The sequence below is a fragment of the Streptomyces sp. PTY087I2 genome (assembly GCF_001687325.1).
GTDB lineage: Bacteria > Actinomycetota > Actinomycetes > Streptomycetales > Streptomycetaceae > Streptomyces.
On record NZ_LZRD01000009.1, the window covers coordinates 226,627 to 274,862 of the forward strand.

General features: G+C 71.8%; 40 protein-coding genes (1 of these 40 running past the window's edge). 23 read left to right on the forward strand and 17 right to left on the reverse strand.

Going from position 1 to position 48,236, the window contains the following annotated elements; translation table 11 throughout:
• Nucleotides 1–453, reverse strand: partial view of a response regulator transcription factor gene (locus A3Q37_RS12355; RefSeq protein ID WP_065482420.1) — the 5' portion only. It extends 207 nt beyond the left edge of the window; 453 of the gene's 660 nt are visible here — the first part of the coding sequence; it begins with the start codon at nt 451–453; its stop codon lies beyond the left edge, outside the window.
• 349 nt (nt 454–802) lie between these two features.
• Between A3Q37_RS12355 and pdhA the strand changes: the two genes are divergently transcribed.
• The 3 genes from pdhA to A3Q37_RS12370 are packed head-to-tail and all read left to right on the forward strand — an operon-like array spanning nt 803 to nt 4,421.
• Nucleotides 803–1,963, forward strand: coding sequence for a pyruvate dehydrogenase (acetyl-transferring) E1 component subunit alpha (gene pdhA / locus A3Q37_RS12360; protein WP_065482424.1), 1,161 nt, complete (start codon nt 803–805; stop codon nt 1,961–1,963).
• Between the two features lie 2 nt (nt 1,964–1,965).
• Nucleotides 1,966–2,946: an alpha-ketoacid dehydrogenase subunit beta gene (locus A3Q37_RS12365; RefSeq protein ID WP_065482427.1), complete on the forward strand. Its 981-nt coding sequence runs from the start codon at nt 1,966–1,968 to the stop codon at nt 2,944–2,946.
• 11 nt (nt 2,947–2,957) lie between these two features.
• A complete protein-coding gene (locus tag A3Q37_RS12370) occupies nt 2,958–4,421 on the forward strand; it encodes a dihydrolipoamide acetyltransferase family protein (RefSeq protein WP_065482437.1) in 1,464 nt (487 codons plus the stop codon).
• Nucleotides 4,422–4,507: 86 nt separating this feature from the next.
• On the opposite strand, the gene A3Q37_RS12375 is transcribed toward A3Q37_RS12370, so the two are convergent.
• Entirely contained in the window at nt 4,508–5,407 is a 900-nt protein-coding gene (locus tag A3Q37_RS12375; RefSeq protein WP_065482442.1) for a D-alanyl-D-alanine carboxypeptidase family protein, read from the reverse strand.
• A 182-nt stretch (nt 5,408–5,589) separates the two neighbouring features.
• On the opposite strand from A3Q37_RS12375, the gene A3Q37_RS12380 reads away from it, so the two are divergent.
• Together A3Q37_RS12380 and A3Q37_RS12385 are read left to right on the forward strand one after the other, a co-directional pair.
• Complete coding sequence (locus tag A3Q37_RS12380) at nt 5,590–6,273, forward strand: GntR family transcriptional regulator (RefSeq protein WP_065482592.1); 684 nt, start codon at nt 5,590–5,592, stop codon at nt 6,271–6,273.
• Entirely contained in the window at nt 6,270–7,577 is a 1,308-nt protein-coding gene (locus A3Q37_RS12385) for a nitrate/nitrite transporter (protein ID WP_065482445.1), read from the forward strand. The genes A3Q37_RS12380 and A3Q37_RS12385 overlap by 4 nt, the downstream gene beginning before the upstream one ends.
• 54 nt (nt 7,578–7,631) lie before the next feature.
• Here A3Q37_RS12385 and A3Q37_RS12390 read toward each other — a convergent pair whose 3' ends face one another.
• Nucleotides 7,632–8,456: a maleylpyruvate isomerase family mycothiol-dependent enzyme gene (locus tag A3Q37_RS12390; protein ID WP_065482448.1), complete on the reverse strand. Its 825-nt coding sequence runs from the start codon at nt 8,454–8,456 to the stop codon at nt 7,632–7,634.
• 201 nt (nt 8,457–8,657) lie between these two features.
• Between A3Q37_RS12390 and A3Q37_RS12395 the strand changes: the two genes are divergently transcribed.
• Both A3Q37_RS12395 and A3Q37_RS12400 read left to right on the forward strand, forming a co-directional pair.
• Nucleotides 8,658–9,449 carry a carbon-nitrogen family hydrolase gene (locus A3Q37_RS12395; protein ID WP_065482451.1) on the forward strand — a complete coding sequence of 264 codons (792 nt, stop codon included), beginning with the start codon at nt 8,658–8,660 and terminating at the stop codon, nt 9,447–9,449.
• 44 nt (nt 9,450–9,493) lie between these two features.
• A complete protein-coding gene (locus A3Q37_RS12400; protein WP_065482595.1) occupies nt 9,494–9,892 on the forward strand; it encodes a hypothetical protein in 399 nt (132 codons plus the stop codon).
• A gap of 63 nt (nt 9,893–9,955) precedes the next feature.
• On the opposite strand, the gene A3Q37_RS12405 is transcribed toward A3Q37_RS12400, so the two are convergent.
• A complete protein-coding gene (locus tag A3Q37_RS12405) occupies nt 9,956–10,447 on the reverse strand; it encodes an LURP-one-related/scramblase family protein (protein WP_065482454.1) in 492 nt (163 codons plus the stop codon).
• A 64-nt stretch (nt 10,448–10,511) separates the two neighbouring features.
• Between A3Q37_RS12405 and A3Q37_RS12410 the strand changes: the two genes are divergently transcribed.
• The gene (locus A3Q37_RS12410) at nt 10,512–12,329 is read left to right on the forward strand and encodes an NHL domain-containing thioredoxin family protein (protein WP_065482457.1); all 1,818 of its coding nucleotides are present in this window, start codon (nt 10,512–10,514) and stop codon (nt 12,327–12,329) included.
• 12 nt (nt 12,330–12,341) lie between these two features.
• Here A3Q37_RS12410 and A3Q37_RS12415 read toward each other — a convergent pair whose 3' ends face one another.
• From A3Q37_RS12415 to A3Q37_RS12440, 6 genes are all read right to left on the reverse strand, one after another.
• Nucleotides 12,342–13,085, reverse strand: a complete 744-nt coding sequence (locus tag A3Q37_RS12415; protein ID WP_065482459.1) for a DUF4232 domain-containing protein — start codon at nt 13,083–13,085, stop codon at nt 12,342–12,344.
• Nucleotides 13,086–13,259: 174 nt separating this feature from the next.
• Nucleotides 13,260–16,253: a BTAD domain-containing putative transcriptional regulator gene (locus A3Q37_RS12420; protein ID WP_065482598.1), complete on the reverse strand. Its 2,994-nt coding sequence runs from the start codon at nt 16,251–16,253 to the stop codon at nt 13,260–13,262.
• Between the two features lie 124 nt (nt 16,254–16,377).
• On the reverse strand, nt 16,378–16,599 hold the full coding sequence (locus A3Q37_RS12425) for a DUF6458 family protein (protein ID WP_006125902.1): 222 nt from the start codon (nt 16,597–16,599) through the stop codon (nt 16,378–16,380).
• Nucleotides 16,600–16,702: 103 nt separating this feature from the next.
• Entirely contained in the window at nt 16,703–18,001 is a 1,299-nt protein-coding gene (locus tag A3Q37_RS12430; protein ID WP_065482602.1) for a M18 family aminopeptidase, read from the reverse strand.
• 74 nt (nt 18,002–18,075) lie between these two features.
• The gene (locus A3Q37_RS12435; protein WP_065482463.1) at nt 18,076–18,702 is read right to left on the reverse strand and encodes a Uma2 family endonuclease; all 627 of its coding nucleotides are present in this window, start codon (nt 18,700–18,702) and stop codon (nt 18,076–18,078) included.
• Nucleotides 18,703–18,811: 109 nt separating this feature from the next.
• Nucleotides 18,812–20,638, reverse strand: coding sequence for an acyl-CoA dehydrogenase (locus A3Q37_RS12440; protein WP_065482470.1), 1,827 nt, complete (start codon nt 20,636–20,638; stop codon nt 18,812–18,814).
• A 168-nt stretch (nt 20,639–20,806) separates the two neighbouring features.
• Here A3Q37_RS12440 and A3Q37_RS12445 point away from each other — a divergent pair, with 168 nt between their 5' ends.
• From A3Q37_RS12445 to A3Q37_RS12455, 3 genes are all read left to right on the forward strand, one after another.
• The gene (locus A3Q37_RS12445) at nt 20,807–21,274 is read left to right on the forward strand and encodes an SseB family protein (protein ID WP_065482473.1); all 468 of its coding nucleotides are present in this window, start codon (nt 20,807–20,809) and stop codon (nt 21,272–21,274) included.
• Nucleotides 21,275–21,450: 176 nt separating this feature from the next.
• Nucleotides 21,451–22,407, forward strand: a complete 957-nt coding sequence (locus tag A3Q37_RS12450) for a pirin family protein (protein ID WP_065482477.1) — start codon at nt 21,451–21,453, stop codon at nt 22,405–22,407.
• Between the two features lie 65 nt (nt 22,408–22,472).
• Entirely contained in the window at nt 22,473–23,585 is a 1,113-nt protein-coding gene (locus A3Q37_RS12455) for an AI-2E family transporter (protein WP_065482482.1), read from the forward strand.
• A gap of 210 nt (nt 23,586–23,795) precedes the next feature.
• On the opposite strand, the gene A3Q37_RS12460 is transcribed toward A3Q37_RS12455, so the two are convergent.
• On the reverse strand, nt 23,796–25,922 hold the full coding sequence (locus A3Q37_RS12460) for a SpoIIE family protein phosphatase (protein ID WP_065482485.1): 2,127 nt from the start codon (nt 25,920–25,922) through the stop codon (nt 23,796–23,798).
• Nucleotides 25,923–26,087: 165 nt separating this feature from the next.
• Between A3Q37_RS12460 and aspS the strand changes: the two genes are divergently transcribed.
• From aspS to A3Q37_RS12475, 3 genes are all read left to right on the forward strand, one after another.
• Nucleotides 26,088–27,881 (forward strand): aspartate--tRNA ligase, encoded by a 1,794-nt coding sequence (gene aspS / locus A3Q37_RS12465; RefSeq protein WP_065482488.1) that lies wholly within the window; start codon nt 26,088–26,090, stop codon nt 27,879–27,881.
• A gap of 255 nt (nt 27,882–28,136) precedes the next feature.
• Nucleotides 28,137–28,922, forward strand: a complete 786-nt coding sequence (locus tag A3Q37_RS12470) for a L,D-transpeptidase family protein (protein WP_065482491.1) — start codon at nt 28,137–28,139, stop codon at nt 28,920–28,922.
• 97 nt (nt 28,923–29,019) lie between these two features.
• Nucleotides 29,020–29,601: a Uma2 family endonuclease gene (locus tag A3Q37_RS12475; RefSeq protein WP_065482605.1), complete on the forward strand. Its 582-nt coding sequence runs from the start codon at nt 29,020–29,022 to the stop codon at nt 29,599–29,601.
• 65 nt (nt 29,602–29,666) lie between these two features.
• Here A3Q37_RS12475 and metG read toward each other — a convergent pair whose 3' ends face one another.
• On the reverse strand, nt 29,667–31,280 hold the full coding sequence (metG, locus tag A3Q37_RS12480) for a methionine--tRNA ligase (protein ID WP_065482494.1): 1,614 nt from the start codon (nt 31,278–31,280) through the stop codon (nt 29,667–29,669).
• Between the two features lie 182 nt (nt 31,281–31,462).
• On the opposite strand from metG, the gene A3Q37_RS12485 reads away from it, so the two are divergent.
• Complete coding sequence (locus A3Q37_RS12485) at nt 31,463–32,116, forward strand: response regulator transcription factor (protein ID WP_010060284.1); 654 nt, start codon at nt 31,463–31,465, stop codon at nt 32,114–32,116.
• Nucleotides 32,113–33,435 (forward strand): cell wall metabolism sensor histidine kinase WalK, encoded by a 1,323-nt coding sequence (locus A3Q37_RS12490; protein ID WP_065482498.1) that lies wholly within the window; start codon nt 32,113–32,115, stop codon nt 33,433–33,435. The genes A3Q37_RS12485 and A3Q37_RS12490 overlap by 4 nt, the downstream gene beginning before the upstream one ends.
• On the opposite strand, the gene A3Q37_RS12495 is transcribed toward A3Q37_RS12490, so the two are convergent.
• Complete coding sequence (locus A3Q37_RS12495; RefSeq protein ID WP_079137764.1) at nt 33,369–34,934, reverse strand: VWA domain-containing protein; 1,566 nt, start codon at nt 34,932–34,934, stop codon at nt 33,369–33,371. The genes A3Q37_RS12490 and A3Q37_RS12495 overlap by 67 nt on opposite strands.
• A gap of 306 nt (nt 34,935–35,240) precedes the next feature.
• On the opposite strand from A3Q37_RS12495, the gene A3Q37_RS12500 reads away from it, so the two are divergent.
• Together A3Q37_RS12500 and A3Q37_RS12505 are read left to right on the forward strand one after the other, a co-directional pair.
• Entirely contained in the window at nt 35,241–37,310 is a 2,070-nt protein-coding gene (locus tag A3Q37_RS12500; RefSeq protein ID WP_065482503.1) for a PhoX family phosphatase, read from the forward strand.
• Nucleotides 37,311–37,429: 119 nt separating this feature from the next.
• Entirely contained in the window at nt 37,430–37,831 is a 402-nt protein-coding gene (locus A3Q37_RS12505) for an RNA-binding S4 domain-containing protein (protein WP_065482505.1), read from the forward strand.
• A gap of 59 nt (nt 37,832–37,890) precedes the next feature.
• Here the strand turns inward: A3Q37_RS12505 and A3Q37_RS12510 are convergent, their stop codons facing one another.
• Nucleotides 37,891–38,136, reverse strand: a complete 246-nt coding sequence (locus tag A3Q37_RS12510; RefSeq protein WP_065482508.1) for a DUF2630 family protein — start codon at nt 38,134–38,136, stop codon at nt 37,891–37,893.
• Between the two features lie 78 nt (nt 38,137–38,214).
• A complete protein-coding gene (locus tag A3Q37_RS12515) occupies nt 38,215–39,144 on the reverse strand; it encodes a hypothetical protein (RefSeq protein ID WP_176711404.1) in 930 nt (309 codons plus the stop codon).
• A gap of 131 nt (nt 39,145–39,275) precedes the next feature.
• Between A3Q37_RS12515 and A3Q37_RS12520 the strand changes: the two genes are divergently transcribed.
• The 5 genes from A3Q37_RS12520 (at nt 39,276) to A3Q37_RS12540 (ending at nt 43,586) form a co-directional block, all read left to right on the forward strand.
• A complete protein-coding gene (locus A3Q37_RS12520; protein WP_065482511.1) occupies nt 39,276–39,683 on the forward strand; it encodes a hypothetical protein in 408 nt (135 codons plus the stop codon).
• Between the two features lie 97 nt (nt 39,684–39,780).
• The gene (locus A3Q37_RS12525; RefSeq protein ID WP_065482514.1) at nt 39,781–40,350 is read left to right on the forward strand and encodes an NADPH-dependent FMN reductase; all 570 of its coding nucleotides are present in this window, start codon (nt 39,781–39,783) and stop codon (nt 40,348–40,350) included.
• Nucleotides 40,351–40,434: 84 nt separating this feature from the next.
• Complete coding sequence (locus tag A3Q37_RS12530; protein WP_065482517.1) at nt 40,435–41,406, forward strand: ATP-binding cassette domain-containing protein; 972 nt, start codon at nt 40,435–40,437, stop codon at nt 41,404–41,406.
• Entirely contained in the window at nt 41,403–42,260 is an 858-nt protein-coding gene (locus A3Q37_RS12535) for an ABC transporter permease (RefSeq protein WP_065482520.1), read from the forward strand. Before A3Q37_RS12530 ends, A3Q37_RS12535 begins: the two co-directional genes overlap by 4 nt.
• A gap of 105 nt (nt 42,261–42,365) precedes the next feature.
• A complete protein-coding gene (locus tag A3Q37_RS12540; RefSeq protein ID WP_065482522.1) occupies nt 42,366–43,586 on the forward strand; it encodes a MerR family DNA-binding transcriptional regulator in 1,221 nt (406 codons plus the stop codon).
• Between the two features lie 314 nt (nt 43,587–43,900).
• On the opposite strand, the gene A3Q37_RS12545 is transcribed toward A3Q37_RS12540, so the two are convergent.
• Both A3Q37_RS12545 and A3Q37_RS12550 read right to left on the reverse strand, forming a co-directional pair.
• On the reverse strand, nt 43,901–47,536 hold the full coding sequence (locus A3Q37_RS12545) for an ATP-binding protein (protein WP_079137767.1): 3,636 nt from the start codon (nt 47,534–47,536) through the stop codon (nt 43,901–43,903).
• A 72-nt stretch (nt 47,537–47,608) separates the two neighbouring features.
• The gene (locus A3Q37_RS12550) at nt 47,609–48,043 is read right to left on the reverse strand and encodes a universal stress protein (protein ID WP_065482610.1); all 435 of its coding nucleotides are present in this window, start codon (nt 48,041–48,043) and stop codon (nt 47,609–47,611) included.
• Nucleotides 48,044–48,236 lie beyond the last annotated feature (193 nt).

The following is a 48,236-nucleotide window of genomic DNA, read 5'->3' on the forward strand; positions in this document are numbered from 1 at the left end:
GTCGCCCTTGGCGGTGCCGCCGTCGCGCAGCCGCTCCAGCACCCGGGCGGTCGCCACCGGGTCCAGCAGGGATTTTCCGGCCGCCACGTCCCGTACGGCATTCAGCAGTTCATTCCCGCGAATCGCCTTCAGCACATAACCCGAGGCCCCCGCCATGATCGCGTCGAAAAGCGCCTCGTCATCGGCGTACGAGGTGAGCATCAGGCATTTGATGTCCTCGTCCTGGGAACGGACTTCCCGGCACACCTCCACCCCGCTGCCGTCCGGCAGCCGTACGTCGAGGACCGCCACATCGGGCCGCGTCGCCGGGATCCGCGCCAGGGCGTCGGCGGCCGTACCGGCCTCGCCGACCACCTCGATGTCCGGTTCGGAGGCGAGCAGCTCATGGACGCCGCGCCGGACGACCTCGTGATCGTCGAGCAGAAATACCGTGATTTTTCCTTCTTCGCGCACGATCGCAGTCTCACATACTCGCCTCCCCTCCGCTCTTCCCTGGCGCTGATCCGCGGGATAACGTGCCGTTGTTCCGGCGGCCTGCAAGGCTGTTTCCAGTGCCCTGACCAGCAGCGCTTCGCGTTTTTTTCGATTTACTTGGAAATCCAAGCAAAATCGCAGGTCAGATAGGGTTTCGCAGTTATGCGATGCACTGGGTAACGTGCCTATGACAGGGCGCTCGCCGGGGCACCTGTCACGCCTGTATCCCGGCCGAGAAGCACCCACCCCGTGCACGGGTCCGGACACAGGCGAGCCGCACTGGTCTCCCGGCAGACCCCGGGGGCCGGACCGACGGAGGAGCACGCACGTGACCGTGGAGAGCACTGCCGCCGCGCGTAAACCGCGACGCGCCAGCAAGCGGACCAGCGCCGCGAAGAAGCCGCAGAGCGCCGATCCTCAGCTCGTACAGCTGCTGACGCCCGAGGGCGAGCGCGTCGAGCACCCGGACTACAGCATCGATCTGAGCGCGGAAGAGCTGCGCGGCCTGTACCGGGACATGGTGCTCACCCGCCGCTTCGACGCCGAGGCGACCGCCCTCCAGCGTCAGGGCGAGCTGGGCCTGTGGGCCTCGCTGCTCGGCCAGGAGGCCGCCCAGATCGGCAGCGGCCGCGCCCTGCGCGACGACGACTACGTCTTCCCGACCTACCGGGAGCACGGGGTCGCCTGGTGCCGCGGTGTCGACCCGACCAACCTGCTCGGCATGTTCCGCGGCGTGAACCACGGCGGCTGGGACCCGAACAGCAACAACTTCCACCTGTACACGATCGTCATCGGCTCGCAGACGCTGCACGCCACCGGCTACGCCATGGGCGTCGCCAAGGACGGCGCGGACTCCGCCGTGATCGCGTACTTCGGTGACGGCGCCTCCAGCCAGGGCGACGTCGCCGAGTCGTTCACCTTCTCCGCGGTCTACAACGCCCCGGTCGTCTTCTTCTGCCAGAACAACCAGTGGGCCATCTCCGAGCCCACCGAGCGCCAGACCCGCGTGCCGCTCTACCAGCGCGCCCAGGGCTTCGGCTTCCCCGGCGTCCGCGTCGACGGCAACGACGTCCTCGCCTGTCTCGCCGTCACCCGCTCCGCGCTGGAGCGGGCCCGCCGCGGCGAGGGCCCGACCCTCGTCGAGGCGTTCACGTACCGCATGGGCGCCCACACCACCTCCGACGACCCGACGAAGTACCGGGCCGACGAGGAGCGGGCCGCCTGGGAGGCCAAGGACCCGATCCTGCGGCTGCGGACGTACCTGGAGAAGTCCGGCCACGCCGACGAGGCCTTCTTCACCGCCCTGGACGAGGAGAGCGAGACCCTCGGCAAGCGGGTACGGGAAGCGGTACGCGCGATGCCCGACCCGGAGCCGATGGCCCTGTTCGAGCACGCCTACGCCGACGGCAACTCCCTCGTGGACGAGGAGCGCGCCCAGTTCGCCGCCTACCAGGCATCGTTCGCCGACTCTGCCGAGGAGGGCAAGTAGCCATGGCCGTGGAAAAGATGTCCATCGCGAAAGCGCTCAACGAGTCGCTCCGCCTCGCCCTCGACACCGACCCCAAGGTCCTCATCATGGGGGAGGACGTCGGCAAGCTCGGCGGCGTCTTCCGGATCACCGACGGGCTCCAGAAGGACTTCGGCGAGGAGCGGGTGATCGACACCCCGCTCGCCGAGTCCGGCATCGTCGGCACGGCGATCGGCCTGGCCCTGCGCGGCTATCGCCCGATCGTCGAGATCCAGTTCGACGGTTTCGTCTTCCCCGCGTACGACCAGATCGTCACGCAGCTCGCCAAGATGCACGCCCGCGCGCTCGGCAAGGTCAAGCTGCCGGTCGTCGTGCGCATTCCGTACGGCGGCGGCATCGGCGCCGTCGAGCACCACAGCGAGTCCCCCGAGGCGCTCTTCGCGCACGTCGCGGGCCTGAAGGTGGTCTCGCCGTCCAACGCGAGCGACGCGTACTGGATGATGCAGCAGGCCGTCCAGAGCGACGACCCGGTCATCTTCTTCGAGCCCAAGCGGCGCTACTGGGACAAGGGCGAGGTCGACACCGAGTCCATCCCCGGCCCGCTGCACAGGGCCGTCACCGCCCGCGAGGGCAGCGACCTCACGCTCGTCGCGTACGGGCCGATGGTCAAGGTCTGCCTGGAGGCGGCCGCGGCCGCCCAGGAGGAGGGCAAGTCGATCGAGGTCCTGGACCTGCGCTCGATGGCCCCCATCGACTTCGACGCCATCCAGAAGTCGGCGGAGAAGACCGGCCGGATCGTGGTCGTCCACGAGGCGCCCGTCTTCTACGGCTCCGGCGCGGAGATCGCCGCCCGGATCACCGAGCGCTGCTTCTACCACCTCGAAGCCCCCGTGCTGCGGGTCGGCGGCTACCACGTCCCCTACCCGCCGGCCCGGCTGGAGGACGAGTACCTGCCCGGCCTGGACCGGGTGCTCGACGCCGTCGACCGCTCGCTGGCGTTCTGAGGAGAGGGTTCGTGACGACGATGACCGAAACGTCTGCTCGTTTCCGTGAGTTCAAGATGCCCGACGTGGGCGAAGGACTGACCGAGGCCGAGATCCTCAAGTGGTACGTCCAGCCCGGCGACACCGTCACCGACGGCCAGGTCGTGTGCGAGGTCGAGACCGCGAAGGCGGCCGTCGAGCTGCCGATCCCGTTCGACGGGGTGGTGCACGAGCTGCGCTTCCCCGAGGGCACGACCGTCGACGTCGGCCAGGTGATCATCGCGATCGACGTGGCCCCGGGCAGCGGCGACGCGCCCGCCCCGGCCGCCGCCGCTACGGTCCAGGAGCCGGCATCCGAGCCCGAGGCGGAAGCCGAGCCGAAGGGCCGCACGCCGGTCCTGGTGGGCTACGGGGTCGCCGAGTCCTCCACCAAGCGCCGCCCGCGCAAGGGTGCGGCCGCCGCGCCCGAGGCCGCCGCCGTCGCGGCGGCGGTGCAGGCCGAGCTGAACGGGCGCGCCGCGCCCGCCGCCCCGGCTCCGGCGGTCCCGGCGGTTCCGGCCCAGGGCGGTGTGCAGGGCGGCCGTCCGCTCGCCAAGCCCCCGGTGCGCAAGCTGGCCAAGGACCTCGGCATCGACCTGGCGACCGTGGTGCCGACCGGCAAGGACGGCATCATCACCCGCGAGGACGTCCACGCGGCGGCGGCTCCGGCCGCGGTCGAGGCTCCCGCGGCGGTCGCGTCCCCGGTGGCCCCCGCGCCGACGGTCACCGAGGCCCCTGGGGTGGTCTCCGACTCCGCCCGCGAGACCCGTATCCCGGTCAAGGGCGTCCGCAAGGCGATCGCGCAGGCGATGGTGGGCAGCGCGTTCACCGCGCCGCACGTCACCGAGTTCGTCACGGTCGACGTGACGCGCACGATGAAGCTCGTGGCCGAGCTCAAGGAGGACAAGGACATGGCGGGGGTGCGGGTCAACCCGCTCCTCATCATCGCCAAGGCCCTCCTCGTTGCGATCAAGCGGAACCCCGAGGTCAACGCCGCCTGGGACGAGGCCAACCAGGAGATCGTGCAGAAGCACTACGTCAACCTGGGCATCGCGGCGGCCACCCCGCGCGGTCTGATCGTGCCGAACATCAAGGACGCGCACGACAAGACGCTGCCGCAGCTCGCGGAGGCGCTGGGCGAGCTGGTCGCCACGGCCCGGGACGGCAAGACCTCCCCGGCGGCGATGGCGGGCGGCACGGTGACCATCACCAACGTCGGCGTCTTCGGCGTCGACACCGGTACGCCGATCCTCAACCCGGGCGAGTCCGCGATCCTGGCGGTCGGCGCGATCAAGCTCCAGCCGTGGGTCCACAAGGGCAAGGTGAAGCCGCGTCAGGTCACCACGCTGGCCCTCTCCTTCGACCACCGCCTGGTCGACGGCGAGCTGGGCTCCAAGGTGCTGGCCGATGTGGCGGCGATCCTGGAACAGCCGAAGCGGCTGATCACCTGGGCGTAACGCGTTTACCGGCAGCCGGTACGCAAAGGGGCCCGGCCCGCACACACCGTGCGGGCCGGGCCCCTTCGTCGTACACCGCGTGCGGGCTACTTCTTGAAGCCGTAGTCCATCAGCTTCTTGGCGTCGGCCGTGCGGTTCGCCTCGGAGGTCGACGTGAGCACCGTGCCGATGACGGTCTTGCCCTTGCGGGTCGCCGCGAAGACCAGGCAGTACTTGGCGGTCGGGCCGGAGCCGGTCTTGACGCCGGTCGCGCCGCTGTAGCTGCCGAGCAGCTTGTTGGTGTTGGTCCACGACATGTAGCGGTAGCCACCGCTCTTCGTGGCCACCTTCTGCTTCGTCGACTGGGTCTTGACGACCGTGCGGAACGTGGAGTTCTTCATCGCCTTGCTGGCGATCTTCGTCAGATCACGGGGCGTCGAGTAGTTGTTGCCGTTCCCGATGCCGTCGAACGAGTCGAAGCGGGTGTTCTTCAGCTTGAGGCTCTTCGCCGTGGAGTTCATCTTGCCGATGAACGACTTCACCCGGGCGGCACGGGTCGTGCCGGAGCCGAACTTGTCGGCCAGGGCGTACGCGGCGTCGCAGCCGGAGGGGAGCATCAGACCGTAGAGGAGCTGGCCCACGGTGACCTTGTCGCCGACGATGAGCCGGGCGGACGAGGCGTTCTTCGAGACGATGTAGTCGCTGTACGCCTTCTGGATCGTGACCTTGGACTTCAGGTTCACGTTCTTCTGGGACAGGACGACCAGCGCCGTCATGATCTTCGTGGTCGAGCCGGTGGCCCGGCGGGTGTCCGCGGCCTTGGTGAAGAGGGTCTTCCCGGTGCCGTCGTCCATCAAGAAGCCGCCCTTGGCGACGATCTTCGGAGCCGGCGGCGTGGCGGCGTGTGCCGTCGAGGCGAAGGCGCCGCCCGCGAGCACCGCACCGGCGGTGAGCGCCACGGTGGCCGTGACGGAGACGCGATTGATGCGCTTGATGCCGATTTTCAACTGAACGCTCCAAATGCCCCTGATATGCGGCCACATAAGGGTGCCGCTCGCAGATGAGACTCCTGGCGCGGGGCAATGGATGTACTCCCGTACGGGTGAATTCACCCACCAAGGGTCCCGCCTGCGGGTCCAGGATCCGGACGCCGGTCCCCATGCGTGCATGTTGTATCTATGCTGTGCGCATGCCTGCCGCATCCTCCGCCCCCGTACGGTCCACGCCCGCCCCCCTCAAGCGTCCGCCCGCCGCCGAGCGGGTCTACACGCACATCAAGGAAGCCGTCCTGGACCGGCGTTACGAGGGCGGGACGCTGCTCACCGAAGGGGATCTGGCGGACGCGGTCGGGGTCTCGCGGACGCCCGTGCGCGAGGCGCTGCTGCGGCTGGAGGTCGAGGGGCTGATCAAGCTCTACCCGAAGAAGGGCGCGCTCGTCCTCGCCGTCTCCGCGCAGGAGATCAAGGACGTGGTGGAGACCCGGCTGCTGGTCGAGGAGTTCGCGGCGCGCAAGGCCGTGCCCGCGTCCCCGAAGCTGATCGAGCGCCTGGAACAGCTCCTGGAGGAGCAGCGGCGGCTGGCGGAGGCCGGCGATCTGGCGGCGGTGGCCGTCACGGACCGCTGTTTCCACGCCGAGATCGTCAGGTACGCGGGCAACGAGATCCTCTCGCGCCTCTACGACCAGCTGCGCGACCGTCAGCTGCGCATGGGCGTCGCCGTGATGGAGGCGCACCCGGGCAGGATCGAGGCCAACATCACCGAGCACGGCGAGCTGCTGGCGGCGATCCGGGCCGGGGACGCCGACGGGGCGGCCCTGGTCGTGCGCCGCCATGTCGGCCGGGTGCGGGAGCTGGTGCGGGGTGAGGACCGGTGAGTTCGGCCGCCCCCACGCTCCCCCTGCCCGGTGATCCGCCAGGCGGCCGGCGTGCCGCCCGGGTCTGGGGCATCGGCGTCGCCGTCTACTTCGTCGCGATCATCTTCCGTACGAGCCTGGGCGTCGCCGGACTCGACGCCGCCGACCGGTTCGACGTCAACGCCTCGGCGCTCTCCACGTTCTCCATCCTTCAGCTCCTGGTCTACGCGGGCATGCAGATACCCGTGGGGCTGATGGTCGACCGGCTCGGCACCAAGCGGGTCCTGACCATCGGGGCCGTGCTGTTCACCGTCGGGCAGCTCGGCTTCGCGCTGTCCCCCTCGTACGGGATGGCGCTGGCGGCACGCGCCCTGCTCGGCTGCGGCGACGCGATGACGTTCATCAGCGTGCTGCGGCTCGGCAGCCGCTGGTTCCCGGCCCGGCGCGGGCCGCTGATCGGGCAGGTCGCCGCGTTGTTCGGGATGGCGGGCAACCTCGTCTCGACGCTGTTCATCGCCCGGGCGCTGCACAGCTACGGCTGGACCACGACGTTCGTGGGCAGTTCGCTGGCGGGCGTGGTGGTGCTGGTGCTCCTGCTGCTGTTCCTGAAGGACCACCCCGAGGGCCATGAGCCGCCGCCCGCCGAGCACGCCGGGGCCGCGTACGTGCGCCGGCAGATCGCCGCCGCCTGGCGGGAGCCGGGGACCCGGCTCGGGATGTGGGTGCACTTCACCACCCAGTTCCCGGCGATGGTGTTCCTGCTGCTGTGGGGGATGCCGTTCCTGGTCGAGGCGCAGGGGCTGAGCCGGGGTACGGCGGGCACGCTGCTGACCCTGGTGGTGCTGTCCAACATGGTGGTGGGGCTCGTCTACGGGCAGATCATCGCCCGCCACCACGGGGCGCGCGTCCCGATCGCGCTCGGCACGGTCGCGACGACGGCGCTGCTCTGGGCGTCCGCGATCTTCTACCCGGCCGACCGTACGCCGATGTGGCTGCTGGTCGTCCTGTGCCTGGTGCTGGGCGCCTGCGGACCGGCCTCGATGGTCGGCTTCGACTTCGCCCGTCCGGCCAATCCGCCCGAGCGTCAGGGCACCGCGTCCGGCATCGTCAACATGGGCGGGTTCATCGCCTCGATGACCACCCTGCTGGCCGTCGGCGTGCTGCTGGACGCCACGGGCGACAACTACCGGGCCGCGTTCGCCTCGGTCTTCGTCCTGGAGGCGCTCGGCGTCGCCCAGATCCTGCGGCTGCGCCGGCGGGCGGCCTTGCGGGAACGCGAGCACCACGTGGTCAGCCGCGTCGAGGCCGTGCACGTGCCCGCGTAGCCCTCGGACGGGGGCGCGGGCACGTGCCCGTGGAGCCGTAACGGGGTCACGGGGTCACGGGGTCACGGCGAAGTTGTCCAGGATCGCGGCGGCCAGCTCCTGGTCGCCCTCGATCTTGATCCGGTCGGCGACGGCCGCGGGACGGACCCGGCCGCAGGCGAGGCGGACGTACGTCTCCCAGTCCAGCGACAGCGTCACGGCGGGGCCCAGCGACGGCGCGCCGTCTATCGAACCGCGGCCCTCCGCGTCGATCCGGACCGTCCGCAGGAACTCCACCGGGCCGTGCACATCGAAGACGACCGCCGAATTGGCCGGAGCGCCCGCGTTCTTGGCGACCACCTTCGGCAGCCCGGCGAGCAGCAGGTCCCGGGTGATCAGGGCGCCGGGGGAGTCCAGGTTGCCCGGCTGGCCGAGCGTGGTGCGCAGATCCTGCTCGTGCACCCACACGTCGAAGGCCCGCAGATTCAGCGCCATCTCGAGGGTCTGCTCGGCGCCCAGGGGAGCGCGGACCTTGGTCTCGGGGCTGCGGGACTCGTTGCGGATCTGGCGGGCCCGGCGGATGAGGACGTACTCCAGCTCGGCGGTGATCTCCGGTGAGGTGTGGTGCCGCCGGACGTCGACCTGCATCTCCATGTAGCGGGCGAAGTCGCTCTGTACGTGGTAGAGATCGCGCGGCAGGGTGTGGATCGGCCGGGGATCGCCGAGCATCTCGCACTCCATGCCGATGACGTGCGACACGATGTCGCGCACCGACCACCCCGGGCAGGGCGTACGGCGGTTCCACTCGCTCTCGGCGAGGGGCTTCACCAGCTCGGCTATCGCCTCGATGGAGTGGGTCGCGGCGTCGGTGTAGGGCTGGAGGCTGGGATGGACGGTCACGGGACCCCTCGTGCGGTTCTGCGGTGCATGGGCTGGAGAGAGCAGGGAGTGCTGGCGGGTGGGCCGGCTCTGACGGCACTGTCGGCGAGCTGCGTGGGAGGTTCGGTGGCTAAGTTACGCTGCGAGCAGGCACCCCGGCAGTGCTTTCGTGTGACGATCGTAGGCCCGTGTTGACGGCTCGAATGCCAGGACGGTGGTAGTGTGCGCGCCTCCCTCATCCAGATCGCAGTAGACCCGGACGAATCCGTCGAGGCCCGCAGGGTGCGAGCGGCTTCCCTGGTGGTCGCCCAGCGCGGTGCCGACCTGGTGGTCCTTCCCGAACTCTGGCCGGTCGGAGCGTTCGCCTACACCGCCTTCGAGGCGGAGGCCGAGCCGCTGGAGGGTCCCACGCACGAGGCGATGGCGAAGGCGGCGGCCGAGGCCGGTGTCTGGCTGCACGCCGGCTCCTTCGTCGAACGCGCGGACGACGGCACCCTCTACAACACCAGCCTGGTCTTCTCGCCCGAGGGCGAGCGCACGGCCGCCTACCGCAAGATCCACCGCTTCGGCTTCGACCGGGGCGAGGCGGTGATGATGGGCGCGGGCGAGGAGCTGGTGACCGTCCCCCTGCCGGACACCACCCTCGGCCTCGCCACCTGTTACGACCTCCGCTTCCCCGAGCAGTTCCGGGGACTCGTCGACGCGGGCGCCGAGACGCTCGTCGTCGCGGCGGGCTGGCCGGAGCGCCGCCGCTCCCACTGGACGCTCCTGGCGCAGGCCCGCGCCGTGGAGAACCAGGCGTATGTACTCGCCGTCGGCACGGCCGGCACCCACGGCGACGTCCAGCAGGCCGGCCACAGCATCGTCGTCGACCCCTGGGGCGAGGTGCTGGCCCAGGCGGGCCCGGACGAGGAGATCCTGACCGTCGAACTGGACACGGCCAAGGTCCACGCGACCCGCGAACAGTTCCCGGCCCTGAAGGACCGCCGCCTGGGGCTCGCTTCACCGCTGTGAGGGCGGTCCGGGGTGCGGGGGCGGCCACGCCTAGGGTGAGCGCCATGACTGAACAGGGCGCTGCCGAATCGACGTTGCTCCGTGGTACGGCGATCTTCGCCGGCTCGGTCACGGTCGTCCTCTACCTCCTCGGCCTTCTTCTGGCCGGATTCGCGGTCAGCGAGGTCGGATCGGGAGCGGACTCGACGCCCATGCGTCAATGCCGCTCCACGCCCGACCGCCCGGAGGGTGCTGTCGTGGAGACGCACGAGGTGCGCTACCTCCCGGTGCACGTCCTGTGTCGCACCGCTGATGGCCGGTTGTTCAACAGCGGGGTCGTCCCGGCTTGGCTCAACCCGGCCCTCGGGGTCTCCTTCGCGGCGACCGTCGCCCTTGTGGCGGCCGCCTTCGTGCAGGCGGACCGGCGGGCGGCCGCGCGGCACATGGCACGAGCCGAGCCCTGACCACGCGGGCCGGACAGACGCGACGTTTCACGTGAAACAACGGGCCGCCGCGCGGGCGCGCGCTCAGTCCTCGTTCTCCTTGTCCGCCAGGACGATCACGCACATCGCCACGGCGATGAGCAGCGCGGTGTCGGCGTCGTCGCGGACGACGTCGATGCCGTACGTGTCCCGGAGGGTCAGCCAGCGGCGCGAGATCTGGGCCAGCAGCTCACCGTCGTACTCAATGGCGAACTCGCGGTCCAGGATCTTGCCGCTGACGTCCAGCTCCGTGCCGTCCACCAGCGTCACCCGGTAGTGGTTGCGGAGCAGCGACAGCCGCTTGCGCTTGACCTTGGCCAGCTCCTCGCCGCCCCGCTCGATGAGCATCGTGTCGCGCAGGCTGATCAGCTTCTGCCGCAGCTCGACGAGGACCCGGCCGTCGGCGTCCTTCAGCTCGAAGGTGTCGCGCAGCCGCATCGCTTTGCCGTCGACCAGGAAGACCTTCCGGCCCCCGTCGTCCTCGATCCAGTAGTCGTCGCCGATGGCGAAAAGCCGCTCACGTACAAGAAGTCTCATGGAGCACAGGTTCCCCCGGGGCCCGGCGGAATGCGCGCAGGCCGGGACGGTGTTGACTGGTGACATGGCAACACGTGCACGCGTCCGCGCCCCCGAACTCATCGGCAAGGGCGGCTGGCTCAATACAGGCGACCAGCAGTACACCCTCGCTGACCTGCGAGGACGCATCGTCATCCTCGACTTCTGGACGTTCTGCTGTGTGAACTGTCTGCATGTCCTGGACGAGCTGCGCGAGCTGGAGGAGAAGCACCGCGACACCGTGGTGATCATCGGCGTCCACTCGCCCAAGTTTGTCCACGAGGCCGAGCACCAGGCAGTCGTCGACGCCGTCGAACGCTACGAGGTCCACCACCCCGTCCTCGACGACCCCGAGCTGGCCACCTGGAAGCAGTACGCCGTCCGCGCCTGGCCGACGCTCGTCGTGATCGACCCCGAGGGCTATGTCGTCGCCCAGCACGCGGGCGAGGGCCACGCCCACGCCATCGAGAAGCTCGTCGAGGAGCTGGAGGCCGAACACGCGGCCAAGGGCACGCTCCGCCGCGGCGACGGCCCCTACGTCGCGCCCGAGCCCGTCGCCACCCATCTGCGCTTCCCCGGCAAGGCGCTGCTCCTGCCCGACGGCGGCTTCCTGGTCTCCGACACCACCCGGCACCGCCTGGTCGAGCTGGACGCCGACGGCGAGACCGTACGACGCCACTTCGGCACGGGCGAGCGCGGGCTGAGCGACGGCGGCCCGGACGAGGCCCGGTTCAGCGAACCGCAGGGGCTCGCCGTGCTCCCGGACGGCCGCGTCGCCGTCGCGGACACCGTCAACCACGCCCTCCGCGCCCTGGACCTCACGACCGGGGTGACCAGCACCCTCGCCGGGACCGGCCGTCAGTGGTGGCAGGGGACCCCGACCAGCGGCCCGGCGCGCGAGGTGGACCTCTCCTCGCCGTGGGACCTCGCCTGGTTCGGCGACCGGCTGTGGATCGCCATGGCGGGCGTGCACCAGCTGTGGACGTACGACCCGGAGAGCGCGACCGTACGCGTCGCCGCCGGGACCACCAACGAGGGCCTGGTCGACGGGCCGGGCGCCGAGGCCTGGTTCGCCCAGCCGTCCGGGCTCGCCGTCTCCGCCGACGGGGAGCGGCTCTGGGTCGCCGACTCGGAGACCTCCGCGCTGCGCTGGGTCGACCGCGACGAGCACGTCCACACCGCCGTCGGCACCGGCCTCTTCGACTTCGGCCACCGGGACGGGGCGGCCGGCCAGGCGCTCCTCCAGCACCCGATCGGCGTGACCGCGCTCCCCGACGGGTCCGTCGCGATCAGCGACACGTACAACCACGCCCTGCGCCGGTACGACCCGGCGTCCGGCGAGGTCACCACGCTGGCCACCGATGTCCGCGAGCCCAGCGACGCGGTGCTGGTCGACGGCGATCTCGTCGTCGTCGAGTCGGCCCGCCACCGGCTGACCCGCCTGCGGCTCCCCGAGGAGGCCGTACGCGTCCCCGACCAGGCGCACCGCACCCAGCGCGCGGCCACCGAGATCGCGCCCGGCACGCTCCGCCTCGACGTGGTCTTCCAGGCACCGGCCGGGCAGAAGCTGGACACCCGCTACGGGCCCTCGACCCGGCTCCTGGTCTCCGCCACCCCGCCCGAGCTGCTGGCGGACGGCTCCGGCGCGGGGACGGACCTCGGGCGCGATCTGGTCCTCGCGGACGGCGTCACCGAGGGCGTGCTGCACGTCTCCGCGATGGCGGCGTCCTGCGACGACGACCCGGCCAACGAGTACCCCGCCTGCCATGTGCACCAGCAGGACTGGGGGGTGCCGGTCCGCGTCGCGGCGGAGGGCGAATCCCGGCTGGCGCTGGTGCTCGCCGGGATGGACAGCCCCGCGTGACCGCCTGACGGATCAGAACTCGTCGGCGCCGTTGCGCAGCTCGGTGGTCCAGTAACCGGTGGCCCACTTCTGCGGGTTGACGGAAAGGCCCTCGGCGGCGGGGGCCTTCACGACCGCCATGCCGCCGCCGTTGGCCTTCAGCGTGACCGTGAACTCCTTCACCGTCTCGGTGGTCTCCTTCCGGCCGCCCTCCGACATGCGCACCGCGGCATAGGCGGACTGGCCGGGCTCCAGGACCACCGGGGTCAGCGGCTTGCTCTTGGCGACGGGCTGGGCGATGCCCCGCGCGTTGTCCAGGAAGTGGATGTGCGGGTACTCCCTCATCTCGCAGCTCGCGCCGGAGGTGTTCTTCGCGGACAGCGTGAGGTGGGTGTAGGGCGGGCCGTCCTGACGCTCGGCGGTGATCGTCAGACCCTGCGCCGTGCAGAGGGTGACGGTTGCCCCGGCGGACGTGCCGCCGGTGTCTCCGGAGGCGCCGGGGCTCTTGGCCGCGCCCGCGGGCTGAGCGGTGCCGGTGCCGTTGGAGCTGCCGGTGGAGCCCGTGGTGCCGGTCTCGGCCGCGTCGTCGGCGGCCTTCTCGGGCCCGGCGCTCTTCCCGGCCCCGGTGGGCGACGCGGTGGCGGTCGCCGACGTGTCGGCCGCCGAGCCCTCCGAGCGGGTGCCGGAGCCGTTGTCGCCGCAGGCGGTGAGGGTGAGCGCGAGGGCGGCCGTGGTCGCGGCGGCCAGGACGGTGGTGCGGTTGCGGAAGGTACGCACGGAGATTCCCCCGGGGAGAGACGGTGAGGCGGACGCCCGGTCGAGGCGCCCTGCCCGCGAACTGCTGACAGGAACGACTCTGACCGCCGCCGCTCACGTATCGCTGCTGTCCGGCTGACGTCCGGCTGATGTCCGGGCGGCAGTGACAGAACCGCAGGTCAGCAGGCCAGTAGGTCAGCTCTCGGCGGTGAGCCGCCGGAGCGCCTCGTCGTACCGCCGCCGGTACTCCGTCCGCGCCGACACCCGCAACAGCGCCTCCAGCGCCCGTACGGCCCCGTCGTCGTAACCGGCCCGCTCCGCCTCCCGCGCGGCCCGGTCCAGCAGCCGGATGCCGTCCTCCTCCTCGCCCAGAGCGAGGCGCGCCTCGCCGCAGATCGCCAGCAGGAGCGACCGGCGCACCGCCTCCTCGTGCTCGGGGCCCAGATCGAGGGCGGTCAGCGCGCAGTCCAGCGCCTCCTGCGGGCGGTGCGCGGTGAGCCGCATCCGGGCCAGGTGTTGGAGACCGAGCATCTCGGTGTGCCGGTCCCCCTCCTCGCGGCACAGCTCCACGGCACGGGTGCAGTTCTCCGACGCGGTCGGCAGCTCGCCCAGTTCGGCCTGGACGACGGCCAGGTTGATCAGCGCGGTCGCCTCGCCCAGCGGGTCCCCGGCCTCCCGGGCGAGCACCGGTGAACGCTCCAGCAGGGCGGCGGCCTCGGCGGTCCGGCCCTCCTCCGTCAGCACCCAGCCCAGCAGGGTGAGCACCCTCGATTCGGCGTACGCGTCCTTCCCGGCGCGGGCCGACTCCAGGGCCAGCTCCAGCAGGGGCGTCCAGTTGTCCCGGACCCGCCAGACCACCTGCGGCCACTGGAGCAGGATGATCCGCCAGGCCCGGTCCGCCAGCCCCGCCTCCCGCGCCGCCACGGCGGCCGACGCCAGGTTCTCGCGCTCGGCCGCCAGCCAGCGCATCGCCTCCGCGCGGTCGGCGAAGTCCCGTACGGCGGCGGGCTTGCGGTAGCCGTCCGGGAGCACGAAACAGGGCTCGCCGCCGGGCTCCGCCGTGTCGGCGGCGGCCAGCGCGGTGGCGATGCAGTGGTCGAGCACCCCGGTGAGCGCCTCGTGCGCGGACGCCGGGTCGAGGCCCCGGGCGTACAGGCGCACCAGGTCGTGCAGGATCCACCGGCCCGGGGCGGTTTCGGCGACGAGGTGGGCGGCGGCGAGGCGCTCCAGCGCGGCCGCCGCCGCGACCGGGTCCGTCCCCGCGAGCGCGGCGGCCGCGTACGGGTCGAAATGGCCGCCGGGATGGTGCCCGAGCCGCGCGAACTGGTGGACGGCCTCCGACGGCAGGTGCTGGACGGTCAGCCGCAGCGCGGCCGCGACGCCCGTGTCGTCCACGTCGAGATACGCCAGCCGGCCGCGCTCGTCGGCCAGTTCGTCGGCGAGGGCGGCCAGTGTCCAGCGCGGCCGGCCCGCCAGCCGGGCGGCTGTGACGCGCAGCGCGAGCGGCAGCCCGCCGCAGAGTTCGGCGAGCCGGCGGGCCGCCACCGGTTCGGCGAGCACCCGCTCCTCCCCCAGCACCCCGGCGAGCAGCGCCGTGCCGTCGTCGGCCTCCAGCGTGTCGAGCGGGACGGGCCGGGCGGCGTCCGAAGCGATGAGCCCCTCCAGCCGGTGCCGGCTGGTGACCAGCGTGACGCAGCCCGTACCGCCCGGCAGCAGCGCCCTGACGGTGGCGGAGTCGCGGGCGTTGTCGAGGACGACCAGCACCCTGCGCCGGTCGGTCAGCGAGCGGAAGAGCGCGGCGGCGGCCGGGGCGGACTCCGGGACCCGGCGCGGTGCGACGCCGAGCGCGAGCAGGAACTCCCGCAGGACGTCGATGAGCGCGGGCTCGCCGGCCTCGCTGAACCCGCGCAGATCGGCGAAGAGCCGGCCGTCCGGGAAGAGCGCGCCACTGCGGTGCGCCCACTGGAGCGCCAACGCGGTCTTGCCGACCCCGGCCGGCCCCGTCACCAGACAGACGGGCGCCTCCCCCGCCGCCGCCCGCGTGAGCGCGGCCAGCTCGGCCCCCCGCCCGTGGAAGCCGCGGGGCGCCCGGGGGAGCAGATCTACGGGGAGGGGTTCGCCGGGGTGGGGCGGGTACACCGGGTGTGCCGGGTGCGCCGCGCCGGTCGGGGCCACCGCCCCGAGCGGCGCGGCGGCAGGAGCCGGGTCCGCAGGACTGCCGGGGGCGGCGGCAGGAGCTGGGTCCGCGATACCGGCCACCGCGCCGGCCGGGTTCGCGGTGCCGACCGGGGGCGCCGGACGGGCCGGGTCAGCCGTACGGTCCGGAGCCGGGGTCGGGACATGGACGGGAGCCACCACGGCCCCTGTCCCGTGCCCACCGGCCCCTGTCCCGTGCCCACCAGGCCCCGGCCCATGCCCACCGGCCCCCGGCCCGGTCCCGCCCGACCCCCCGTCGCCCCGCAGGATCAGCGCGTACGCGTCGGCCAGTTCGTGCCCCGGATCGATGCCCAGCTCGTCGGCGAGGAGCCGCCTCGTACGGTGGAAACGGTCCAGGGCCTCCGACTGGCGTCCCGCCCGGTACAGCGCCAGCATCAGTTCCGCGGCCAGCGACTCGCGCAGCGGATGCGCCGCGGTCTCCGCCGCCAGCAGGGCCGCGGCCCGGTGGTGCTCGCCGAGCAGCCCGTACGTCCGGGCCAGCTGTTCGACGGTTGCCAGCCGCGACTCCTCCAGGGAGTGCGCGGCCGCCCGGAGCGGCGGACCGGTGAACGCCCCGCTGAGGGCCGGGCCCTGCCACAGCGACAGGGCCTCCTTCAGCATCAGCACGGTGTCTGCCGGGCCGCGCTGTTCCCGCGCCAGCATCAGCAGTTCCTCGAACCGCTGCGCGTCGATCAGCGTCTCCGGGACCCGCAGGACGTACGCGTCGCCGAGGGTGGCCAGCTCGACCCCGTACGCCTCCGCGTCCGCGCCCACCAACAGGGCGCGCAGCCGCGACACATGGCCCTGGATGACGCCGCGGGCCTGGAGCGGCGGCGTGTCGTCCCAGAGGGAGTCCGTCAGACGGGCCACGGAGACCGGGGTGTTGGCGGACAGCAGCAGCGCGGCGAGCAGGCTGCGGCGCTTGGCGGGCCCCAGCGGCAGCGGCCCGGTGAGCGTTTCGACAGAGACCGTGCCGAGCAGCCGGAACTCCACGAACGGCTCCTCTTCCGGGCGGTACGCACCCACGGCGGGGGCGCGGGATCCGTCCCAGAATATCTAGGTCTCCGCAGGGCGGTCGCCGTCGCCGGACCGCCGCGGAACCCGCGCCGCCCGATCGTCAGTGGTAGCGCCGCTCGTCGTCCTGGACGACGGTGGTGCTGGGCGGCACGACCATCCGGCGGCGCCGCGCGATGCTCATGTAGACGAAGACCCCGACGAGACCGACGAGCATCATGATCCAGCCGACCAGGTCGACGTTGACGGTGTCCATCTTCCAGTCGGTGGCGAACGCCAGGATCGCGCCCGCGCCGATCAGGAGAATGCATCCTCCGAGTCCCATGAATTCCGCCTCCTCGACCGCCCGGTGAGTCCGGGCCGGTGTACGGCTCGCGTACCCGGCCCGGCAACAACCATGTGTGAGGAGGCGGTCGGTCGGCCTCCGGTCAGCCGGCCAGGAACGCGGTGAGCGCGTTCGCCAGCAGATACGGGTCGTCCGCGCCGCACAGCTCACGGGCGCTGTGCATCGAGAGGATCGCCACGCCGATGTCCACGGTCTGGATGCCGTGCCGGGCGGCGGTGATCGGCCCGATGGTCGTGCCGCAGGGCATCGCGTTGTTGGACACGAAGCTCTGCCACGGCACACCCGCCTTCTCGCAGGCCGCGGCGAACACCGCGCGGCCGCTGCCGTCGGTGGCGTACCGCATGTTGACGTTCACCTTGAGGATCGGCCCGCCGTTGGCGACCGGGTGGTGCGTCGGGTCGTGCCGCTCCGCGTAGTTGGGGTGCACGGCGTGACCGGTGTCCGAGGAGAGGCAGACGGTCCCGGCGAAGGCGCGGGCGCGGTCCTCGTACGTACCGCCGCGCGCGAACACCGAGCGCTCCAGGACCGAGCCCAGCAGCGGCCCGTCGGCCCCGGTGTCGGACTGCGAGCCGTTCTCCTCGTGGTCGAAGGCCGCGAGCACCGGGATGTACGGGATGTCGGCGTCGGGCAGAGCGGCGACGGCGGCCAGGGCGGCGGTCGCGGCGTGCACCGAGAGGAGGTTGTCCATCCGGGGCCCGGCCACCAGCTCCCGGTCCCGGCCCAGGTAGGAGGGCGGCTCGATGGCGTGCGGCATCAGGTCCCAGCCGGTGACGTCCTCCGCGTCGACCCCCGCCTCCTCCGCGACGAAGCGGATCAGGTCGCCCTCCTCCACATCGCCGAGTCCCCAGATCGGCTGCATGTGCTTCTGCCGGTCGAGCTTGAGCCCCTCGGTGTTGGCCGACCGGTCCAGGTGGACGGCGAGCTGCGGCACCCGCAGCAGCGCCCGGTCGATGTTGACCAGCCGGTGCGTGCCGTCGCGCAGCGAGATCCGCCCGGCCAGGCCCAGATCCCGGTCGAGCCAGGTGTTGAGCAGGGTGCCGCCGTAGACCTCCACGGCGATCTGGCGCCAGCCGTGCGCCCCGGTGTCGGGCAGCGGCTTCACCCGGAGGTTCGGGGAGTCGGTGTGCGCCCCCGCGATCCGGAACGGGGTGTGCGCCTCGGCGCCCTCCGGCACGTACCAGGCGACGATCGCCCCGCCGCGCAGCACGTACTTCCCGCCCGCCGAGCCGTCCCAGGCCGCGGTCTCCTCGACCTGCCGGAAGCCGGCCTCCGCCAGCCGGGCGGCGGCGTTGGCCACGGCGTGGTACGGGGACGGGCTGGCCGCCAGGAAGGTCATCAGGTCATCGGTGTGCGCACGGTCGAACCGGAGAGGGGAACTCATGTTCTTCACTGTAACGAGGACCCGGGGTCCGGTATCCGGTGACCGCGAGATCGGCGGGCCTCGGTCCCGTGTGGCTACAGCTCGTCGATCGCGGTCAGGTCGATGTCGATGTCGTACGGGGCGGAGAGCTTGAGCCGGTCGTGGTGGACGCCGGTGGAGACGTACGTCTTGTTGACCGGGTCGAGCTCGTAGGTGATGACCATGGGGCGGTCGTTCTCGCCGATCATCTCGACGAGCCAGAAGTGCTGGATGCCCGCAGCCGCGTACTTGTGCGGCTTGGTGTCGCGGTCGCGGTCTTCGGAGTCGGGGGAGACGACTTCGACGGCGAGGAAGACGTCGGCGGCCTGGTAGCGGGTGGTGCGCTGGTCTCCGTCGGCCGCGGCGGTCACGACGAGAAGGTCGGGCTCCGGAGCGTTGCGCCTGCCGAGCACGACTGCCATCTCGCGACGCACCCGCAGGTCGTTCGGGACGTGCTGCCGCAGCCCCTGCTCCAGTAGGTACATCGCCAGCGTGTGGAACTTCCGCTGCGGACTCACGAAAACCAGGCTCCCGTCGATCAGCTCTGTGTGCGGCGGGAGGTCGTCAAGCGTGAAGAAATCGTCCACGGTGTAGCCGTCCGGTGGCGGGACCGGCCACCCGGGGTTGGCGCGCCGCTGCTGCGACGCTTCGGACTGTGCCTCGGCGGTCATGGTTCCTCCCATGGAAGGGATTCTGGCCCGTGCACTCAGCGTACCCAGCTGATACGACAGCGCCGCCACCCGAACGATTTCCGGATGGCGGCGCGTGTTGACGAAACAGGCGAACGATTCCCTAGAACGCGGCCTCGTCCAGCTCCATGAGCGAGTTGTCGATCGACTCGGCGAGCGCGCGCTCGGTCGAGACGCCCGGCAGGACGTTCGCGGCGAAGAACTTCGCGGCGGCGATCTTGCCCTGGTAGAAGGGCACGTCCTTCGCGGAGGCGGTCGGCAGCTTCTCGGCCGCCACGGCCGCGCCCTTGAGCAGCAGGTAGCCGACGACGACATCGCCGGAGGCCATCAGCAGGCGGGTCGTGTTGAGACCGACCTTGTAGATGTTCTTGACGTCCTCGCCGGTCGCGGTCAGGTCGGTGATCATCGTGCCGACGATCGCCTCCAGGTCCACGGCGGCCTTGGCGAGCGAGTCCAGCGCGGGGGCCAGCTCCTCGTTGCCCTGGGCGCCCGCGAGGAACTTCTTGATCTCCTCGGAGAGCGTGTTGAGCGAGGCGCCCTGGTCGCGGACGATCTTCCGGAAGAAGAAGTCCTGGCCCTGGATCGCGGTGGTGCCCTCGTAGAGGGTGTCGATCTTGGCGTCCCGGATGTACTGCTCGACCGGGTACTCCTGGAGGTAGCCGGAGCCGCCGAAGGTCTGGAGCGACTGCGCGAGCTGCTCGTAGGACTTCTCGGAGCCGTAGCCCTTCACGATCGGCAGCAGCAGGTCGTTGAGGCCGTTCAGCGCCTTGGCGTCTTCGCCCGCGGCCTCCTGCTCCTGGATCGCGTCCTGGACGGAGGCGGTGTACAGCACGAGGGAGCGCATGCCCTCGGCGTACGCCTTCTGCGTCATGAGCGAGCGGCGCACGTCGGGGTGGTGCGTGATGGTGACCTTGGGCGCCGTCTTGTCCATGAAGTTCGCCAGGTCCGGACCCTGGACGCGCTCCTTGGCGTACTCCAGGGCGTTCAGGTAGCCCGTGGAGAGGGTGGCGATGGCCTTCGTGCCGACCATCATGCGGGCGAACTCGATGATGCGGAACATCTGGCGGATGCCGTCGTGCTTGTCGCCGATCAGCCAGCCCTTGGCGGGGTGCTGGTCGCCGAACGTCATCTCGCAGGTGTTGGACGCCTTGAGGCCCATCTTGTGCTCGACGTTCGTCGCGTACACGCCGTTGCGCTCGCCCAGCTCGCCGGTCGTCCAGTCGAAGTGGAACTTCGGGACCATGAAGAGCGAGAGGCCCTTGGTGCCCGGTCCCGCGCCCTCGGGGCGGGCCAGCACGTAGTGGATGATGTTCTCGGACATGTCGTGCTCGCCCGAGGTGATGAAGCGCTTCACACCCTCGATGTGCCAGGAGCCGTCCTCCTGCTGCACGGCCTTCGTCCGGCCGGCGCCGACGTCCGAGCCGGCGTCCGGCTCGGTCAGCACCATCGTCGAGCCCCACTGCTTCTCGACGGCGATCTCCGCGATCTTCTTCTGCTCCTCGTTGCCCTCCTCGAAGAGGATGCCGGCGAAGGCCGGGCCGGAGGAGTACATCCACACGGCCGGGTTCGAGCCGAGCAGCAGCTCCGCGTAGCCCCAGATCAGGGAGCGGGGGGAGGTGGTGCCGCCGATCTCCTCGGGCAGGCCCAGACGCCAGTACTCGGAGTCCATGAAGGCCTGGTACGACTTCTTGAAGCTCGCCGGGACCGGAGCGGTTTTGGTCTCCGGGTCGAAGACCGGCGGGTTGCGGTCGGCGTCGGCGAAGGAGTCGGCGAGCTCGTTCTCCGCGAGGCGGGCGATCTCTTCCAGGATGCTCTTCGCGGTGTCGACGTCCATCTCACCGAACGGACCGGTGCCGTACACCTTGTCGCGCCCGAGGACCTCGAACAGGTTGAACTCGATGTCGCGGAGATTCGACTTGTAGTGCCCCATGGGAAGGCTCCGTAATCAATAGCAGTGGCGCCACAGCGCCCCGGGGAGTGATGCGGGTCGGGCGACAGGCAGGCGTGGGTCTATCAGCTGACCTCTCCGATGATGCTACCCGTCAGTAATAAGGCGCAACCCCTCAAGCCGTAGATGTGTCCGATTACTCTTTGCGGCATGTACGGCTACGACCAGAACCCTGGTGCTCAGCAGCAGATGGGTCAGATGGGCCAGATGGGTCAGATGGGCGGCGGCTACGGGGAGCAGCCGCTGTATCCCGAACCGTCGCCGCCCTCCCTGGCCGACGCGGTCCGGGCCTTCACCACCGGCTCCCTCTCCGCCGAGGACTTCCAGCAGGTCTTCGCGACGTCGAAGGTCTACTGCCCGCGCGGTGACAACCCCGGCTTCCTGGCGCTGCACAACACGCAGCAGCCGGTGATCCCGATGTTCACCACGCTCAAGGAGCTGCGGCGGTACGCGGGCAAGGAGTCGAAGTACTTCGTGATCACCGGGGCCGAGGTGATCGACCTCCTGCCGACGGGCTACGGCTTCGTCCTGGACATGGAGGGCGATCACCGGATGGTCTTCGACGCCAAGGCCGTCGAGCAGATGGTCGACTTCGCGATGCGCCGTATGTATGGGTAGGGATTCGCTGTCCGTACGTCGCTGACTTGCGGTTTCTTCTGTCGGGCGAGGGCCCGCGCCGGCTCGGCGCGGGCCCTCGCCCTGTCGCGTCCGACCTCCGGGAATGCGCGACACCTTGCAGGATGTTCATTATTCAACTAAATTGATTCCAGAACACTCGCCCGGAGGTGGCCCCCATGCCCGCAGTGACTGTCGACAACCCGCTGACCCTGCCCAAGGTGGCCGCTTCGGGTGACGCCGCGGCCCGTCCCGTGCTCGCCGTCACGACCGCGCCCACCGGCTTCGAGGGCGAGGGCTTCCCCGTCCGCCGCGCGTTCGCGGGGATCAACTACCGGCACCTCGACCCGTTCATCATGATGGACCAGATGGGTGAGGTGGAGTACGCGGCGGGGGAGCCGAAGGGCACCCCCTGGCACCCGCACCGCGGCTTCGAGACCGTGACGTACCTGATCGACGGAACCTTCGTCCACCAGGACTCCAACGGGGGCGGCGGCACCATCGAGAACGGCGACACCCAGTGGATGACCGCCGGCTCGGGCCTGCTGCACATCGAGGCCCCGCCGGAGTCGCTCGTCATGTCCGGCGGCCTCTTCCACGGCCTCCAGCTCTGGGTGAACCTGCCCAAGGCCGACAAGATGATGAACCCGCGCTACCAGGACATCCGCGGCGGCGAGGTCCAGCTCCTCGCCTCCCCGGACGGCGGTGCGCTGCTCCGGGTCATCGCCGGTGAGCTCGACGGCCACCAGGGCCCGGGCATCACCCACACCCCGATCACGATGATCCACGCCACCGTCCGGCCCGGCGCCGAGGTGACCCTGCCGTGGCGCGAGGACTTCAACGGCCTCGCGTACGTCCTGGCCGGGCGCGGCACGGTCGGCGCGGAGCGCCGTCCGGTCGCCATGGGCCGGACCGCGGTCTTCGGGGCCGGTGGTTCGCTGACCGTCCGCGCGGACGAGCGGCAGGACGGCCACACCCCGGATCTGGAGGTCGTCCTCCTCGGCGGCCGCCCGATCCGGGAGCCGATGGCCCACTACGGGCCGTTCGTGATGAACAGTCAGGCCGAGCTGAAGCAGGCCTTCGAGGACTTCCAGGCCGGCCGCCTGGGCACGGTCCCCGCGGTCCACGGCATGTGACGATCCGTCACCCGTACGGGGGGCGTCGGCGGGCTCGCCGACGCCCCCCGTGATCGGCTGGGAGGGTGCCCGCTTCCAAGCCCTTCCTGCCCGAGAGCGCCCGCCGCACCGCCGCCTGGTGCGGTGTCGTCCTGCTCGTGGTGGGCGTCGCCGCCGTCGCGATCTGGCTGGTCGTCGCCCTCAAGACCGCGGTCACCCCGGTGCTGCTGGCCCTGCTCGGCACCGCGCTGCTCGGTCCCGTCCACCGGTGGCTCGTCGCGCGGCGCCTGAACCGCTCGCTGGCCGCGGGGCTGACCTGTGCCGCGCTGGTCGCGGTGGTCGGCGGCGCCGGGTACATCGTCGTCACCGCCCTCGTCGACTCCGGCGACCAGATCGTCGCCTCGCTCAAGGACGCCGGCCAGTGGGTCGTGGACCATCTGGACATCGCCGGGGCCACGGACGTCGACAGCCTGGCCGACAACGCGAAGAGCCTGGTCGAGAAGTTCGGGGCGAGCGCGGCGGGCGGGCTGCTCAGCGGCATCAGCCTGATCGGTTCGCTGGTGGCGACCAGTGTGCTGGCCCTGCTGCTGACGTTCTTCTTCCTGCGCGACTCGGACCGGGCGGTGAACCTGGCCCACACCGTGGCCCCGCGCGGCACGGGGGACCTGGTGGAGGCCATGGGGCGGCGGGCGTTCGAGGCCGTCGAGGGCTTCATGCGCGGCACCACGTTCATCGCCCTCATCGACGCCGTGTGCATCACGGTGGGCCTGCTGATCCTGGACGTGCCGGGGGCGGTGGGGCTCGGCGCGCTGGTCTTCGTCGGCGCGTACATCCCGTACCTGGGGGCGTTCCTCTCCGGCGCGGTGGCGGTGCTGGTCGCGCTGGCCGACCGGGGGTTCGTGATCGCCCTGTGGGCGCTGGGGGTGGTCCTCGCGGTCCAGGTGCTGGAGGGCCATGTGCTCCAGCCGATGATCCAGAGCCGTACGGTCCAGATGCACCCCGCGATGATCATGATCGCCCTGACGGCGGGGGCGAGCGTGGCCGGACTGATGGGCATGCTGCTGGCGGTCCCGCTGTGCGCGGCGGCTTTCGGAGTCCTGAGCGAACTACGCGGCGGCCCTGACGGCCCGGAGCCCCCGACCCCGCCGGAGGCCGATCCCGGCCCGCCGGGCGCCCACCCCAGCCCGTCCGGCGCTTGAGGACGGAAGCGTTGGGCTGGTGGGCCCGAGCTCCGGGTGGGCTGGGCCCGGTAATTCCAGCCCGTCCGGCGCTTGAGGGCGGAACCCTTGGCCCGGTGGGCCCGAGCTCCAGGCGGGCCGGGGCCCGGAAACCCAGCCCGTCCGGCGCTTGAGGACGGAACCGTTACGGGGACGAGCCCGAGCCCCAGGAGAGCCACGGCCCAAGGGCCCTCACCCGCCCAAGCCCTCCGACTCGTACAGCTCGAACCAGATCGACTTCCCCTCCCCCCGAGGGTCCACCCCCCACGCATCCGCCAGCATCTCCATCAGCACCAGCCCCCGCCCGCTGGACGCCATCTCCCCCGGCCGCCGCTTGTGCGGCAGCTCGTCGCTGGCGTCCGCGACCTCGACCCGCAGCCGCCGCTCGCCCAGCTCGCCGGAGACCTCCGCCACCATCAGCGCGTCCCCGTCCGTGTGCACGAGCACGTTGGTCGCCATCTCGGAGACCATCAGGACCGCCGAGTCGACCTGCTCGGCATCGCTCCAGTCGTGCAGCAGCTCACGCACCAGCTGCCGCCCCACCGAGATCCGCTCCGGCTCGGCCTGCGCGATGGTCAGGACACTGCGGCGCGGCGGCGCCTCCGGAGCCGGGGCGCTCTCCCGCCGCAGCACCAGGACCGCGATGTCGTCCTCGCGCCGGTCCGCGAGCGGCCCCGTCGTGTAGTGCGAGGTCGGCCCGTGCACGGCCTGGACCAGGGCGTCGGCGAGCTGTTCCAGGTCCTCGACCGGCTTCTCCAGGACCGGGCGCAGCCGGGTCCAGCCGGTGGCCATGTCGTGCCCGCCGGTCTCGATGAGGCCGTCCGTGCACAGCATGATCGTCTCGCCGGGTTCCAGGACGACCCGGGTGGTGGGGTAGTCGGAGTCCGTCTCGATCCCGAGCGGCAGCCCGCCGGCCGTCTGCCGGATCACCGCGGTCCCGTCGGCGCTGATCACCACCGGGTCGGGGTGGCCCGCACGGGCGATGTCCAGGGTCCCGGCCTCCGGGTCCACCTCGGCGTACAGGCAGGTCGCGAAGCGCGGCGCCGCCGGTTCCTCGTCGCCCTCGACGCTCTCGTACGCGTCGGTGAGCCCGGACAGGAAGCGCGAGGCGCGGGAGAGCACGGCGTCCGGGCGGTGCCCCTCGGACGCGTAGGCGCGCAGGGCGATACGGAGCTGGCCCATGAGTCCGGCGGCCCGCACGTCATGGCCCTGGACGTCGCCGATGACCAGGGCGATACGGCCGTTGGGCAGCGGGATCATGTCGTACCAGTCGCCGCCCACCTGGAGCCCGCCGCCGGTCGGCACGTACCGCGCGGCCACCGTCATCCCGGGGATCTCCGGGCCCAGGGTCGGCATCATCGAGCGCTGGAGCCCCAGCGACAGCTCGCGTTCCGTCTCGGCGACCCCGGCGCGGGCCAGGGCCTGGGCGAGCATCCGGGCGACCGTCGAGAGCACCGCGCGCTCGTCCGGGGAGAACCCCACCGGGTGCTGGAACCCGGCCATCCAGGCGCCCATCGTGCGGCCGGACGACACCAGGGGCAGGAAGGCCCAGGACTGCCGCCCGAAGCGCCGGGCGAGCGGCCAGGTGGCCGGATAGCGGCGGCGGTACTCGTCGGGGGAGGGGAGATAGATCGCGCGGCCGGTGCGGACGACCTCGGCGGCCGGGTAGTCGGTGTCCAGGGGCATGTCCGTGAAGGGCTCCTCGTCCCCCATGTTGTGCCCGTGGTGCCCGATGATCGTCAGCCGCTCCCCGGCGGAGCCGAAGACCGCGAGGCCGTCCGGGGAGAAGCCGGGCATGGACAGGGACCCGGCGACCCGCAGCACCTCCGCGGTGGACCGGGCCTCGGCCAGCGCCCGCCCGGCGTCCAGCAGGAACGCCTCCCGGGAGCGCCGCCAGTCCCCGGTGATCGGCGTATGGGCGGCGTCGGTGGAGCCGGGCTGCGGCTCGGCGACCTCCTGGAGCGTGCCGTAGAGGACGTACGCCCCGGTGTCGGCGTCCTCGTCGGCGTTCTCGTCCGTCCGGAGGATCGGCTTGGAGCGGCTGCGCACGGTACGCAGGACCTGCCCGCGCTCGTCGACGATCCGCAGTCGTGCCTCGGCGAGGCTGCCCTCGGCGACCGCGAGGTTCACCACCCCGTAGATCTCGTTCCAGTCGACCGGGTGGAAACGGGAGCGCACCGCCGACTCCCGGTAGCTGCCGGGCTCGGGAGGCAGGCCGAGCAGCCGGGCCGCCTCCGCATCGAGCGTGACCGTGCCGGCTGCGTTGTCCCAGCGCCACAGGCCCGTCGCGATCGCGGCCAGGACTTCCTCGGTGCGCATTGCCCCACTTTAGGAAGATGTGCTCGCTGGACGCCACCGAGAGGCCGCCACCTGCCCAGGGGGTGACGGGTACGGCGGTCCAAAGGGAAATGAAGCCTCCCGCCCCCGGGCGGTAGCCTGGGGAGGCTCAATCCACACCTAACCGCGAAGACTGGATGAACGACGATGCATCGGTACAGGTCCCACACCTGCGGCGAGCTCCGCGCCTCTGACGTCGGCACCGACGTCCGGCTGAGCGGCTGGCTGCACAATCGCCGAGACCTGGGCGGCATCCTCTTCATCGATCTGCGCGACCACTACGGTCTGGTGCAGCTCGTCGCCCGCCCCGGCACCCCCGGCAACGAGGCCCTGGCGAAGCTCACCAAGGAGACCGTCGTCCGGATCGACGGCAAGGTCTCCGCGCGCGGCGCGGACAACGTCAACCCGGAGCTGCCGACCGGCGAGATCGAGATCGAGGTCTCCGAGGTCGAGGTGCTCGGCGAGGCCGCCCCGCTGCCCTTCACGATCAACACCGAGGACGGCGTCAACGAGGAGCGGCGCCTGGAGTACCGCTTCCTCGACCTGCGGCGCGAGCGCATGCACCGCAACATCATGCTGCGCTCGGCCGTGATCGCCTCCATCCGGTCCAAGATGGTGGCCCTCGGCTTCAACGAGATGGCGACTCCGATCCTCACCGCGACCTCCCCCGAGGGCGCCCGTGACTTCGTCGTCCCGTCCCGGCTGAACCCCGGCAAGTTCTACGCGCTGCCGCAGGCCCCGCAGCAGTTCAAGCAGCTGCTGATGATCTCGGGCTTCGACCGCTACTTCCAGATCGCGCCCTGCTTCCGCGACGAGGACGCCCGCGCGGACCGCTCGCCGGGCGAGTTCTACCAGCTCGACGTCGAGATGTCCTTCGTCGAGCAGGAGGACGTCTTCCAGCCGATCGAGAAGCTGATGACCGAGCTCTTCACCGAGTTCGGCAACGGCCGCGAGGTCACCTCGCCGTTCCCGCGCATCCCGTTCCGCGAGTCGATGCTGAAGTACGGCAACGACAAGCCGGACCTGCGCGCCAAGCTGGAGCTCGTCGACATCTCCGACGTCTTCGCCGACTCCGGCTTCAAGGCGTTCGCCGGCAAGCACGTCCGCGCGCTGCCGGTCCCGGACACCGCGGGTCAGTCCCGCAAGTTCTTCGACGGCCTCGGTGAGTACGCCGTCGAGCACGGCGCCAAGGGCCTGGCCTGGGTGCGCGTGGGCGAGGACGGCACGCTGGCCGGACCGATCGCCAAGTTCCTCACCGAGACCGACGTCAAGACGCTCACCGAGCGCCTCTCGCTGGTCCCGGGCCACGCGGTCTTCTTCGGTGCGGGCGAGTTCGACGAGGTCTCCAAGATCATGTCGGCGGTCCGGGTCGAGGCCGCCAAGCGCGCCGGCCACTTTGAGGAGGGCGTCTTCCGGTTCTGCTGGATCGTCGACTTCCCGATGTACGAGCGGGACGAGGAGACCGGCAAGATCGACTTCTCGCACAACCCCTTCTCGATGCCCCAGGGCGGCCTGGCCGACCTGGAGGAGAAGGACCCGCTGGACATCCTCGCCTGGCAGTACGACATCGTCTGCAACGGCATCGAGCTGTCCTCGGGCGCCATCCGTAACCACGAGCCCGAGCTGATGCTCAAGGCCTTCGAGATCGCCGGTTACGACCGCGAGACCGTCGAGCACGAGTTCGCGGGCATGCTCCGCGCGTTCCGCCTCGGCGCCCCGCCGCACGGTGGCATCGCCCCCGGCGTCGACCGCATCGTGATGCTGCTCGCGGACGAGCCGAACATCCGCGAGACGATCGCCTTCCCGCTCAACGGCAACGCCCAGGACCTGATGATGGGCGCCCCGACCGAGCTGGACGAGACCCGCCTGCGCGAGCTGAACATCCAGCTGCGCAAGCCGGTCGCCGCGAAGGGCGCGTCGGAGAAGCCCGCCGACAAGTAGTCCGTACGGTCAAGTCGTCCATACGGTCCCGCTCTGCGGATGTTTCACGTGAAACAGCCCCCGATCACCTGATCGGGGGCTGTTTCGTTGCACAACCGCGAGCGCCGGTGACGGCCGGGCGACGCGGTACAGCCGGATGGCCCCGGTTCGGGTTCGGCCGGAGCGGGCCCGGCAAAGACTGGCACCGAGATCCCCCTCTCGCAGCCCGTCCTGCCGCCTCGCGCCGCCCGCAGCCATCCGAGGAGCCCCACCGTCGTGTCCCTCCCCCGCCGACCACCCGCCCTGCTCGCCGCACCGCTCCTCGCCCTGGTCCTGCTGCTCACCGGCTGTTCCTCCGGCGCCGCTCCGGAGAAGGCCCCTGCCGGTGTCCCGGGGCAGGGCGCCGCGGGCCCGCAGTCGGACGCCGCCTCCGCGCGCCGGGCCTCCCCCAGCCCGACGCCCACCCCCGCCCGGATCCCGGACCTGGGGCCGGAGACCCTGGCCCAGATCCCCGCCGAGGCCCGGCAGGCCTTCGTGGTGACCGGCGAGGAGGTGGACGCCCACCGCTCCAGCGCGGTCCTGTACAGCCGCGCGGACCCGGCCCAGGGCTGGGAGCCGGTCGCGGGCCCCTGGCCGGCCCACAATGGCATGGAGGGCTGGACGGACCACCATGTGGCCGGGGACCTCAGATCGCCCACGGGCGTCTACACCCTCACCGACGCGGGCGGTCGGCTCCCCGATCCCGGGGCGCTGCTGCCGTACGACGAGCACCCCCGGTTCGCGGTGGACGGCGAGGGCTTCTTCGGCGAGCCGCTGGAGGGCTCCTTCGACTACGTCGTCGCGATCAACTACAACCGCACGGAGGGCGTCAGCCCCCTGGACCGCACCCGCCCGCTCGGCCTCGAACGCGGCGGCGGCATCTGGGTCCACGTCGACCACGGCGGCCCGACCCAGGGCTGCGTCTCCGTCCCCGAGGAACAGATGGAGGAGCTTCTGCGCACCCTGGACCCGGCGATGAACCCGGTGATCGTGATGGGGGACGCGGAGTCGCTGGGGCGGTGAGAGGTGATCGGGCGTACGGGCGGGGGCCCTTGCCCGTACGCTGAGGATGTTCCCCGGTACACGTCGAACCGGTGGCCCGGTGCAGGAGGAGGTCGTTGTGAGCGTGGTCGAGGACCGCGTCCTGACGCAGGACGTCTTCGAGGAATTGGCCCGTAGCGCCATACGTGCCGAGGAGGCACTGCGGCTGGAGTTCGTGAACGGGAAACTGGGGGTCAAGGCTGTGCCGGACGGGGACCACGGGCGGATCATCGCCTGGCTGACGCAGATCTGCATGCAGGCGGATCCGAGCCGATGGCTCTTCGGCGAACAAGGCCTTCGTGTCGAGTCCTACCGCAAGGGCAACGCTCGTCCCGATGCGAGCCTGGCTCCCCTCGACGCCTTCGTCGGCCAGGGCGAATGGGCCAACCCCGACGACGTCCTCATGGTCGTCGAGGTGACCTCGTACGACGAGGACACCGACCGCCGCGACCGCGTCGAGAAGCCCCGGGCGTACGCCGAGACCGGCATCCCCGTCTATCTGCTGATCGACCGGGACACTTGTGAGGTGAAGGTCCACTCGCAGCCCGACGGCGTGCGCTACGAGCAGGTCGTCACTGTGCCGTACGGCAAGACCGTCACCCTCCCCGACCCCGTCGGGATCGAGCTGGACACCGAACCCCTCAAGAGCTGGGTGCGCTGACCCGACGCCGGAACGCGAGGAGCCCGGGACCGCACAGCGGTGGTCCCGGGCTCCTCGCGTACGTACTACGCCGGCTTCTCCTCCAGGCGCGGGAACAGCACCGCGCCCTTCGTCACCGTCGCGCCCGCGGGCAGCGTGCCCCAGACGCCCGCGTCCTGGACCTTTTGGTCGGCCAGGGCGCCCAGGGACTCCTCGGCGCCCAGGGACTCCCAGAGCTTCTGCGAGGTTTCCGGCATCACGGAGTTGAGCAGTACCGCGACGCCGCGCAGCGACTCGGCGGCCGTGTACAGGATGGTCGCCAGGCGGGCCTGGCCCTCCGGGGTGGTGTCCTTGGCCACCTTCCACGGCTCCTGCTCCGTGATATAGCCGTTGACCTGCTTCACGAAGTCGAAGATCGCCAGGATGCCGCCCTGGAAGTCCAGCTCCTCGCCGATCTTCCGGTCGGCCGTCGCCACGGCCTTCGCCAGCCCGTCCCGCACGGCCTGCTCGGCGTCACCGGCGGCCGTGTCCTGAGGCAGCGCCCCGCCGAAGTATTTGCCGACCATCGCCGCCACGCGCGAGGCGAGGTTGCCGTAGTCGTTGGCCAGCTCGGAGGTGTAGCGGGCGGAGAAGTCCTCCCAGGAGAACGACCCGTCGCTGCCGTAGGAGATGGCCCGCAGGAAGTACCAGCGGTACGCGTCCACGCCGAAGTGCGAGGTCAGATCCTGCGGCTTGATGCCGGTCAGGTTCGACTTGGACATCTTCTCGCCGCCGACCATCAGCCAGCCGTTGGCGACGACCTTGCCCGGCAGCGGCAGACCCTGCGCCATCAGCATCGCGGGCCAGATCACCGAGTGGAAGCGGAGGATGTCCTTGCCGATCAGGTGCACGTTCGCCGGGAACGTACCGTCGAACTTCTCCTGGTTGGCGCCGTAGCCGACCGCCGTCGCGTAGTTGAGCAGCGCGTCGACCCACACGTAGATGACGTGCTTGTCGTCCCACGGCACCGGGACGCCCCAGTCGAACGTCGAGCGCGAGATCGACAGGTCCTGGAGACCCTGCTCGACGAAGTTCACGACCTCGTTGCGCGCCGACTCGGGCTGGATGAAGTCCGGGTTCGCCGCGTAGAACTCCAGCAGCTTCGGACCGTACTCGCTCAGCTTGAAGAAGTAGTTCTCCTCCTTGAGGAGCTCCACCGGCTTCTTGTGGACCGGGCAGAGCTTCTGACCGGCGAACTCGCCCTCGCCGTCGATCAGATCGCCGGGGAGCTTGTACTCCTCGCAGCCCACGCAGTACGGGCCCTCGTACCCGCCCTTGTAGATCTCGCCCCTGTCGTACAGGTCCTGCACGAACTCCTGCACCCGGTCGGTGTGCCGCTTCTCCGTCGTGCGGATGAAGTCGTCGTTCGCGATGTTCAGGTGCTCCCAGAGGGGCTTCCACGCCTCCTCGACGAGCTTGTCCGCCCAGGCCTGCGGAGTCACGTTGTTCGCCTCGGCCGTGCGCATGATCTTCTGACCGTGCTCGTCCGTGCCGGTGAGGTACCACACCTTCTCGCCGCGCTGGCGGTGCCAGCGCGTGAGCACGTCGCCTGCGACGGTCGTGTAGGCGTGGCCCAGGTGAGGAGCGTCGTTGACGTAGTAAATGGGGGTCGAGACGTAGTACGCCGTCGCCCCCTGCTTCTCGGATCCAGTGGCCGCCATGGTCGAAATCCTAACGGCCCGATCAAGATCCACTCACATCGATAAACGGCGGCCCCCGCGCGGACGGAGGAAGACCCTCCGGTGGAGAGCTTTGCGAAACATCCCCTGGCGTAATGGTTCCCGTAGGAAAGTCGCATCCTGGGAGGGAGCGGACAAGCGTGCACGAGGCAGGGGACATCACCATGCGGGTACTGGTCGCCGAGGACGAGGAGATCCTCGCGGAGCTGGTCGCCACCGGACTGCGCCGGGCCGGCTTCGCGGTCGACACCGTGTACAGCGGGGACGCGGCCCTCGCCTACCTCGGCCTCCACGACTACGACGTCGTCGTCCTCGACCGCGACCTCCCCCGGGTCCACGGCGACGACGTGGCCCGCCGCCTGGTCGCCTCCGGCTCCCGCACCCGGATCCTGATGCTCACCGCCTCCGGCGCCATGGAGGACCGGGTCGCCGGGCTCGACCTGGGGGCCGACGACTACGTGGCCAAGCCGTTCGAGTTCCCCGAGCTGGTCTCCCGGGTACGCGCCCTGCGCCGGCGCAGCGCCCGGCCCGTACCGCCCCAGCTGGAGCGCCACGGCATCCGGCTCGACACCGTTCGGCGTTCGGCGCTCCGCGACGGCCGGGACCTGGACCTCTCCCCGAAGGAGTTCACCGTGCTGCAACTGCTCCTGGAGGCCGACGGCGGCACGGTCAGCGCGGAAGAGCTGCTGGAGCGAGCCTGGGACGCCAACGCCGACCCGTTCACCGGCGCGGTGCGCGTCTGCATGAGCAAGCTCCGCGCCAAGCTCGGCGAGCCCGCGCTGATCCGCACCGTGCAGGGCGTCGGGTACGCCCTGTGAAGCGGCCGTCCCCGCTGCGGCGGCTGGTGGACGCCTCGAAGCTGCCGCACTCGACGATCCGCACCCGCATCGCCCTCGTGTACGGCGGTGTCTTCCTGGTTCTCGGCACGGCCCTGCTGGCCACCGTCAACCTGGCCTCCCGCGCCGGTACGGAGACCGAGGCGCGGGCCATCGCCTCCACGGCGGTCGTCGTCGTCCCGCCCGGGTACACCGTGAACGGCCCGTTCGTCGCCCGCAGCTCCACCGGATCGCCCACCGCCTACGAACTCACCGACCATGTCAGCGACGCGGCGGGCAAGCAGCTCCTGAACTGGTCGTTCGCCGCGCTGCTCGTGATGACGGCGGGCGCGGTCGGAGTGGGCTGGTGGATAGCGGGCCGGGTCCTGCGGCCGGTCCACGCGATGACCGCGAAGGCCCGCCGGCTATCCGAGAGGACCCTGCACGAGCGGATCGCGTCCAGCGGCCCGGACGACGAGCTGAGGGAGCTCGGCGAGACGCTGGACGCGCTGCTGGGCCGCCTGGAGAAGGCGTTCGACAGCCAGCGGAGGTTCATCGCGAACGCCTCGCACGAGCTGCGGACCCCGCTGGCCACCCAGCGCGCCGCGATCCAGATCGGCCTGGACGATCCGTCCCCCGAGGACCTCGTCCGTACCCGGCAGACCCTGCTGGACACCAACCGGCGCAGTGAGCGGCTCATCGAGGGGCTGCTCGTGCTGGCCCGCAGCGAACGGGGCCTGGCCGCGGACGAGCGCGAGACGGTCCGCCTCGATCACGTGGTCAGGGAGGAGACGGCCCGCTATCCGGCGGTACGGGGCGGGGGCGGCGGCCCGGAAGGCCGGGGGCCGGGCGGTGGTGACCCGCAGCGCCGGGGTCCGGGAGATGACGGGCCGGTCGTGAACGTCGCGGTGGCCGCCTGTTCCGTGCGCGGCAACCGGCTGCTGCTCGCCCAGCTGGTGGCGAACCTGCTGGCCAACGCGGTCACGTACAACGTGCCGGGCGGCTCGGTGGAGGTCTCGCTGAGCAAGGAGGGGGGCCTGCTGGTGCGCAACACCGGACCGGTGGTCTCCGAGGCCGATGTCGCGGGGTTCTTCGAGCCGTTCCGGCGGGGAGAGGGCCGGGACCGGATGGGCCCGGGGTCGGGCCTCGGCCTGTCGATAGTCCGGTCGATCGCGGTGGCCCACGGCGGTACGGTCACGGCGGAACCGGGCCCGGAGGGCGGCGGTCTCGCCGTGACCGTACGGCTGCCGGCCGATCAGGCCCCGGAGCCGGCCTCGCGCGCGGCGGTCCAGTCCGGCAGCCCGGCGAGGATCTCCCGGTAGAGCTCGGCGTCCGCGATCTCGCGGGGGGCCGGTCCGGCGTGGAAGAACCCGGCGTTCGGGACGTCGAGCTTCCGCAGGAAGTCGAAGCCCTTCGCGTCCTGCTCGCCGAAGGCGACGAACTGGAAGAACAGCGGCAGCCGCGCCGCGTCCGCGAGGGCCTGCCGGGCGGCCTGCTTGGCGTCCGGCGGGCCGTCCGTCTGGAAGACCACGAGAGCCGGACCGGTGGCCTCCGTCTTCTCGTAGTGCGCGACGACCTCCTCGACGGCGCGTTCGTAGTGCGTCCGGCCGAGTCGGCCGAGGCCCGCGTGCAGCTCGTCGACGCGGCCCTCGTGGCCGGAGAGTTCGAGGGAGCCGGTGCCGTCGATGTCCGTCGAGAAGAAGACGACCTGCACGGTGGCGTCCTCGTCCAGGTGCGCGGCGAGCGCGAGCGTCCGGTCGCCCAGGTGCTGGGCGCTGCCGTCCTTGTAGAACGGCCGCATCGAGCCGGAACGGTCGAGCACCAGGTAGACGCGGGCACGGAGCCCGGTCAGCCCGTGCGCCTTGAGCGCCGCCTGCGCCGCCTTGTACGGGGCGGCGAGCTGCGGAGCCCGAGACTTGACCCGCGCGAGCGTGGTGGCGGGCTTGCCGGGGGCGGACTCCGACGCGGCGGGCGCGGCCGGGGCCGGCTCTTCCGCTGCGGCGGGGGCGGCCGGCTCCGGTACGACGGGGGCTGCCGGGGTGTCCGCGACGGCCGGGGCTTCGGAGACGGCCGGGGTTCCGGCGGGCTCCGGGGTCTCCGCAGCGACCGGGGCGTCCGCGACGGCCGGGGCCTCGGTGGCGGCGGGGGTCTCCACAACGGCCGGGGTGTCCACGGGCTCCGTGGTTTCCGCGACGGCCGGGGTCTCGGCAGGCTCCGGTGCCGTTGCGGCTTCGGGGGCCTTGGGGGCCTTGGGGGGCTCGGGAGCCTCGGCGGCCTCGGGCGCCTTCGGGGCCTCGGTGGCGGCCTCAGGCGCCTCGGGGGCGCTCTCCGGGGCCTTCGCCGGTGCTTCCGCTTCCGCCGGCGCCGGTTCGGGCGTGGACTCCTGAGCCGGTGCGGTCTTCGAGGTCTCGTCGAGATCGAGATCGAGATCGAGGTCGATCGTGATCGGCTCCGGCGCCTCGGCGACCACCGGCTCGTCGGCCTCGGCGGTGGCCACCGGCTCCTCGGGCTTCTCCGCCGTCGGGGTGTCCTCCGGGGCCGACCCCTGCGCGGGGACGGTCGGCGACGTCGGCGCGGCGGCCGCCTTGTCGAACGCCTCCGCCACCAGGTCGGTGGCCGGCGAGCCGTCACGGTCCGTGGATCCGGAGGCGGGGGCCGGGATCGACGCCTTCGGCTCCGCCGTCGGCTCGGCCGCCGAAGTGGTCTCCGGCTCCGACTCCTTGGGCTGAGTGCGCTCGGCCTGGGGCGGGACGGTGGCCGTGGTCGGCTCGTCCTGCTCCGTGCGGCCGAACACCTTACGCAGCAAGCTCCGAATGCCCATGGGCGAGGCCTTTCGCATGAGTTGGGTGCGGTGAATGTCCGACCTGAGGTGAATTCATCCCTGGCCAGGACGGATACGTAAGGTTAGCGGCCGGATCCGGCCGTTCGCCGGTGCGGCCCACCCCTGCGTCAACCGAGCCGAAACCGTTCCCGGACCGAGTCCACCGCGGTGTCCACGACGGCGTCCACCACCGGCCCTCAAAGGAACAGCGGTGGCCCGGACTTCACCCGCCGTTCACCGGGAGTCCCTCGGACCGGGTGGAGGCGCACCTACCGTCACGCACGACACCAGACGGAGGGAATCCACGTGCGTAATCTGCTGCCGTTCATCAGCTCGCATTCCGGTGGGCGTTCCGCGCTGACCTGCCGCTTCCGCTGTGGGGACGCCTGCTTCAAGGAGACGCCCAACACCAGCGACAACGAGTACGCCGGAGACATCATCGCCGGTGCCGTGTCGCGCCGCTCGATGATGCGCGCCGCCGCCGTGGTCACCGTCGCCACCGCCGCCGGGGCCGCCGCGCTGACCGGCCCCAGCGCCCCGCAGGCCGAGGCCGCCGCCCTCGCCGGGCACGGGAGCAAACCGGGCCGTCCCCAGAAACCGGGGGCGTCCGGCGCGCGTGGCCTGCGGTTCTCGCCGGTCGCGCCCAACAAGGACGACAAGGTCACCGTCCCCGACGGGTACGCCCAGAACGTGGTGATCCGCTGGGGCGAGCCGATCCTGCGCGGCGCGCCCGCCTTCGACCCGGACAAGCAGACGGCGAAGGCGCAGGCGGGCCAGTTCGGTTACAACAACGACTTCCTCTCCCTGCTCCCGCTGCGCGGCGAGCGCGGCCGTCAGGTCCTGGTCGCGAACCATGAGTACACGGACGAGATCCTCATGTTCCGCGGCTACGATCCGGCCAACCCCACCCGCGAGCAGGTGGAGATCGCCTGGGCGGCGCACGGACTCTCCGTGGTCGTCGTCCAGGAGGAGCACCGCACCGGCAAGCTGGGCCCGGTCAACCGGCACCCGCTGAACCGCCGGCTGACCGCGACCAGCGAGTTCCGTATGACGGGCCCGGCCGCGGGCAGCACCCTGCTGCGCACGTCCGCCGACCGCACCGGCCGCAAGGTGCTCGGCACCCTCAACAACTGTGCGGGCGGCACCACTCCGTGGGGCACCACGCTGCACGGCGAGGAGAACTTCAACCAGTACTTCGCCAACGGCACGACCACCATGCACCAGCGGTACGGGATCGGCACGGGCGCCTCCGAGCGCAAGTGGGAGCGGTTCGACCGGCGGTTCGACCTGGCGAAGGAGCCCAACGAGGCCAACCGCTTCGGCTGGGTCGTCGAACTCGACCCGTACGACCCGGACTCCACCCCGCGCAAGCGGACCGCGCTGGGCCGGTTCAAGCACGAGGCCGCGCAGCCCCGGCTCACCTCCGACGGCCGCCCCGTCGTCTACATGGGCGACGACGAGAAGTTCGACTACCTCTACAAGTTCGTCTCCAGCAAGCGGATGAAGAAGGGCAACTCGCGGGCCGCCCGCGAGCACAACCTGACGCTCCTGGACGAGGGCACGCTGTACGTCGCCAAGTTGACGGGCGACTCGCCGACCGGCGAGATCGACGGCTCCGGAAAGCTGCCCAACGACGGTGAGTTCGACGGCAGCGGCGTCTGGATCCCGCTGGCCACCGGCACCACCTCGCACGTCCCGGGCATGACCGCCGAGGAGGTGTACGTCTACACGCGGCTCGCCGGTGACAAGGTCGGCGCGACCAAGATGGACCGCCCCGAGGACGTCGAGCCCTCGCCGCGCACCGGCCGGGTCTACGTGGCGCTCACCAACAACTCGGACCGCGGCAAGGAGGGCAAGGCCCCGGCGGATGAGGCGAACCCGCGCAACGGCAACAAGCACGGGCAGATCCTGGAGCTCGCGGAGAACTGGGACGACCCGACGAGCGACGGGTTCGCCTGGCGGCTGTTCCTCGTGGCGGGCGACCCGGACGACCCGGCGACGTACTTCGCCGGCTTCCCCAAGGAGAGCGTCAGCCCCATCTCCTGCCCGGACAACGTGGCGTTCGACGCCCATGGCAACCTGTGGATCTCCACGGACGGCAACGCGCTCGGCACGCACGACGGGCTGTTCGGCGTGGCGACCCACGGTGACCGGCGCGGCGAGCTGAAGCAGTTCCTCACCGTCCCGACCGGGGCCGAGACCTGCGGCCCGGTCATCCAGGACCGCCGGGTCCTGGTGGCGGTCCAGCACCCGGGCGAGGTCGACGGGGCCTCCGTGGAGAAGCCGGCGAGCGTCTGGCCCGACGGACCGGGCAAGATCGTCCGCCCCGCGGTCGTCGCCGTCTGGCGCAAGGACGGGCGCGACATCGGCGTGTGAGCCCCGGCAGGAAGTAACAAGAGGCCGGGCGGCAGGTAGTAGGTAGCAGGATGCCGGGCGGCGGGCGGGAGGCCTTATTGCCTCTCACCCGCCGCCCGGTCCGCATTAGAGTCGAAGGCATGGTTTCCGGTGACGCGCCGCAGGCGGAGGGAAGCGTCCGGGTCGACGTGTGGATCTGGTCGGTCCGGCTGACGAAGACCCGTGCCCAGGCGGCCGCCGCCTGCCGGGCGGGACATGTGAAGGTCGGCGGCGATCGGGCCAAGCCCGCACAGGCCGTACGCGTCGGCGACGAGGTACGGCTCCGGCACGCGGGGCGGGACTGGGTGGTCGTCGTCTCGAAGATCGTGAAGAAGCGGGTCGGTCCGCCGGTGGCCGTGGAGTGCTTCGTCGACAACAGCCCGCCCCCGCCGCCCCGCGAGATCGCGATCCAGGTGCCCGTACGGGACCGGGGCGCGGGCCGTCCGACCAAGCGCGACCGCCGGGAGATGGAACGCCTTCAGGGCCGCCCGCCGGAGAACTGAGGCCACGGCGGACCCTCGGCGGAGCACTGAGGCCACGGTGTTTCACGTGAAACAACCGGTCAGCTCTGGTACCCCTCCACCTCGTCGGCGGGGCGGACCTTCGCCGTCGAGGGGTCCTCGCCGTACTCGCTGAGCGCCCGCCGGCGGCGCAGCAGGTCCCAGCACTGGTCGAGCTGGACCTCCACCGCCCGCAGCCGGGCCTTCTCGTCCGTGGACAGGCCCATCTTCGCCACGGAGCGGTCGCGCAGATCACGCTCCTCGGAGACCAGTTCGTCGATGTGCTCGAAGATGTCGCTGTCGGCCATGACGCCTCTTTCGGGTTCGTTCGGCGGTCGTCGTCGCGCGGTGGCGATCCCGGCTCCCACTCTCACCCGGGCCCCGCCTCAGCGCACGTCGGCCGGGGCCTTCCCGCGCCGCAGGAGCACCCGGGCCAGCACCGCTCCCACCAGCAGGACCGCACCGACCCCCAGCACCCACCACACCGTGATCCGCAGCGAGGCGGTCAGGGCGTCGACCACCGCCGCGGCCGCGTCGCGGTCGCTGCCCGGCACCTCGTCCAGCACCCGGCCTCGGCCGACCGCGACCAGCACCCGGAGCAGGATCGCACCGAGCACGAACCCGGCGCCCACGACCGCGGTGGCCCACAGCCCGGCGCGCAGCCCGCCCCGTACGGTCGCGATGCCCACGACCAGGACGAGGAGCACCAGCGTGGCGACGGCCGGCCAGATGCTGCAATAGCGAAGCCAGCGGAACGAGTCCCGGAGTTCGTCGGCCTGGCCGGGGCCGAGCAGGGTGATCTCCGTCCGCTCGACGGGGATCCGGTCCGCGAACGGCACCCCGTCGCGTACCAGGTCCTGTTTGACCTGGTCGATGACCGGGGCCAGATCGATCGTGACGGCCTGCCCGCTGTCGCCGTCCAGGGCGGTCTTCACCGCCCGGTGGGCGGCGCGGTTCGCGGTGTCCCAGGCGTTGCGGAAGGCCTCGGTGGTGGTGAACGACCGCGCGGTGTCGTGCAGGAACTCCTTCACCGTGTCCTGGAGCGGACCGAGATCGATCTTCCGCATCGCCTCCTCGGTGACCAGGTCCGCGACGGTGGCCTGGACCGCCGGGTCGGAGGAGAGCGGGGACACGGCGGCGACGTACCGGTCGGTGTCGTCGATCTCCAGGTCGACCCAGGCGGAGAGCGCGCTCAGCGGCACGAGGACGGCGAGCAGGACGAGCAGGACCGCGGAGAGGGCCGCCGAGACCGCCGAGATCGCCGAGGCCGGGGCGGGCGAGGGGGTCGGGGAGGTGGCCGAGGGAGAGGTCCGCACTCCTCCAGACAATCCCGTCCGGAGCCGGGCCGCTCCGGACCGTACGCCATTCGAGTTGCCGGGCGGCGCGGTCGGGTGTGCTCTGGAGAAACGGGGGCGTGCGACGGGGGCGACGGAAGGAGCTGTCCGCGATGGCCACACACGCAGCCATGCCCGGCCGAAGGGGGTCCCGCGCCCATGCGCGGACCCGTCATCACACCCCGCTCGCCTGGGCGCTGCCTCTGCTGCTCGGCGTGATCTACGGGTTCTACGCGGCGTTCATCCGCCGCGACGGCGGCCCCAGCACCGGCGGGCAGGTCCTGCTCGGTCTCGTCTCCGGGGTCGCCATGGCGGCCCTCTGCTTCGCGCTGGGCCGGATCCAGCGCTCGCTGCCGCGCGAGCTGCGGGCCGCCGCCTACGGCGCGCTGACCGCGTGTGCGATCGGCTTCCTGGTGAGCCTCACCGATACCAGCGTGCTGCGGTCGACCGGCCTGGGGCTGGCCGTCGGGGCGGGCGTCCTCGTCGTGTCGTACTACTACCTCTACTCGCGGGAGCCCTGACGACTCACCGCGAGGCGCGGCCGCCAGATTGAATCTGGCGGCCGCGCCTCGCCGTCTGGCGCCCAGGAGATGAGGGGAACGGGAGGAGGAACGGGCGATGACGACGGACAGCACTCCGCTGCGGGTGGCGGTGATCATCGGCAGTACCCGCGAGGGCCGCATCGGCGATGCGGTCGGCCGCTGGTTCATGGAGCGGGCCCGCCACCGGAGCGAGCTGGACCTCGCCGTGCTCGACCTCGCCGATTTCGACTTCCCCGTGCACTACCCGGGGCGGGCGACCGACCAGATGACGGAGTTCACCGAGGAGATCGCCAGGGCCGAGGCGTTCGTCGTGGTCACCCCGGAGTACAACCGCTCGTTCCCCGCCTCCCTGAAGCAGGCCATCGACTTCGCCTACGACGAGTGGCAGACCAAACCGGTCGCCTTCGTGAGCTACGGACACGGCTCCGCCGGGCTGTACGCCGTGGAGCAGCTGCGCTCGGTCTTCACCGAGCTGCACACGGTGACCCTGAGGAACGGGGTCGCGCTCGACGTCCTCCAGCAGCCGCTGGAGGGACACCCCGGCGACACCGGCCGGGACCGGTCCGTGGGTCTCATGCTCGACCAGCTCGGCTGGTGGGGCTGGGCCCTGCGCGAGGCGCGCGCCGTCCGCCCCTACGTCTCATGAGCGGTTACGTCTCCCGAGCGGCCGGAGCGAAACGCGGATCACGGATCACGGACTTCCCCGACGACGACCACCAAGGAATGGATCATGAGCACTGAACTCGCCATCGAGACCACGGGGCTGGTGAAGGTCTTCGGCGACAACCGCGCGGTGGACGGCATCGACCTCGCGGTCCCCACGGGCACCGTCTACGGCGTCCTCGGACCCAACGGCGCCGGCAAGACCACCGCCGTCCGCATGCTCGCGACGCTGCTGCGCCCCGACGGCGGCTCCGCCCGGGTGTTCGGCAAGGACGTCGTGAAGGACGCCGACGCGGTCCGCAGCCGGGTCAGCCTGACCGGCCAGTACGCCTCGGTCGACGAGGACCTGACCGGCCTGGAGAACCTCGTTCTGCTCGCCCGGCTGCTGGGCCACTCCAAGCCGGCGGCCCGCGACCGGGCGCACCAGCTGCTCGACGGGTTCGGGCTGAGCGAGGCGGCCGGCCGGCAGGTGAAGAACTACTCGGGAGGCATGCGGCGGCGCATCGACATCGCCGCGTCCATCCTGAACACCCCGGACGTGCTGTTCCTGGACGAGCCGACCACTGGACTCGACCCCCGCAGCCGCAACCAGGTGTGGGACATCGTGCGGGCGGTCGTCGCCCACGGCACCACGGTCCTGCTGACCACCCAGTATCTGGACGAGGCCGACCAGCTGGCCTCCCGTATCGCGGTGATCGACCACGGCAAGGTCATCGCCGAGGGCACCAAGGGTGAGCTCAAGGCCTCCGTCGGTGCCGGCACCGTCCATCTGCGGCTGCGGGACGCCGAACAGCGGGCCGAGGCGCAGAAGGTGCTGGCGCTCGCGCTGAACACGGAGGTCCAGCTCGACGCGGACCCGGTGGCGCTGACTGCCCGGGTCGACGGGCAGAGCACCGAGCAGGGCGCGGCGGAGCACGCCGGGCGAGCCCTGGCCGAGCTGGCCCGGTGCGGCATCACGGTCGACAACTTCTCGCTGGGACAGCCCAGCCTCGACGAGGTCTTCCTCGCACTCACGGACAAGAAGGGAGTGGCGGCATGAGCACCGCGACCGCCAAGACGGAGCTTGAGGACGTCGCGCTCGCCGCGCCCGACCAGGAACGCCTCTCGGCGCTCCTGGTGGGCCATGACCGCCCGCCGAGGCCGAGCGCCCTGTCGGCATCGCTGACCTTCGGCTGGCGCGCCATGCTGAAGATCAAGCATGTGCCGGAGCAGCTCTTCGATGTGACGGCTTTCCCGATCATGCTGGTCCTGATGTACACGTATCTCTTCGGAGGGGCGCTGGCCGGCTCCACGGAGGAGTACATCCAGTTCCTGCTGCCCGGCATCATGGTGATGAGCGTCGTGATGATCACGATGTACACGGGTGTCGCGGTGAACACGGACATCGCCAAGGGCGTCTTCGACCGGTTCCGCACGCTGCCGATCTGGCGGCCCGCGCCGATGGTCGGCTATCTGCTCGGCGACGTCCTGCGCTATCTGCTGGCGTCGGCGGTCATGCTCGCCATCGGCATGCTCATCGGGTTCCGCCCGGAGGGCGGGGTGCTCGGAGTGCTGGCGGGCGTCGCCCTGCTGATCGTGTTCTCGTTCGCGTTCTCCTGGATCTGGACCATGTTCGGCCTGCTGCTGCGCACCGAGAAGTCGGTGATGGGCGTCAGCATGATGGTGATCTTCCCGCTGACCTTCCTCAGCAACGTCTTCGTCGACCCGAGGACGATGCCGGGCTGGCTCCAGGCCTTCGTGAACAACAGCCCGGTCACCCATCTCGCCACGGCGGTGCGCGAGCTGATGGCGGGCAACTGGCCGGCCGCCGACGTCGCCTGGTCACTGGGGTGGGCCGGGGTGCTCGTGGTGGTCTTCGGTGTGGTGACGATGCGGCTGTACAACCGCAAGTGACCGGGCCCTGCGGTGTTCGCCCCGTGCATCCTTGACCTTCCCCGCGGGGGAAGCCCCAGCATCGGTGGGGGCGGGCGGAAGGCGCCCGGTACGAGGAGGTACGGGGTGGAACGCGAAGGCCGCGCGGTGGGTGCCGTGAGCGGGAAGCTGGTGACGATCGGGGAGTTCGCCCGGCTGTCCCGGCTCTCCGCCAAGGCGCTCCGGCGCTACGACGAACTGGGCCTGCTCCGGCCCGCCCTGGTCGACCCGGTGAACGGCTACCGGTACTACGACCCGGCGCAGGCGGAGGGGGCCCGGCTGGTGGCGTGGCTGCGCAGGATCGGCATGCCGCTCAACCGGATCGGCCGGGTCGTGGCGCTCGACGCGGGTGCCGCGGCCGTGGAGATCCGGGCCTACTGGGCGCGGGTGGAGGCCGAGACGGCGGCCCGGCGCGATCTGGCGATGTACCTCGTCGACCATCTGTCAGCGGAGGGCAGGACGATGTCACGGATGCCGGACAACGCGGATAGCACGGAGAACACGGGGAGTTCGGGTAGGTCGGACAGGGTGGGGGCGCCGGGTGGTTCGGGGGCGGTGGGGCTGGCGATCCGGTGCGCCGCGCTGACCGATATCGGGGTGGTGCGTACGGCGAACCAGGACGCGGCGTTCGCGGGGCCCCGGTTGCTGGCGGTCGCCGACGGTTTCGGGGAGGGCGGGGCCGAGGCGAGTGCCGCGGCGATCGAGGCGCTCAAGCCGTCCACGTGGGGCCGGGACGGTGCGCTGTCCGCCGCGGATCTGCTGAACGCCCTGGAGGACACGGCGGATTCGGCCGCGCGGGCGGTCCGGGACGCGGTCGCGCCCTCTGCCGCGCCGGACGGCTCGGGGACGACGCTCACGGCGATGCTGTGGACCGGGTCGCGGCTCGGGCTCGTGCACATAGGGGACTCGCGGGCGTATCTGCTGCGGGGCGGGGAGCTGTTCCGGATCACGTACGACCACAGCCTGGTCCAGTCGATGATCGACGACGGTTCGCTGAGCCCGGAGGAGGCGGTTTCGCAGCCGGGGCCCGCACTGTTGCTGAAGGCGCTGGCCGGTGAGGCGCGGCCCGCAGCGGTGGCCGTGGCGTGCCGCCCGGACGTCCGCTTGCAGGAGGTGCTGGCGGGGGACCGCTATCTGCTGTGCTCGGACGGCCTGTCGGCGGTGGTGGACGAGGCGGACCTGCGGGCCGCGGTCGTCGCGGCGGAGGACCCGGAGGAGGCGGTACGCCGGTTGGTGGGCCTGGCCCGCGAGGCGGGCGGGCCGGACAACGTGGCGTGTGCTGTGGCCGACGTGGTCGTCGAGGGGTAGGGGCGCGGGGCGGGCCCGGGGCCGGCCGGGCCGCGGGGCGGACGGCCGGGCGCCGGTGGGCCCGGGCCGGTGGGCCCGAGCTGGTGGGGCGGACGGCTGGGTCGGGCGCTCCGGAGGCCGGGGGTTGCGTGGGGCGGACGGTCGGGCTGGGCGCGCCGGAGGGCAGGGGTCCGGTGGGTCAGGCAGCCGGGCCGGGCTGCCGGGCTGGGCGCTTCGGAGGCCGGGCTCCGTGGGCCAGGCGGTCGGGCCAGGTGGCCAGGGTTCCGTGGGGCAGGCAGCCGGGCCGGGCGCTTCGGAGGGCGGCGTGGTGTGGGTCAGAGGCGCCAGTCGGGGGAGTGTTCGGGGCGGTAGGCGCAGGTGGTTCCGGTCGTCACGGAGGCCTTGAGGTGGGCGGCCAGTGTGGGGTGCAGGGTGTCCAGCTTGCGCAGGGTGTCGCGGATCCGGGCGGTGACCGTCTTGCGGGCCCGCTCGGTCTGGTCGCCCAGCCGACGGGTCCGGCCGCCGAGCCCGGCCGCGGTGCGCAGCTCGTCGAGGAGGGCCTGTCGCTCCCGGTCGTACTTCTCCACCTGCTGGGTGTCGTCCCGGGCGGCCGCTCGGTCTATCTCGGCGTCCAGCCGGTCCAGGTGTTCCTTGTAGCGGCGCTTGGCCTCCTCGTCGAGCACCGGATCGCCGCCGAGCTGCCCGGCGGCCACGACGAGCTCCCCGCCCTCGGGCGCGAGGAGTTGTACGGCCGGGACGTCGGCGCCGGGCAGCCCGAGCAGGCTGTGCAGGTCCCGCAGGCCCTTGGCATCCGGGACGTGCACGGTCACCCCGTCCCACCGCAGCTGCCACACCGGCCCGTTCCGCCGGAACTCGGCGGACGACCCGTCCGGGGTGGTGGCCGCCTCCCGGGCCGGTGCAGCCGGTGCCGCCGTGCCCCGGTCCGGTGCCGGGTCCGGGCCCTGTGTCCGTGAGACGGCGGTGGCTGCGGAGGCATCGGCGGCCGCGGTGGCGGGGGTAACGACAGCGGTGGCGGGGGCCGTACGGAGGGAGGCGGCCTCGGCCGTCAGGTGGTCCAAGGCCAACTCGTCCGCCTCCCGGGCCACTTCGCCGAGCAGCCGACGAGCCTGGGCCGCGTCACCCGTACCGGAGCCCTGAGCGTCGCCCGTACCCGAGCGGGCGAGCAGGGAGCGGGCCAGGCAGAGTCGGGCGCGTACGGCCCAGGGGCGGGCGCCGAGGCGGTCCGAGGAGGCGGCGGCCTCGGTGAGCGCCGCGACCGCCGCGTCCTGGTCGTCGCGGGCGGCGGCGAGCATGCCGAGCCAGAGGTCGACGGGCCCGCCGATGTCGCACCCGTACAGCGAGACGACCCACTGGCCCGTGTAGGGGGTCAGCTCGTCCTCCGCGCGGGCGATGAGGCGCGGGTCGCCCGTGACCGCGGCCGCCTGGGCCAGCAGCCTGAGCCAGAGCGGCATGAAGGCCCGGGGGTAGGGGGCGGCGCGGTCCGCGTGCTCGGCGATCAGGCGCAGCGCGGGCGTGGCGTCGCCCTGCTCCACCGCGGTGACCGCCTCCAGCAGCCCGGGGTAGGGATACCCGGCGGCGGGAAGCTCGGCGAGGACCTCCTCGGCCTCGGCGAAGTGGCCCCGGAGCAGATGCAGCGCCCAGTGCAGGTGGTGCCCCATGAAGCCGAAGGCCGCGTGGTCGTTGTTCTCCGGGTCGAGCGATTCGTCCGCCAGCGCGGTGGACGCCTCGGCGAACCGGCCCTGTAGCGCGGCGATCAGACCGGTGTCGACGGCGACCCCCAGGGCGAACCGGGGCAGCGCGGTCACCTCGGCGAGCCTGACGAACGTACGGAACTGGTCGAGGAAAGCCGGGTCGCCCAGCTCCAGCAGCGCCACCCAGCGCATGGACGCCGCGTGCAGCTCCATGTCCTGGTGCTGGGTGCGCCGGCCGACGACGGTCATCTCGTCGGTCAGCCCGAGCCGCTCCACGGCCGAGCCGAGACCCCATACGGAGTCGTGGCGCGCCCACAGCGAGAAGGCGAGCGCCTCGTCGTCCGAGCCGCTCCGGGCGAGCGCCATGAAGTGGATGGCCAGCTCCTGGGCGAGCCGGTCGTCGGAGAGGTTTTCCTGGCCCTCCTTGCCGGTGATCCTGCGGTGCGCCTCGGTGAGGAGACCCATCGTGGACACGCCGGGGCTGCCCAGGAACCCGTCGCGGTGGAGGGTGATCGCGACCCGGCCCAGCAGCTCCGGGTCGTCCAGCTCCCGGGCCCGGGCGACCGCCTCGTCCAGCAGGTGCTGCGACTCGGCGGTCTCCCCCGCGTGCCGGAGCTGTCCGGCGAGGTCGAGACCGATCAGCACGGCCCGCCGGAGGTCGGGGTCCTCGCCGGAGGCCACCGCGAGGGCGCGCCGGTAGTGCTCGGTGGCCTCCTCGTCGGCCAGGCGGCCCGAGGCGTCCCGGGCGGCCGCCAGCAGCAGGTCGATCCGGCGGTCGCGCTCCAGCGCGTCGCCGGCGAGGTGGGCGTGCCGGGCCAGGGCGCCGGGCGGCACGGCGTCGCCGAGGCCGCCGTGCGCGTCCAGGGCCCGTACAGCGGCGGCGTGGCGTTCGCGGGCCCCGGCGTCGTCCAGCGAGGCGTACAGCGTCTCGCGCAGGAGGTCGTGGGCGAAGGCGTACTGGCCGGACGGGCGGGGAACGACGACCCGGGCGACGACGGCCGACTCCAGCAGCCGGTCCACGTGCGGGACCGGCGCCCCGTGCACGACGGCCAGCACCTGCCGGCGGAACTCCCGGCCCAGCAGGGCGGCGCTGGTCAGCAGCGAGACGACCGGCTCGGGCAGCAGGGCGAGCCGCTGCCGGACCGCTTCGCGCACGCCGGGCGGAATGGTGGAGACCGGGGCTCCGCTGTGCCAGAGCCGGGCGGTCTGCTCGACGAAGAAGGGGTTGCCGCCGGTACGCCGGTGGACCTCGTCGACGAGCTGCGGCGCGGGCTCGCGGCCCGTCGTCACCGTCATCAGCGCGCCCACCTCGTCCCGGCCGAGGCCGGTCAGGGTGAGGGTCGCGGCGGCGCGTGAGACCAGCGGCAGGATCAGCTGCTGGAGCGGGTGTCCGGGGGCCTCCACCTCGACGTCCCGGTAGGTGCCGATGAGCAGCAGCCGTTCGAACCAGGCGTGCTGGGCGGCGAATTCGAGCAGCCGCAGCGAGGCCGGGTCGGAGCTGTGCAGATCGTCGAGGACGACCACCAGCGGGCGGCTCTGGGAGACCGTGACGAGGGCCGTGGTCACCGCGTCGAAGAGCCCGAAGGCCTCCGCGCCTTCCGCGGGCCCCCAGCCCGCCGACCCCCCGCCCGGAGCACCGGTTTCTGTGTCGAGCCCGCCACCGTGAACCCCGCCCGCGCCGGCATCCGCACCGGCTACCGCCCCAGGTCCGCCGCTGTGAACCCCGCTCGCACCGGCTACCGCCCCAGGTCCGCCGCTGTGAACCCCACCCGCACCGGCTACCGCCCCGGTCTCGCCACCGTGAGCCCCGCCCATGGCGACCCCGCCCGTCGCGACCCCGGCCGTGGCGGACCCACCCATGGCGCCCCCGGCCGTGGCGGACCCACCCGTCGTGACCCCACCCGTCGCGGACGCGGCCATCGCGGCCCCGCCCGGGTCGCCCAGGAGCACGGCGAGCCGGCCCTCCGACGCCTCCTGGGCCGCCGCCCACTCCGTCGCCGTGGCGGACCGGCGCAGGCCGCGCAGGATCTGGACCCAGGGCCAGTAGCCGGGGGTGTTGTCCGAGTCCCAGCAGGAGCCTCCGACCACCAGCGCCCCGCGCCGCCGCGCCTCGTGCGCGGCGTCCGTGACGAGGGTGCTCTTGCCGATCCCGGCCTCACCGGTGACCAGCACGAGACCGCCGTGGCTGTCCGTCGCCCGGGCGATCTCCGAGCGGAGAACGCCCGCGGGGTGGTCGCGCCCGAAGAGAGCAGGGGTCATGACCACACGATAGGAGCACCCACTGACAACGGCCCCTCGTTTCGCCGCGGAGCGGACCGCTCCACCTGTCGGTCAGTCGCGGACCACCGTCACCGGGCACGGCGCGTGCTGCGTGACATGGAGGCTGACCGAGCCGAGCAGGGTGGCCTTGAAGCCGGTGTGGCCGCGGGCTCCCACGACGAGCAGGTCGGCGCCCTGGGCGCGGTCCAGCAGGGCCTGGGCCGGGTTGCCGATGACCACGATCTTGCTGACCGCGGCGGCTCCCGCGGCGCCGAGGGCCTCCTCCAGCGCCTCGTTGAGGGCGACGGTGGCCACGGCCTGCGGGTCGAAGTCCTCCGGCATGCCCGGCATCATCGACGCCCAGCTGGTGGCGGGGTACTCCCAGCTGTTCACGGCCTCCACCGTGGCGCCGGTCAGCTCGGCCTGGCGTACGGCCCAGTGCAGTGCCTTGTGTCGGTTCTCGTTTGATCTGGCGAGGTGTCGGTCCTGTGAGCTGGGGTTCGCCAGTTGTGGTGAGACATTCACGGGTTGGCTTTCTCATTCGAAGTGGCAACTTTCGGGGAAGGGACTCGGCTGGGCTCGCCAGCTGGGTTGTCGGTAGTGGCCTCGCCATAGCTCGTCGCGCGTGGTGGCGAAGCGGTGCCGCAGGATGCGGACCCATTCGCGGAGGGGGTCCGCCCGCCCGTTGTTGGTGGTGAAG

Bases quoted from the DNA above. Each gene is read 5' to 3' on its own strand.
- A3Q37_RS12430 (WP_065482602.1), bottom strand. From the start codon at position 18,001: ATGAGTTCCCCTCTCCGGTTCGACCGTGCGCACACCGATGACCTGATG.
- A3Q37_RS12525 (WP_065482514.1), top strand. From the start codon at position 39,781: ATGACGACGGACAGCACTCCGCTGCGGGTGGCGGTGATCATCGGCAGT.
- A3Q37_RS12530 (WP_065482517.1), top strand. From the start codon at position 40,435: ATGAGCACTGAACTCGCCATCGAGACCACGGGGCTGGTGAAGGTCTTC.
- A3Q37_RS12410 (WP_065482457.1), top strand. From the start codon at position 10,512: ATGGCAACACGTGCACGCGTCCGCGCCCCCGAACTCATCGGCAAGGGC.
- A3Q37_RS12405 (WP_065482454.1), bottom strand. From the start codon at position 10,447: ATGAGACTTCTTGTACGTGAGCGGCTTTTCGCCATCGGCGACGACTAC.
- A3Q37_RS12425 (WP_006125902.1), bottom strand. From the start codon at position 16,599: ATGGGACTCGGAGGATGCATTCTCCTGATCGGCGCGGGCGCGATCCTG.
- A3Q37_RS12400 (WP_065482595.1), top strand. From the start codon at position 9,494: ATGACTGAACAGGGCGCTGCCGAATCGACGTTGCTCCGTGGTACGGCG.
- A3Q37_RS12440 (WP_065482470.1), bottom strand. From the start codon at position 20,638: ATGGGGCACTACAAGTCGAATCTCCGCGACATCGAGTTCAACCTGTTC.
- A3Q37_RS12495 (WP_079137764.1), bottom strand. From the start codon at position 34,934: ATGGGCATTCGGAGCTTGCTGCGTAAGGTGTTCGGCCGCACGGAGCAG.
- A3Q37_RS12460 (WP_065482485.1), bottom strand. From the start codon at position 25,922: ATGCGCACCGAGGAAGTCCTGGCCGCGATCGCGACGGGCCTGTGGCGC.
- A3Q37_RS12545 (WP_079137767.1), bottom strand. From the start codon at position 47,536: ATGACCCCTGCTCTCTTCGGGCGCGACCACCCCGCGGGCGTTCTCCGC.
- A3Q37_RS12435 (WP_065482463.1), bottom strand. From the start codon at position 18,702: ATGGGAGGAACCATGACCGCCGAGGCACAGTCCGAAGCGTCGCAGCAG.
- A3Q37_RS12520 (WP_065482511.1), top strand. From the start codon at position 39,276: ATGGCCACACACGCAGCCATGCCCGGCCGAAGGGGGTCCCGCGCCCAT.
- aspS (WP_065482488.1), top strand. From the start codon at position 26,088: ATGCATCGGTACAGGTCCCACACCTGCGGCGAGCTCCGCGCCTCTGAC.
- A3Q37_RS12365 (WP_065482427.1), top strand. From the start codon at position 1,966: ATGGCCGTGGAAAAGATGTCCATCGCGAAAGCGCTCAACGAGTCGCTC.
- A3Q37_RS12485 (WP_010060284.1), top strand. From the start codon at position 31,463: ATGCGGGTACTGGTCGCCGAGGACGAGGAGATCCTCGCGGAGCTGGTC.
- A3Q37_RS12535 (WP_065482520.1), top strand. From the start codon at position 41,403: ATGAGCACCGCGACCGCCAAGACGGAGCTTGAGGACGTCGCGCTCGCC.
- A3Q37_RS12445 (WP_065482473.1), top strand. From the start codon at position 20,807: ATGTACGGCTACGACCAGAACCCTGGTGCTCAGCAGCAGATGGGTCAG.
- A3Q37_RS12380 (WP_065482592.1), top strand. From the start codon at position 5,590: ATGCCTGCCGCATCCTCCGCCCCCGTACGGTCCACGCCCGCCCCCCTC.
- metG (WP_065482494.1), bottom strand. From the start codon at position 31,280: ATGGCGGCCACTGGATCCGAGAAGCAGGGGGCGACGGCGTACTACGTC.
- A3Q37_RS12450 (WP_065482477.1), top strand. From the start codon at position 21,451: ATGCCCGCAGTGACTGTCGACAACCCGCTGACCCTGCCCAAGGTGGCC.
- A3Q37_RS12505 (WP_065482505.1), top strand. From the start codon at position 37,430: ATGGTTTCCGGTGACGCGCCGCAGGCGGAGGGAAGCGTCCGGGTCGAC.
- A3Q37_RS12510 (WP_065482508.1), bottom strand. From the start codon at position 38,136: ATGGCCGACAGCGACATCTTCGAGCACATCGACGAACTGGTCTCCGAG.